The sequence below is a fragment of the Labilibaculum sp. genome (assembly GCF_041595635.1).
Classification (GTDB): domain Bacteria; phylum Bacteroidota; class Bacteroidia; order Bacteroidales; family Marinifilaceae; genus Labilibaculum.
In genome coordinates this window covers 1-57,671 of the sequence record NZ_JBFHJW010000010.1, presented here as the reverse complement: position 1 = coordinate 57,671, position 57,671 = coordinate 1, and the positions used below count along the sequence as shown (strand labels likewise).

Below are 57,671 nucleotides of genomic sequence, written 5' to 3'. Positions count from 1 at the left end.
AAGTGTGCAGTTTGCGGGTGGAGTAAGGTATTTGATCATTATTGTTTTTAAATCCATCAGTTTTTCTTCCACATCATTGTGGCCTTTTTCATAATTTTCAATGGAAAAGGAATTGAAGAGGTCTCTATTTTTTGCCGTGAATTGTTGTGTCTTAATAATTTCATCTACTGCAAATATATAGGGAAAGACAACATCTTCCTCGTGCATAATATGCTCTGTAAGCTCTGATTTATAACCTTCAAAAAAATTTCTTATTAAAAGAATGTATTTTTCATCTTCTTGATCTTCAGCATGTAGAGAAATTATTTTTTGCTCAATTTCAGAGAGCTTTTCGTTTAAATAACTCGAATGAGTCATTTTTAAATAGTTAATAATATTCTTGACAGAAATGCTTTGAAGTTCTTCTTTTGGAAAATAATCCTTATCGTGATAAGCATTTACCAATTGGAGGAAGAAGTTTAAATCAACTTCGTTTTCTTCGCACACATCAGAAACAGTTTTGTCTCCAAAACCCAAATTGATTCCAAATCGATGAATGACAGGAATAAGCATGTAGTTCTGTTGAATTACATGGGCTAGTTTCATATCTTTTTTAATGCGCATTCTTTGTGTTTTTAATGAGTCTAAATTAACAAAAACCAAGAGATATCCGAAGAATATCAATGTATATACTTGCAAAAACTGAAACAAAATGAGAGATTACACTAAGAAAATATTCTCAAGGCAATGGAATTAGAAATTGCAGCTATTCATAGCATTTAATAAATTCCCACTAAAGTAGCGTTCCTACAAAGGCTCGCAATACCTAATTGTTGGTATTTATTTTTGCTTTTTAAGGATAAAAAAAAACCGACTCAGAAGATCTGAATCGGTTGGTAAAATACTGCTTGTAGCAGTTTATTTTTTTCTTACGAAAATTTGTATAGGAACTCCGGTAAACGACCAGTTTTTTCGAATCTGATTTTCAAGGTATCTTTTGTATGGATCCTTAATGTATTGAGGCAGATTGCAATAAAATGCAAAAGTTGGTGCGTGAGTGGGCAGTTGCGTTACGTATTTAATTTTTATGAACTTTCCTTTAAGTGCAGGAGGATTAAGTGCTGCAATTGCTTTTTGCATTACATTATTTAGTTCCGAAGTTGGAATTTTACGAACACGATTTTCATATACCTCAAGTGCCGATTCCAAAACCTGAATTAATCGTTGCTTAGTAAGTGCAGAGGTGAAAATAATTGGAACATCTTTAAAAGGGGCAATTCGATTTCTAATTTCCTCTTCGAATTCTTTCATGGTATTGGTTTCCTTATCCACCAAATCCCATTTGTTAATCATGATAACAACACCTTTACGGTTGTTAATTATAATATCAAGAATACTTAAATCCTGAGCTTCTACGCCACGTGTTGCATCTAAAATTAGAACACAAACATCGGCACTTTCAATGGTTCTTATGGAACGCATCACAGAATAGAATTCTAGATCTTCATGTACTTTTGGTTTTTTTCGAACTCCAGCCGTGTCTACCATGATAAAATCATGACCAAATTTTTGAAATCGGGTGTGAATAGAATCTCTGGTAGTTCCAGCAACATCAGTTACAATATTTCTATCGATGCCTACCAATGCATTCACAGTAGATGATTTTCCAACATTTGGACGACCAACAAAGGCTATTCTTGGAAGATCTTCCTCTTCATCGTTGGCTTTGATTTCAAAATTATTGATTAACTCATCCAGTAAATCTCCTGTTCCAGAACCATTCACCGACGAAATAGGAAAAACTACTTCGCCTATTCCGATGGAATAGAATTCGTTGGCAGCAAAAATTAAATCGGAGTTGTCTGCTTTGTTGGCAACCAAATATACCTTCTTTTTGGTGCGACGTAGTATATTAGCAACGGCGGTATCTAAATCTGTGATTCCATGCTGCACATCAAGAACAAAAAGGATTGAATCGGCTTCCTCTATGGCAATCATTACCTGTTTGCGTATTTCCTCCTCAAAAATATCTTCAGAGTTGGTAGCGTAACCTCCAGTATCTATTACCGAAAATTCAACGCCATTCCATTCCGATTTTCCATAATTTCGATCACGGGTTACTCCGGCAGTTTCGTTTACGATTGCCTTTCGTGTTCCTGTTAATCGATTAAAAAGTGTAGATTTTCCAACGTTGGGTCTTCCTACGATTGCAACAATATTGCTCATTCTTTTATTTTTGCTAACGCAATCTCTGCGCGTAATTCTTAACTTATTTTATTTAAAATACGGAAGTGTTTTTTATCGTATCGAGCTATTTTGCTCTTACTGATTGTATCCAAAACCTTTTAGCTGAGAATCTTTACTTCTCCAGTCTTTGGCTACTTTAACATACAATTTTAAAAATACTTTTTTTCCAAAAAACGACTCTAAATCCAATCGGGCTTCGGTACCTACTTTTTTTAAGGCTTTTCCTTGATGACCTATGATAATTCCTTTTTGAGAAGTTCGCTCAACATTAATAACTGCCATAATGTTGATGATTTTTGATTCGTTTTTAAATTCCTCAACTTCCACTTCCACTGCGTAAGGAATTTCTTTTTCGTAATTCAGTAACACTTTTTCACGAATAATTTCATTCACAAAGAAACGTTCTGGTAAATCTGTCATCTGCTCTTTGTCGAAGTATGGAGGAGCGACTGGTAGTAGTTCTAAAATGCGATCGAATACATTCGACACATTAAAGTTTTCTTTGGCCGATAGTGGAAAAATTTCTGCTTTAGGCAGTTTTTCTTTCCAGCGATCAACGAGTTTTTCCAATTTATCCTGATTACTTAGGTCAATTTTATTTATCAACAAAAGAACTGGAATATCTGTGTTTTGAACTTTTTTCAGGAAATCTTCGTTTTTATCCATGGTTTCCACCACATCGGTAACATATAAAATAATGTCAGCATCAACCAATGCAGAGGTCGAAAATTTCATCATCGACTCTTGAAGTTTGTAGTTGGGTTTTAAAACTCCAGGGGTATCAGAGTACACTATCTGAAAATCCTCTCCATTAACAATTCCTTTAATTCGGTGACGAGTAGTTTGCGATTTCGAAGTGATAATCGAAAGTCGTTGTCCTACCAAATTATTCATTAAGGTTGATTTTCCAACATTAGGATTTCCAATGATATTTACAAAACCTGATCTATGAGGCATATGTACTCCAATTTAGTGATTTAAAATTTTTTGCAAAGATAGAAATTTTAATGCCATTTCCGAAACTCGCTGCCATACATTAAGATGGAAATAATAACTTGGATGATATTTTTATACTAGAATGTGTTTTCTTGATACTACAGAAGTCTTATATAGAGCAGAGCAATGCTACTAATTAGAAGTTTAAAATAGAGCGATCTGTTGCACAGACTATTTTGCCGATTTGTTTTTAGTATCGAAAACTATATATTTGTAGCAGAAATGGGGTTAAAAATCTTATTTCATCATATTTATTGTTTCTTCAGGGCAGGGTGAAATTCCCGACCGGCGGTGATAGTCCGCGAATCTTTAACGAGATTGAACTGGTGTGATTCCAGTACCGACAGTACAGTCTGGATGGGAGAAGAAAAACAATTGATCAATTTGATTGATTCATGCCAATGGATGCATTTCTGTGTGGCTATACCTATAATTTAAATGCCCTGAATAGTTTTTTTAACTGTTCAGGGCTTTTTGTTTTTATGCAAATGAGTAAGGAATATCAATATATGCAAAGGGCTTTCGAACTGGCCCAAAAAGGAATCGGACGAGTGAACCCTAATCCTTTGGTGGGAGCTGTAATTGTGCGCGATAATGAGATTATTGGAGAAGGTTATCATGAGTATTTTGGTGGCCCGCATGCCGAGGTGAATGCCTTTCGTTCAGCAACAAAATTGGTAGAAGGTGCTACTATGTATGTAACTTTAGAGCCTTGTTCTCATTACGGAAAAACACCTCCTTGTGCCGAAGCCATAGTGAAGCATAAAATTGCAAAAGTGGTGATCGGAATGCTTGATCCTAATCCTTTGGTGGCAGGAAAAGGTGTAAAGATATTGGAAGAAAATGGAATTGAAGTGGAATTTGGTTTCCTGTGTGAGGAGTTGAGTGAATTGAATCGGGTATTTTTAAAATATATTCAAAAGAAAACACCTTTTGTAGTCATGAAAACAGCTATGACTTTGGATGGAAAAATTGCAAGTTACACGGGTGATTCGCGATGGGTTTCTAATGATAAGTCGCGTCGGAGAGTTCATGAACTAAGAAATGAGTTGTCGGCGATTATGGTGGGCGTAAACACTGTTATTGCTGATGATCCAATGCTTACCACTCGTTTAGATGGGAAGGAAGGAAGAAACCCAATTCGAATTGTTGTAGATAGTAAGGCTCGAATTCCCCTACAGTCAAAAATTCTAAATTCCTCAGACGTAGCCAAAACAATTGTTGCGTTAACAGAAAATGCGGATGCGAGAAAGATCAAACAGATTGAAGACTTGGGAAACTTGGTTTTGCAGATAAAATCTAGAAATGAAAGAGTTGATCTCCAGAATTTATTGGTGAAGCTTGGCCAGGAAGGAATCGATGGAATTCTTTTGGAAGGAGGTGCAAGTCTTAATTTTTCGGCTTTGCAGACTGGTATTGTTGATGAGGTGATCTCCTTTATTGCTCCTAAAATTATTGGAGGAGCAAGTGCGAAATCACCAGTAGGTGGCGAAGGAATTGAATTCATGAAAGATGCTATTGAATTGCAAAATATAGAAATTCATCAGCTTGGAAAGGATTTGATGCTGACTGGAAAAATTATAAAGAAATAAAATAGTTAATAGCTGTTTACTAAAACTGATACTTGAAAAAATGTTTACAGGATTGATTGAAGAAATAGGAAACATCAAATCCATAAAACGAGGAGGAAAGTCAATTCGTTTGATGGTTTCGGCAAGTAAGATTCTGGATGATGTGAAAGTGGGAGATAGTATTGCAACAAATGGTATTTGCCTAACGGTTGTGAATTTTGATTCGAAAGGATTCTCGGCCGATGTGATGCCGGAAACCATGAGTCGAACGAGCTTTGAACAACTAAGACCTGGTAGTAAAGTGAATTTAGAACGTGCGGTTCGTGTTGGCGATCGATTGGGAGGCCATATGGTAAGCGGTCATGTTGATGGTTTGGGCGAGGTGCTAGCCAAAGAACATGACGATAACGCCATTTGGGTAAGCATAGCTGCTCCTAAAAACATCTTAAAATATATCGTTGAGAAGGGTTCTGTTGCTATTGATGGTATCAGCCTGACTGTGGCTTATGTGGATGAGAAAATGTTTAAAGTTTCGATTATACCGTTGACACAGGAGGATACGACTTTAACTTCCAAGAGAAAAGGGGATAAAGTGAATTTAGAGTGCGACATGACAGCCAAATACATCGAGAAGTTCATGCTTTACAGAGATGAGGAAGCAAAGCAGAAGAAGTCGGATATCTCGATGAATTTTTTAAAAGAAAATGGATTTGCTTAAAGTAATTACTGATATAAAATAACAATATATTATGAAATTTCATACAATTGAAGAGGCGATAGAAGACATCAAGCTAGGGAAAATGATTGTGGTGGTTGATGATGAGGATCGTGAAAATGAAGGGGATTTATTAATGGCGGCCGAAATGGTAACACCTGAGGCAATTAATTTTATGGCCCGACAGGCTGGTGGATTGATTTGTATGCCTATTGTAAGGAAGCGTTTGGACGAGTTGAATATTGACATGATGGTGTACAATAACACCGATGCGAAACAAACAGCATTTACTGTGAGTATTGATGCAGCAGATTGCGCAACGGGAATTTCAGCTCATGAGCGTGCTCATACAATTCAGAAAATATTCGATAAAAAGGCCAAGCCTGAAGATTTTACCCGACCTGGACATGTTTTTCCTCTGGTAGCTCGTAAAAATGGGGTGTTGGTTCGTGCTGGTCATACCGAAGCAGCAGTTGATTTGGCCAGAATGGCAGGATTTTACCCTGCAGGTGTGATTTGTGAAATTATGAATGAGGATGGGACCATGGCTCGTGTTCCCCAACTGAGAAAATACATTGAAAAGCACGATTTAAAAATGATTACCATTGCTGATTTGATTCAATATCGTAGGCAGACCGAGACTGTTATTGAAAAGATTACAGAAACAGCTATGCCAACTAAATATGGTGAATTCAGAGCTCATGGTTATATCAATAAAATAACCGGAGAGCATCATGTGGCTTTGGTAAAAGGAGATGTAAATACTGCCGATCCTGTTTTGGTTCGTGTGCATTCGGAATGTTTAACTGGTGATGCTTTTGGTTCTTTGCGATGTGACTGTGGTGATCAACTTCAGGAAGCGATGAGAAGAATTAATGAGGCCGGAAGAGGCGTTTTGTTGTACATGCGTCAGGAAGGACGAGGTATTGGTTTGATGAATAAGTTAAAAGCTTATCAGCTTCAGGATATGGGAATGGATACGGTGGAAGCGAATTTGGCTTTGGGCTTTAAGGCTGATTTACGTGATTATGGAATTGGTGCTGCAATTTTAGCCGATTTGGGCGTGAAAGATCTGACTTTGATGACCAATAATCCTCTAAAAGTTGCAGGTTTAAAAGGATATGGTTTGAAAATTGTCGGTCGTGAAGAAATTGAAATGACCTGTAATGAAAAGAATGAATTTTATTTGCAGACCAAAATGAAAAAAATGGGTCACCTTTTGCATCAGGATGTAAAATGGAATTTGCAAAATGACGATAAAAAAATTATTAAAAAGTAAATGGACTTATGGGCGATGAGGGAATATAAAGTCATGTCACGACTAAAATCTCAGGTCTCACATCTTAAACTAAATAAAATGAATACAATAGAAGGAAAGCTGATAGCAAAAGATTTAAAATTCGGAATTGTTGCCGGTCGTTTTAACGAATTTATTGGTGGAAAATTATTGGAAGGGGCTTTGGATGCAATCAACCGTCATGGTGCTTCTACCGACGATGTTGATGTAGCTTGGGTTCCAGGTGCATTTGAAATTCCATTGATTGCAAAAAAAATGGCGAAGAGTGGAAAGTACGATGCAATTATTTGTTTGGGAGCTGTAATTAAAGGTTCCACTCCTCATTTCGAATATGTGTCGGGGGAGGTTACTAAAGGTGTTGCAAGTGTTTCTTTAGATCAGGAAGTGCCTGTTATTTTTGGTGTGTTAACTACCGATTCTATCGAGCAAGCTATTGAGCGTGCTGGAACAAAAGCGGGAAACAAAGGTTTCGAAGCTGCAGTTTCAGCCATCGAAATGGCCAATTTGTTGAAGCAATTTTAAGCAAGTACATATTATAAAATAAAAAAATCCCGGCTTCAACCGGGATTTTTTATGCTTAGGAATAATATTTTCAGAATTAATAAATCTTCAACATTTGAACTTCTTTTTCGCTTAGGAATCTCCATTTTCCGCGAGGAATATTTTTCTTGGTAATTCCAGCAAAGAACACGCGATCTAGTTTTTCAACTTCATAACCCAAGTGTTCAAAAATACGGCGTACAATTCTATTTTTACCCGAATGTATTTCAATACCTACCTGAGTTTTATCATTCGCATCAGCAAAGCTGATTGCATCTGCTTTAATTTCACCATCTTCCAATTCTAAACCAGTACTAACCTGATCTAATTCTTCTTGTGAGATAGGGCGATTCAAAAATGCGTGGTAAATCTTTTTCTTATTATAACTTGGATGAGTTAAACGTTTTGTAAGATCACCATCGTTGGTAAAAAGCAATACACCTGTAGTCATGCGATCTAATCGCCCAACCGGATAAACTCTTTCGGAACAGGCATTTTTGATGAGGTCGAGAACTGTTTTTCTTCCTAGTGGATCGTCAAGAGTTGTTACGAAATCCTTAGGTTTGTTCAAAACCAAATATACTTTAGCCTCTGCTTGAAGCTGTTTTCCGTCCATGCAAACGGTGTCCTTCACATTTACCTTTGTTCCAACTTCTTTTACAATTTCGCCATTTACTGTAATTCGGCCGTCGGCAATACGTTTGTCAGCTTCTCTTCGCGAGCAGGCACCAGTATTTGAAATGTATTTGTTCAAGCGCAGCATGCCATCTTCGGGTCCTGTAAGTTTTGCGTACGCCAATTGTTTTTTCTTGCTGTAATGCTTTTTTTGAAGCGTTTCTTTATTGGGTTTATTTTCAAAACGATCAAATCTTTTAGAGGAATCCTGATTTTCATCCGCATCATCTGAGAATCGTCTTTTTTCTTTAAATTCTGATCTTTCATCTCCTCTGTTTGAAGAGGCAGAATCTCTTCCTAATCGATAGCTTGACTGATCAGATCTGTGTCTTCTTCTGTCCGAATCACGTTCCGTTCTGTTGTCGTCAAATCTCCTAGGAGACCTTGATCTAGAATCACCTCTTTGGCGATCCGAATTTTCCGATCGATCATCTCTTTTTGTATAGCGCGATTCAGAATCTCTTCCTGATTTACGATCTGATTCTTTGAATCTCGATTTTCTTCGTTCAGATCCTCTTTCCGAATTTCTGTCATCAAAAGATTTCGATGAAGATGATTTGGAATGATCTCTGTGGAAAGGTTTTTCGGAATCACTTCTCCTTTGTCGAGGATTTTCCGATCGTCCTTCATTATTGCGTGATCCATTCTCCTTTTTGAATCTAGGATTTGAATTAGCAGGTTTTCTATCGTTTTCTTTTTTTGATCCAAAAGAAGATTTTTCTCTTCGTTCTTTTCCGTATTTCTTTTCTTCCATTTCTGAGTAAATGATCAATGTTCTGAACCTGCAAAGGTACTAATAATCAAAGAATATATTATTTCCGCTAAGTAAAAAAATGAATCAATTTGAATTTTACTTTTTTACTCTTTATCAAAATGATAAATTTGTCATTGAAATGTTGAACCGATTGCGTGTTCAACTTACTTAAAGAATAGATTTACACTAAAATACGAAAGGTATAATGGCACTAATTAAATCAATTTCCGGAATTAGAGGAACGATTGGCGGTCAGGTAGGAGATGGATTAAGTCCTCTCGATCTTGTGAAGTTTTCAGCAGCATTTGGTACTTGGCTATTGCGTCGAAACAAGGACCAAAAATTGAAAGTTGTTGTGGGTCGCGATGCAAGAATATCTGGCGAAATGGTTGATAAGCTTGTTGTAGGAACTCTTATGGGGTTAGGAATTGATGTTGTGGAAATCGGTTTGGCAACAACTCCAACTACCGAAATTGCGGTAACAGGCGAAAATGCTCAAGGTGGTATTATTTTAACTGCCAGTCATAATCCCAAGCAATGGAATGCCTTAAAATTATTGAATGAAAAAGGGGAGTTTTTGAATGATGAGGAAGGAAAAATTGTTCTTTTTATTGCCGATCAGGAAGATTTCCAGTTTGCCGAGGTTGATGATTTAGGCCAATTGACTCATGTTGACGATTACACGCAAAAACATATCGATCATGTTTTGGCACTTTCACTAGTGGATGTTGAAGCCATTAAAAAAGCCAATCTTACTGTGGCTATCGATGCAGTAAATTCGGTCGGAGGAATCGTAATTCCTCAATTACTAAAGGCACTGGGTGTTCAAAATGTTGTGGAATTGTATTGTGAGCCTAATGGCCAGTTTCCACACAATCCAGAACCTCTTCCTGAGCATTTAACCGAAATAGCATCGATCCTGAAAAAAGGAAAAGCGGATATCGGATTTGTGGTTGATCCCGACGTAGATCGTTTGGCCATCGTGAATGAAGATGGAAGCATGTTTGGAGAGGAATATACCCTAGTGGCTTGTGCCGATTATGTGTTGGCAAATACACCAGGAAATACGGTTTCTAACCTGTCTTCAACTCGTGCTTTACGCGATGTTACCGAAAAACATGGTGGAAATTATGAGGCTTCGGCGGTTGGTGAGGTGAATGTAGTAACCAAAATGAAAGAAAATAAGGCTATTATTGGTGGTGAGGGCAATGGCGGTATCATCTATCCTGAGAGTCATTACGGAAGAGATGCTTTGGTTGGCGTGGCGCTGATTTTAACTCACTTGGCGAAAACAAACAAAAAAGCTTCAGAATTAAGAGCTTCTTACCCCAACTACTTTATCTCTAAAAATAAAATTCAATTGACTCCTGAAATTGATGTTGATGCAATTTTAGTGGCGATGAAGGAAAAATACAAGCATGAGAAAGTGAACGATATTGATGGTGTGAAAATTGATTTTGCTGCTGAATGGGTTCATCTGCGGAAGTCGAATACTGAACCAATTATTCGAATTTATTCAGAAAGCAAAAATGAATTAACAGCCAATCAATTGGCCGAGAAAATTATTTTGGAGATAAAAGAACTGATCAAATAAAAAGAGAAGAGCGCAAGAAAGAAATTTTTTGCGCTTTTTTATAGTAGAAAAATATATGGAATTGGTTCTATTAGTATTCTCTTTGGATCGATTCTTTAAAAAAAATATTCTCTCTGAATTATTAGGGAAAATCGATTTTCGCTTTTTTAGTTTACATCCATCTTCCGACAATTAGATCTATTTTCTTTTTTCTGATCAAAAGGCTTGCATGGGTGTTTATACCCAATTATAAATTGGTAAAAGGACATAAATAATATTGTTGTATTTTAAATTTTATATATTTAGATGATCCTGTTGAATAGCAGGTCTTTTTCTGTACTATTTTCTGTCATTGTGCATATATTTGCTTGCAATAAAGAAAAAATTCTACATTGAAACGAATATAAATAGATATAATCAAAGATTAAAGCCTTATGAAAATTAGTGTAATAGGTGCCGGAAACGTAGGAGCCACTTGTGCAAATGTTATTGCTCAAAAAGAATTAGCAAACGAATTAGTTATCGTTGATATTAAGGAAGGTTTGTCTGAGGGAAAAGCCTTGGATATGTGGCAAACTGCTCCAATTAATTATTACGATACAAGAGTAAAAGGGGTGACTAATGATTATGCTGCTACTGCAGGATCAGAGGTTGTTGTGATCACATCAGGTCTTCCTCGTAAGCCAGGTATGAGTCGCGATGATTTAATTGCAACCAATGCTGGTATTGTTAAAATGGTTACTGAAAATGTAATTGCTCATTCACCAGAAGCAATCATCATCATTGTATCTAATCCTTTAGATGTGATGACCTATGCTGCTTATTTAACTGCTAAAAAAGCATCGAATAAAGTGTTTGGTATGGCTGGTGTATTGGATACTGCTCGTTACCGTGCTTTTCTTGCTGAAGAATTAAATGTTTCTCCTAAAGATATTCAGGCTCTATTAATGGGTGGACACGGAGATACAATGGTTCCACTTCCTCGTTACACTACTGTTGCTGGTATTCCTGTAACCGATTTAATCGAAGAAGAAAAACTAAACGCAATTATCGAAAGAACTAAATTTGGTGGTGGCGAATTGGTTAACTTGATGGGAACTTCAGCTTGGTATGCTCCAGGTGCTGCTGCTGCTCAAATGGTTGAGGCAATTGTTCGCGATCAAAAAAGAATTTTCCCAGTATGTGCTCTATTGAACGGAGAATACGGAATGAAAGATATTTTCTTAGGAGTACCTGTTGTTTTGGGTAAAAATGGTATCGAAAAAGTGATCGAAGTAAAACTGAATGATGCTGAAATGGAATTGATGAAAGGATCAGCCGAAGCAGTAAAATCGGTAATGGAAGTATTGGATGGAATGAAGATCTTCTAGTAATTACTATATTTTCATTGATCAAAAGAATAAGGTTGTCTCCCTGGGAGTCAACCTTTTTTTGTGCAATATTTTTATTCAGATAGAAAAATTGGCTGATTTATGTTTTTATCATAGCTTGAGATTGATATTTTGTTCACATTTTTAGGCTTTTGTACCTTTTCATGCTACAAATAAGTCTTCTTTTGATACCTTTGCTATCCTTTGTTCCCTTAAGCCTATGAAAATAGAAATTCCTATTGAGATTATTGAACTCGAAAACGAAAGTTATCATCTTTTGGTAAGTTGTAAAGTTAACCAGAGTCATTTTGGCGATTTGGTTATTGACACTGGAGCTTCAAAAACCGTATTGGATCGTAATTTTGTGCCGGCTTACGAATTATTAGGGGAACAAACCAGCGAAATGCAATCGCGAGGCTTGGGAGAAGGCAGTTTAAATACCGAAATGGTTAAGATAGATTCATTCCAATTAGGTGGTCTTCAACTTCGCGATTTTCATTGTGCCCTAATTGATCTGTCAGGCATCAATGAAATGTACAAGGAGCATTGTCAAAGGGAAATTTGCGGATTACTAGGGAGCGATTTTTTGGTAAAGCACCAGGCAATTATCAATTATAAGAGTGAAATTTTACAATTGGAAATTCTTTGAACCCTACGGATTGAGGAAGGCAAGGAAAAACGCATAAAATGCTTGAGATTATTGAACAAAGGAATTTGAAAAAATTTAATATATTTGTGCGTTATTTGCGGTTAGAAATATAAAATACCACATAATTTAAGAATTAAATAAACCTAAACACATGCGAAATAAAGGAGCGATTCGTCTACTCGCTATTGTCTTTGCGTTGGTGAGTTTGTATCAATTAACATTTACTTACGTTACCAAATCAGTGGAAAAGACAGCTCAGGAATACGGAGCTGGCGATATTAAGAAGGAACAAGCTTATCTTGACTCTATTAGGGGTGAAGGAGTTTATAATTTCTTTTGGATTAAAGATTATTCTTACAAAGAATGTAAGGAATTGGAGATGAACCTTGGTCTTGACCTTAAGGGAGGTATGAATGTTACCATGGAGGTTTCTGTTGTTGATATTATTAAGGCCATGGCCAATGATAGCAAGGATGAAACTTTTGTTGCCGCTATAGCCAAAGCTAAAGCGATGCAAGCTGATAGTCAGAAAGATTTTGTGACTCTTTTCGGGGAAGCCTTCGGAGCAATCAATCCAAATGCTCAATTATCGTCTCCAGATATCTTTGGTACATTAGAGATGAAAGATAAAATTCCATTCGGAGCCAGTAATGCTGAAGTATTAAAAGTGATTAAAGAAGAAGCTGATGCAGCTATCGATAATACTTTTAATATTCTACGTTCTCGTATTGACCGTTTTGGGGTTGCTCAACCAAATATTCAAAAAGCTGATGTTTCAGGTCGTATAATTATTGAACTTCCAGGAATTAAAGATGCCGCTCGTGTACGTAAATTGTTACAAGGAACTGCAAGTCTTGAGTTTTGGGAAACTTATACTGCTAGCGAAGTTACTCAGTATTTAAATGCTGCTAACGAAAGATTAGTGGGAATCAATATCGCTGCTGAAGCTACCGAAGAAGTTGCCGAGGAAACTCCTGCAGCTGCCAAAGAAGAAACAACTGAAGATGTTGCTTTGCTCGATAAAATTGAAGAGAGTGCTGCTACCGATTCTGTGGCCGATCTTAATGCACAAGAAATTGCAAAAAAATACCCACTGTTTTCAGTATTGAATCCTACACAAAGAGGATCTTCAAAAGCTGTGGTTGGTATGTCTCATATTAAAGATACTGCTCGTGTGAATCAAATTTTGGCAATGCCAGCGATTCATTCTGTAATGCCTCGTAATTTGAAATTCTTCTGGGGTGTTAAATCTATCGATGAAGGTGGTAATGTATTCGAATTGTTTGCTATCAAAGTAACCAGTCGAGATGGTAGAGCTCCCTTAGATGGTGATGCTGTTACTTCTGCTCGTGAACAAATCGATCAAAATAATGCACAAGCCGAAGTTTCAATGAGTATGAGTGGTGAAGGAGCAAAAGTGTGGGCTCGCTTAACCAAAGATAACGTAGGACGTGCTATTGCAATTGTTTTGGATGGATATGTTTATTCTGCACCAAACGTAATTAGCGAAATTAAAGGTGGACAGTCTAGTATTAGTGGTGATTTCACGATCACTGAGGCGAAAGACCTTGCGAACATATTAAAGTCAGGTAAATTACCTGCTCCAGCTCACATTATTGCTGATGAGGTTGTTGGACCATCATTGGGACAAGAATCCATTCAAAAAGGAATGTGGTCATTTATCATTGCTTTCGTATTGGTATTGGTTTACATGTTCTTCTTCTATAGTAAAGGTGCTGGTCTTACAGCAAACATTGCTCTGATTGCTAACTTGTTCTTTATTTTTGGAATATTGGCTTCCTTAGGTGCGGTGTTAACCTTACCGGGAATCGCAGGTATTGTGTTAACAATTGGTATGTCGGTTGATGCGAACGTACTTATTTATGAGCGTATTCAGGAAGAAATGAAGGGTGGTAAAGGATTAAGCCTTGCTATTACTGATGGATATAACAATGCTTATTCTGCAATTATCGATGGTAACATCACAACTCTTTTAACTGGTGTTATTCTTTACCTTTTTGGTGAAGGTCCAATTAAAGGTTTCGCTACCACTTTGGTAATTGGTATTTTTTCTTCTTTATTCGCTGCAATTTTCATTACTCGATTGATTATTGAAGCTTCTTTGAAACGTAATCGTAAAATTACTTTCACCACTAAGTTTACTGATACTTGGTTGCGAAATACGCAGATCAAATTTCTTGAGAAAAGAAAAATATTTTATGTAATTTCTAGTATCGCACTTCTTGTAAGTATTGGATCTCTTGCAACTAGAGGATTGAATCAAGGTATCGATTTTACAGGAGGTAGAACATATGTTGTTGCTTTCGATCAGGATGTAGTTGTTGAAGATATTGCTAAATCTTTAGAAGCAGAATTTGGACATGCTCCTGAAGTGAAAACATTTGGTGGAAGTTCTCAGGTGAAAATTGCTACAAAATATAAAATTGAGGAATCAGGAAATGAAGTTGATGATGAGATTGAAAACTTGCTTTACACAGGTTTAAAACCTTATTTGAATGGTGCTTCTAAAACTCAATTTCTTGAAGTGAACAGAAAAATGTCACAAAAAGTGGGTCCTACTATTGCCGATGATATTCGTCAATCAGCAGTTTGGTCAATCCTATTTGCATTGTTGGTTATTTTCCTTTACATCATGATTCGTTTCTCGAATTGGCAATATGGTTTAGGTGCGATTGCTGCCTTGGCACATGATTCAATTATTGTATTGGGTATTTTCTCTTTGTGTTACGGATGGTTGCCATTCTCACTTGAAGTTGACCAGGCCTTTATTGCAGCGATTCTTACGGTGGTAGGTTATTCGATTAATGATACCGTGGTTGTATTTGACCGTATTCGTGAGTATATTGGATTGTATTCAAAACGTGATCGTGTTGAGGTTGTGGATAGTGCATTAAACAGTACTTTGCGCCGTACCTTTAGTACTTCCTTATCTACTTTTGTAGTGTTGTTGGCTATCTTCCTTTTCGGTGGAACTTCAATTCAAGGATTTACATTCGCCTTATTAGTAGGGGTTTTAGTAGGTACATATTCGTCTCTATTTATTGCGACTCCAATTTCTTACGATACAAGCTTACGTATCCAGAAAGTAGCTGCTAAAAAGAAAAAATAATTAGAATTTTATTCTAAATTCATCCCTCGAATCGTTTGGTTCGAGGGATTTTTTTTTGCTTTCCTTTAAATCGAATTGCAATCCATATCCTTGATTTGAAATTTCTTCGGTATCTTTGTTAAAAATATCAATCAAATGAATCAGATTCTTTTATTTATTAGTGGCGCTGAAATAGTTGTGGTGGTGTTGGTTGTTCTGTTGTTATTCGGATCAAAAAAAATTCCTGAGTTGGCTCAAGGTTTGGGCAAAGGAATGAAGGAGTTTAAAAGAGCAACGGAGGACATTAAAAGCGAGATCAGAAAAGAAACAGAAGTTCTCGATCATATTAAGGAATTTAAGGATGACTTAAACAAGAAGTTGTAATTCCGTATTTCAGGTTTTATCATTCCACCCATAAGCTTGTGTGGAATTTTTTTTATTCAATGGACTATTTATATTTATTTCTCGGTTTCGTTATCTTGTTGTATAGCGGAGACTTGCTTGTGAAAGGTGGTGTAGCCTTATCCTCGCATTTCAAAATATCCACTTTAGTTGTGGGAGTTACTGTGGTTTCTTTTGGAACTTCAGCACCCGAACTTTTTGTGAGTTTAGATGCGGCTTTACATGGTAGTCCTGATATTGCTATCGGTAATGTGGTAGGTTCAAATATTGCTAATATTGCCCTTGTTTTGGGTTTTACGGCTATTCTAATGCCTCTGCCAGTTCGAAGTAATTCCATTATATTCGATTGGCCTTTCATGATGGGGGCTTCTCTTCTTTTTTATCTTTTTGTTTTGAATCAACACTTAGAAACCTACGAAGGGATTATTTTTGTAGCTATCTTGATTGGGTTTATGGTGTGGACCATTTGGAAATCGAGGACAGAAAATAGAGGGGCAGCCATAGAATTCAGAAGTGCAAAATACTCTATGTTTGTGTCTTTCCTGTTAATTGTTATAGCCTCGGTTGGTTTGTATTATGGGGCTAATTTACTAGTAGGAAGTGCGAAAAATATAGCCCTCAATTTTGGGGTGAGTGAACGTGTTGTTGGCTTAACTTTGGTCGCTTTTGGAACCTCGGTGCCCGAATTGGCAACTTCTGCTGTTGCGGCTTATAAAAAAGAGATGGATATTTCGGTTGGTAACATCATTGGATCCAATATATTCAATATTTGCGGTGTGTTGGGTGTAACCTCCATTATCAAAAATATATTTATCACTCAACCGATTATTACCTTTGATCTTTTGATCATGTTGGGCGTATCTTTCCTTTTGTTTTTACTGATTTTACCTGTTCACAACGGGAAATTACATCGTTGGAAAGGTTTTTTACTTCTTTCGGTGTATGTAAGCTACGTATACATCGTTTTCGCTAAATAATTCAATCTGTATGATAGATGCTCATCAAATCAAGAAAAGTTTTGGATCGGTTGATGTTCTGAAAGGAATTGACCTAAGTATTGCCAAAGGAGAAATCGTTTCGGTGGTGGGAGCTAGTGGAGCGGGTAAAACAACTCTACTGCAAATACTAGGCACATTGGATCGGCCCGATGAGGGCAAGGTTTTTTTTGATGGTGTGGATATTACTTCCTACAATGAAAAAGAGCTATCGGCATTTCGGAATTCCAACATAGGTTTCGTATTTCAGTTTCATCATTTATTGCCCGAATTTACAGCCTTAGAGAACGTGTGCATTCCTGCATACATCGCTAAAAAATCGAGGTCCGAAGCCAACGAGAAAGCAAAAGAATTGCTGCAGATGCTTAACCTTGGGCATCGATTCCATCATAAACCATCGGAACTTTCGGGAGGAGAGAAGCAACGAGTGGCTGTGGCCAGAGCTTTGATTAACGATCCAATTGTTATTTTAGCCGATGAGCCTTCGGGAAATTTAGATTCTAAAACTCGTCAGGAATTGCACGAATTGTTTTTCACTTTACGTGATCGCTTTCATCAAACTTTTGTGATTGTGACTCACGATGCAGAATTGGCAGAAATGTCAGATCGTAAAATTGTAATTTCAGATGGTTTGGTTGATGAAGACAACTAATTTTACTTTTAGAGATCTTAACGAATTTCTGGATGAAAAGGCTGATTTATACAATCGGGAATCCTTTATCGAAACAGATCCTATTCAAATACCAAGAGCTTTTACGAAGAAAGAAGATGTAGAAATTGCCGGTTTTCTGAGTGCTAGCATTGCTTGGGGACAGCGGCCTACTATCATTCGAAATGCCAAGTGGCTGATGGATAGGATGGAGCAGCAACCCTACGAATTTATTCTAAATGCTACACAGGCTGATTTTGATGTTTTTCGGGAATTCAAACACCGCACTTTCAATGGCGATGATTGTGTTTTCTTTCTGAAATCTTTGCAAAACATCTACCAAAATAAGGGAGGACTTGAGCAAGTATTTGCAGATGGGATGGGTCGTTTGGATGGAATTAAAGACGCATTGGCTCATTTTCGATCTGTTTTTTTCGAGGTAGAGCATTTGGACCGAAGTCAGAAACACATTTCAAATGTATTGAAAAAATCATCAGCTAAAAGGCTGAATATGTTTCTGCGTTGGATGGTTCGTAAAGATGATAGAGCTGTCGATTTTGGTCTTTGGAATCAAATTTCAGCAGCTGATTTGTATTTGCCTTTGGATGTTCATACTGGTAATGTAGGACGAAAGTTAGGTTTACTAAAACGAAAACAAAACGATTGGTTGGCCGTTGATGAGATCACTAAAAATCTTAGAAAATTCGATGCTAAAGATCCAATTAAATACGATTATGCGCTGTTTGGATTGGGTGCATTTGAGAAATTTTAAATTACATGGCCAATAATTATTTCGACTTTAAGCAATTTCGGATCAATCAGGAAGGATCGGCAATGAAAGTAGGTACAGATGGTGTGCTGCTTGGCGCGTGGACTGATATTTCTCAGGCCAAACACATATTAGATCTGGGAACAGGAAGTGGTCTCATTGCAATCATGATTGCTCAAAGAAGTCAATCGGAGGTAATGATCGATGCTGTTGAAATAGAATCTTCTTCTTATGAGCAAGCTGTTGATAATTTTACCAAATGTAGGTGGTCATCACGCTTAAATGCTTTTCATTCGTCGTTTCAGGACTTTAGCCTTACAAATCAGCAAAAATACGATCTTATTGTTAGCAATCCACCTTATTTTTTGAATGGTTTAAAAGCAAAAAATGAATCCCGCACTCAAGCTCGTCATGCCGATCATTTACCTTTCGAGGAATTATTATCTGGTGCTTTAGCACAATTATCCGAATCAGGAACTTTATCGCTTATTTTGCCTGTGGATGAAGGAGAATATTTTGTGAGATTGGCTCGATTAACAGGTTTTTATTTGAAAAGGAAATGTGCAGTTCTTCCTAATCCTGGAAAGTCCGCTAAACGATTTTTGTTAGAATTTGCTTTACAGAAGTGCGAGCCAGAATATTCCGAGTTAGTAGTGGAAAATGGACAAAGGCATGTGTATTCTCCTGCTTATATCGAGTTGACGAAAGAGTTTTATTTGAAGTTTTAGGGTTGTTGGCTAATTTTAAAATTCACCCAACTTTCTGAAAGTTCCATCGGATTTTGATTGTAGCCAGCTTTGAGTGCATTCAGGCGTTGATTAATATATTCTTTGCTGCTTAAAGAAGATTCATAAACCTCATTTGCATCATTCACATTAGCAATTCCAATGCTTATTTCTTCTTTTTCTGTTTGGTTTTTAGGATAAAGTTCATTCAGCGAAATACGGAGATGATAGCTAAATAGAACTTCTTGTTTTGTGCAAATGTTAAATTGATAGGTGGGAGTGTTTTCTGAAACATGCAAAGTGGTGATTTCGTTTTTCGTCATATTAACCCGTTCAAAATTCTGAAAACGATCCATAAATTCTTCATTTAGTTTCGTTAGCGAAAACTGACGTAAATAGACTCTGAATTGTTCCTCAGAAAATTGAATTTCACCAGGTAAAGGGTAGTTTATTGCATAATTATTTTTCAGTTTTCCAGCAGAATCGATCCAAATGCTAAGACCTAAATTGTATATTTTACGTAGAGTATGAGACGAATTGGTTTCAATAACGAGATCGAGGTATTCATCGTTATTAAAAACTTTAAGACTTATTTTGTTGTCGGAATCGTAAAAATTTGCGGCTGTTTGAGTATAAATTTCAGAATTGAAATTTCTTTGGTCTTGCCAATAGCTTGTGTATTGGTTTTTTATTGAGCAAGAATTAATCGTAAGAAGGCTCATTAAAAATGCAAAGGGTAAGAAACGCGACATGTATTTTATTTTGATATGGATCAAAAATATAAAAAAACAGCACGATCTCTTTCAAAAGCTTGTACTTATTCGGTCTAATGCTTTATAAATTTGTTTCTTCCTCAACAAATTTCACATGTAATTTTTCCAGTTCTTTTAAAATGGGTTCATATAGTTTAGGAGAAGTTGGAATGTGAACTCCTCGCAATTCAATTTTATTCGTTGCTACTAGTTTGGTGGCTATTGCCAGTGGTGTTCCTACTGTGTACGACATGGCTGTGTGCTCACGATCTGTTCCTTCGTAGGCCATCGATGAAGTGATCCTTTTCTCTACTCCATCAATTTCAAAATCGATAAGGTGTTGCATCACCAATAAATCTCGGTCGTTGGTTTCTAAAGCCCATTTTTGTTCCAGAATTTTTTGAAGAATCTTTGCAGGACTCGCATTGCGAATGCCTACAATCTTATTGGAAAACAGGTCGAGCCATTTTATTTTTTCCAGAACTACAGATTGAGGATCTATTTGCAAATAGTCGGCCAAATTGGTTTCAATCGATTTTTTGCTTTCAGGTAAAAAACTATTTAGGAAGCTTTTGTGAGTAAGTAAATGAGAATTTTTCATTTCATAGCTATCATCGGTGCAGCCTAACTGAACAAAAACATTCCATGCTTCTGAAAATCCCGGACGACGCATTGTTCCCCGAATAATGCTTGGAATATTTTGCAGTTCATATAAATCACAATACTGAAGGGAATCCCTGTTGGGATAAACTTCGAAATCGCCATAATTAGGAATGTGAGTTTTCCTTAGATTTGTGAATAGTTTGTTGTAAGGAACATATTTATAATGTCCTTGTTCTTTGAATTGCGCAGTTCCTTGTCCTGCTACAATTACATTTCGGGGATTCCACGAAAACTTGTAGTTCCATGGGTTGTTATCGCAGTCTGAAGCGATTAATCCACCACAAAAAGATTGAAAGCGCGTAATTTTACCGCCTCTTTTTTTTATTTGATCGATCACTTTCATGGCCGACATGTGATCAATTCCAGGATCAACACCCAGTTCATTGAGAAATACCAAACCTTTTTCTTTGGCTTCTTCGTGCAATTCCATCATCTCATTAGAAACATAAGATGGTGTTAGTAGATGTTTTCGGTATCGTAAGCATTCGTGAGCCACTATAGGGTGCATGGAAGCAGGAAGCATACTAATCACAATATCAGCAGTCGAAATTTCCGTAGCTCTTTGTTCTAAATCTTTTAAATTAAAGCGCAATGCGATGCCGTTAGGATGATTATTAACCTTTTTTTGTGCGGTTTCCAAAGACAAATCTCCAACAGTTATTTTCCAATTGTATTTGTTGGAATGTGAAAGTAAATAATGAATTAAACTGCTTGCTGAAAGTCCAGCGCCAATGATCAGAATATTTTTCATTTTGTGATTTTTGTGGATTCATGCGTAGTATAAATTTATAATAAAGCTGATAAATAACGCTAAATAATGGAAGCATTTTTTCTGCAGTTAGTAAACGATGTTTCATTGCAGCGACAAATTACACTCACAATGCTAGCTATTTATTGTGAATGAAGTTTCGCCTTTATCAATTGGTTAGCTGTTTTGTTTTGTGGTTCAAAATGGAAGTGATTTGTTCTGCTTTTTATTTTCCAATCTCTAAGAGGGAATGAGTATATTTGTTCAAGAAATATAAAAATTGAGAACCCTCTAAATATATTATCCCATTGGTAAAAGCAAAAAAAGCCGTTGAAACTCCCCTGATGAAGCAGTACTATCAGATGAAAGAAAAGCATCCTGATGCTATATTACTCTTTCGTGTGGGTGATTTTTATGAAACATTTTCTGATGATGCCATTCGTGCTTCCGAAATATTAGGAATTACCTTAACCAAACGTGCGAATGGATCTGCTTCCTATGTAGAATTGGCCGGTTTCCCGCATCATGCCATTGATACCTATTTGCCAAAATTGGTTCGTGCAGGCATGCGTGTGGCAATTTGCGAGCAGTTAGAAGATCCAAAGAAAACCAAAACTTTGGTGAAGCGTGGAATTGTTGAGCTGGTTACTCCTGGAGTTTCCTACAACGATAATGTTTTGGAAAATCGGGAGAATAATTTTTTGGCCTGCATTCATATGGAGAAAAATTCGGCAGGAATTGCATTTCTGGATGCTTCAACTGGTGAATTTTTAACGGCTGAAGGAAGTTTCGAATACATTGATAAACTACTTGGGAATTTTCAACCCAAAGAGGTTTTGTATCAACGAGGAAAAGAAAAAATTTTTCATGAATTATTCGGTGGCAAGTTTTACACATTTACCATGGATGATTGGGTGTTTACCGAGAGCGCTGCAACGGATCGATTACTGAATCATTTTGAAACCAATTCTTTAAAAGGTTTCGGCGTTCAGACTCTTCGCAATGGAATTATTGCTTCGGGTGCTGTTTTGCATTATCTGGATATTACCAAACACAGTAAGGCAGCGCATGTTACTCAGCTTTCGCGGATTGAGGAAGATAAATATGTTTGGTTGGATAAATTCACACTTCGTAACCTAGAATTATTTGGGACACTAAATGATGGTGCCAGTACGCTTTCTAGTATTATGGATCGAACCTTATCGCCAATGGGAGCTCGTCTATTAAAAAGATGGATTGCTCTTCCATTAAAAGATTCCGCTTCAATTACCAATCGTTTAAAGGTGGTGAGCTATTTCTATGAAAAAGAAGAAGTAGCTCATGGGCTTAGAGACGAAATTCAGCAAATTGGTGATTTGGAGCGGATTATTTCCAAGGTTGCAGTAGGAAGAGTGAGTCCGCGCGAAGTGGTGCAGTTAAAGAATGCTTTAATTGCCATTGAACCTATTCGTGAGCTTTGTATGGCGAGTGCTAACGAGGGATTGTTAAAAATTGGCGATCAGTTGAATCCTTGTTTTGCGGTTCGCGAAAAAATTGAGAAAGAAATTCACCTCGACCCACCAAATTTGGTGAGCAAAGGAGGAGTTATTGCCGATGGAGTTAACGATGAACTCGACGATCTTCGGAAAATCGCTTTCTCGGGAAAAGATTATTTGCTCCAAATGCAGGTGCGTGAAAGTGAAAGAACAGGAATTCCTTCCCTAAAAATTGCATTTAATAATGTGTTTGGATACTATATTGAGGTAAGAAATACACACAAAGATAAGGTTCCTACTGAATGGGTTCGTAAACAAACTTTGGTGAGTGCCGAGCGCTACATTACTCAGGAACTGAAAGAGTACGAAGAGAAGATTTTGGGAGCTGAAGAAAAAATTCTGACTTTGGAAACTCGTTTGTACAATGAGTTGGTTTTGGGTATTGCTGATTATATTTCAACTATTCAGCTGAATGCTGCCATGATTGGTCGTTTGGATTGTCTGTTGTCTTTTGCAAAATTAGCTAAAGAGAATAAATACAATTGTCCTTCGATTAATGATTCTCAAGTAATCGATATCAAACAGGGAAGGCATCCCGTAATTGAGAAACAATTGCCTATTGATGAAGAATATATTGCCAACGATGTTTATTTAGATAACGACACTCAGCAAGTCATCATCATTACAGGTCCTAATATGGCGGGAAAATCGGCTTTGCTTCGGCAAACAGCTTTAATTGTATTGATGGCGCAAATAGGAAGCTTTGTACCTGCTCAGGAAGCAAATATTGGTTGTGTTGATAAGATTTTTACTCGTGTGGGTGCTTCTGATAATATCTCGCAAGGAGAATCTACTTTTATGGTTGAAATGAACGAAGCTGCCAGCATTCTAAATAACCTTTCTTCTCGTAGCCTTATTTTGTTTGATGAACTAGGTCGTGGAACAAGTACCTACGATGGAATTTCCATTGCCTGGTCGATTGTAGAGTACATTCATGAGAATAGCAATTGCCGAGCAAAAACCCTCTTTGCAACTCACTATCATGAGTTGAATGAAATGGAGAAATCTTTTTCGAGAGTGAAAAATTTTAATGTTTCGGTGAAAGAAGTGAATAATAAAGTCATTTTTCTTCGAAAATTAGTGGCTGGAGGCTCCAATCATAGCTTTGGTATTCATGTGGCACGAATGGCTGGAATGCCTAAGTCGGTTGTGAAAAGAGCCGATGAAATTCTGCTTCAATTGGAAGGAAAACAGAATGGGGAATCGTTGGGGAAGCCAGTGGGTGAAATTGCACAACAGCGAGAGGGTTATCAGATGAGCTTTTTTCAACTTGATGATCCTGTGCTTTTGCAAATCAGAAACGAAATTTCAGACTTAGATTTGAATAATCTGACACCCATTGAAGCATTGAATAAATTAAATGAGATCAAAAAAATCTCAGGAATATAGCTAAATGAAAAAAAAAGTTATTGTCCCATTTTTAAAGGCTTTTATGTGATATAGCCTGAGACTCAATGGATCAGAAATGCTGCATTTGTTATTGCTTTAAGGTGGATGTAAAAAAAATGCAGCAAAAAGAATTTTTCTTTTGCAGAATCAAAAAATACGCATATATTTGCATCGCAATTGAGAGAACAACGGTTCACTTTTAAAAGCAAATAATGCGAGAATAGCTCAGTTGGTAGAGCACAACCTTGCCAAGGTTGGGGTCGCGAGTTCGAGTCTCGTTTCTCGCTCAAAATCCGAAAGGATGCCCAGGTGGTGGAATTGGTAGACACGCTGGACTTAAAATCCAGTGGCTTCACGGCCGTGCGGGTTCAAGTCCCGCCCCGGGTACTATTTAGAATGTTAAATAGACCTAAAAACGCTTAAAACTAATGTTTTAAGCGTTTTTTTGTTTTTAAAAATGTCAGAAAAGCATATTGTTTCAGCACCTAATTTTGCGAATAAAAACCGAATTGAAAATCCGTGAGGTTTTTCTAAGTGGAATAAAGCCAGTAAGTTAAATGTACGTGTAATGCTTCAGATAGTGTTTTTATGAGTTTGGTTTAGCTAATTTCGCAACTTTCTTTGCTAAAATCAAAGTAGGGTCAATTAGCTCAATTACCTTCTTATTAACTGTAAGTTCTTTAGTTTGAGGAAACATAAGTGGTAATTCAGTACAACCTAAAATAATTACCTGAGCCTCTCTTTCCATTAGATAATTAACTCCCTTGAGAATTTGTTCTTTGCAAACTCCATCTGTATACCCGGCTTTTACACCAAATGTTCCATAAATGCTTTCCATTACACAATCTTGATGTGTTTCATCCGGAACAACAATCTGAAGCCCATAATTAGTAATATCATTAAAATAAACTTTACTTTGAATAGTGCCAGTTTTTGCCAATAGCCCTACTTTGGCATCTTTCCCAAAATTTTCTAAAATGTATTCTGCTGTAGTTGTTATCATATTAACAATAGGCACCTTTAGGTGCTCTTGTATTTCTTTTACAAAAGCATGTGCTGTATTGCAAGGTATTGCTATTGCATTTGAACCCGCGGCTGCCAGTTTCTTACAAGTTGAAAATAATGCAATGGTTGGGTCCATTTGATTATGAATCAAATTCGCTGTTCTATCAGGAATTTGAGGGTTTTGCTCAACTATCATTTTTATATGGTCTTGGTCTTGTTTCGCCGGTGTACTTTTAATGATTTTATTCATAAAATCGACTGTTGCAGAGGGCCCAACTCTTCCCACAATACCAAGTTTAGAAGGTTTGGCAAGTGGAATATTTTCTTTTGCTAGTGCATAGTCTGCATACACTTCATTAACATCTATAATAGAAATCCCTCTTGTCCAAAGTTGACTTACCAATAGAGAAATTTCGGTTATACATGGTAAAATCACTTCACATCCTTTCGTTTTTAGCTCTAAGCAGGCCTCATATACATATTCTAATGGCAAACCGTCTAAGTACCCATTTTTTATGCCTGATTCACCATATATAGCATTCATTAACTGGCTTTGATTTGTGGGATATGCCAATTCATAGTCTTGAAAATATTTTTTAATAAGAAGAATTCTTTTACAAAGCTAGATGTAAGAACTCCTATTTTAGTTCCTTTCTCAAATTTTAAACTTAGATAATTGGCTATAGCCTCAAAAATATTTACAATGGTAATTGATGTTTCTTTTTGTATTTCATCTATAAATGAATGACTTGCAAAGCATGGTAGTGAAATTTTAGATACATTTTTTTGTTCGAAATTTTTGCATAAAGTGAAAGTATAAAACTTCCTTGATTTAATATCTTGCTCATGAAGTAAAGCAGATTCAATCTGACTATACAGTTGCTGTTCAAAAATGAAATGATAGTTCTTTTGATTTTTTAAGGCTGATTTGTTTTTTAGAAGTTTAAAAAATAAATCAGCACCAGATAAAGCTCCTAAGCCACCAATTACTGCAATTTTATCCATTCTTTTTTAAAAAAATTATCTAGTTTTAGCATTGTTTTTAAGGGTTTGCATTTGGTTTGTGACAATTTCCGCGAACTTTCCTGCCTAACCGTGACAGGCAAAGTCAAATGACGAAAACTTACTTTCCCGCCATAAGCTACAAGCCTTCTTATCTATAGTATTTTATTTTTTTCTTCTGTAAATTCTTATTCCGACTATGAATCCAAGTCCGATTAGGATAAATGGCCAAATATTAGTCAGTACAACAAAAAACCAAACTAAGTTGTCCCAACCGTTTCGGAAACCATTTTTGAATTTCTGTCCGAATTCAGTTTCGTTCGGAATTCTCTCATAAAATGTCATAGTCAATGTCGAAAATGAAACCCTGTTTTGCAAGTACTGTAAGCGTCCTTCAATAGATTCAATTTCCGATCTTAGCTGTCCAATTTGCTTTTCAATCTCTAATATTTCCGTCACGTTTTTGGCTTCACCGAGAAGATCAATGAAGCGTTGTTCAAGTTCTTTTTTTGTCTTTAGCCTCGCTTGAATGTCAAGGAACTCTTCTGTTACGTCCTTTACGTTTATTTCTTTACGTTCAAATTTCTCAACACCTTGCGTTGCGTCACTCAGCAAATTGTCAAAATTGTCCGCTGGCGCACGAATGATTATAGTATTGCTTTTTCGTCCAGACGATTTAAATTCTTGGTCAGAGGAAACGTATCCTTTATATTTATTGACCGCATCAAAAATGGTTTTTCTTGTCGAGTTTAAGTTGTCGGTCTCGAATTCAACTCGTCCTTCTTTGATTAACTTTCTTTCGACCGTTTCAGAGGTTTTTTGTTCAGAGGTTGATGCGACAACTTCTTCCTCCGCCATTTTCATACTTGCAGTGTCGGGATTTTGAGTACATCCGAAACAGGTCAGTAGGAGTATCAGTCCTAAATATTTGGTTAAATGTTTCATTGTAATCTTTTTTATATGTTCGTTAAGGCCTATTTGAAGAGTTTTCCTTTCAAACCACTAAATAAGTACGCCTATTAAATTTACTATAATTTAAAAATAGGAACAAAATAAAATTTACAAGGCTTGCTTGTTTTTATTAGTTAAGTTGAACTATCAAATGGCTCGTCAATGCCCGTGATAATTAACCTTTGTGGCATCGTTGTTTGTTACAGTTGTCGTCCAAGTTGAACACCTAATTCAAATGCTTTATCCATTATCTCTTCTTGTTTTTTATAGCATCTTTTTCAAATGAATTAAAAACTGGTAATGTTCCAACGATTTCAAAACCTAAAGCTTTTATAGGTCTTTGCATTGCGTCAATAACAAAACCCAAGTCTTCTATATTCTCTTGTTCGCATACAGCAGCAATAACAACTTTTCTATTTTGGTTTGCAAGTCTGGAACTCCATTTCCGTGGTCTTGTATTATTGTCAAATTCATAAAAACAATATAACCTATCAATAAAAGCTTTCATCCAAGAGGTTATATTGTAATTATGGACAGGAGACACTAAAATTAATCCTTTTGAGTCAATAATATTTGGATATAAAACTGACATTCCATCTTGAAGCATTGTACAGATTTTATCTTTTCTACACTTTTTATCAGCCAATACAACCACTAAAATCTATACTCCTAAGGCTAGTATTCTCTGTTGTTATATTTTCAGTATTCAAGCCTGAAACAATTTGCTTAATGATAATATCTATGTTACCTCCTTTTCTAGGACTGCCTGAAACTGCTAAAACTTGCTTAACAGGGTTTTTAATTTCTTTGGCTTTTTTTATAAGTTCCTCAAAATATGTCATATTTATTTTCTCAATTTTATTTAGATCAATACATATTTTACGATCTCGATTCATTTCTTTTTCAATCCTAACTATGGGTAGAATTTTATTTTTATAACAGACTGTTTTATAGTGCTTTCATATTTTACCCTTAGCTTTCGAAATAAACAAACTTTCTTTGAATTAATTCTATGAGTTTATGGTGTGAATGTGCCACAACGACCAGCTGCATGCAGCGGCCAGGGCTTTCAAACGGCTAAACCTTGTCAGGTAAAAAGCGTGTAATAGGGCCAAAGGAATTGCTGAATATGCTGTGGAGTCCTGACTGCTGCATGACAGCATGTTGCCAGCAGTTATTCTTAGTCTTTCCACCATTCAGTCAATTCATTCTGTCTGGCTTTTTCAGTTGTTTCTTTATCAAATCCATCACTATAAGCTTTAATAAATGAATCCCAGCCATATTTTTGATATTTTCTGTTTGGCCCAAATTCACTTGTTCCAATATCCAAATCACCTGAATTAGGAATCCTACTGTCCCCCCAATTCGTAATTATTCCTTTTGTCTTTCCATATTCAGTCCAAGTTCCAGAAAATTGGTTATTTCCATCAATCGCGGGCAATTCCATGTATTCAAAGTCACCTTTCTCATTTTTAGTCCAATATGTGACAAATTTGCCTTTAAATACTCCAGAATGTCCTAAGTCAGGCGATTCATAAAAAGTATAATTTCCTGCAATTAGTCCCGATTGTCCAGCGAAATATTCTAATGATTTTATGTAATATGATTCTTTAATTCTATAAATCCCTGAAATGCACAAACATTGTCAGATGCTCTGCTTTTTCCATATGCTAAATATTGTGTCGGTTTATCTGAATTTTTAATAATAGACAAATACATCATATCTAATCGTCTGTAATTTGAACCAATAAATCCAAAACTTCTTTCGATTGGATTTTTAAACCAAAAATCTTTCAAATCGACAGTTTTAATTTGCTCAGTATTTGACTTTTCAATTTTCAGTTCATCGTCAAGGTTAATCAAGTCCTCATATGTTTCAAGTTCTTGTCCTTTTACAATTTTCGAAAAACAAAACAGAATAATAAAGTATGTTAATTGTCTCATGTAATGTTCGTTTTAATTACTGGCAACTATTCAGTAACCCTATCTATGTTATGTATATATTTTCAATAGGTTAAGTTCCTTTTGGATCTGATTACTAAAATTATAAATATTTTATATGATAATATATCTAATGGACTTTTTATATTCTATTGATTTTTATTGCCTTCATGAGTATAAATTTCGGTAGTCTTAGAAGAATTATGGTCTAGTAATGCCTGTATATAAGGCAAGTTGGTACCCCATTCCATGGCAGGATGAAAGTATAAACCTTACAAGGCCTGTAGTTATCCTGTTTATAGCGACTTAGGAGAATAAATAAACAGTATCTCTATTTGTTTTATCACTTGAAATTGAACTTTTCTATTTAACTTGTAACACGATTTATATACGACAAGAGCTACAAAAAGAGTAGTAATGAGATAATAGTTTTCTATAAGCTCTTAAATGACACCAACTATATGATTAAAAACCTAAAAATTCCTCACGTATTTGCTTTGCTTGCTATCGTAATTATTGCCGCATCTTTGCTTAGTTATATTGTACCAAGTGGTAGTTTTGAACGTGAAGAAATAGCTGTGGGCAACCTAAGTCGAACGGAAGTAATTCCTGGTTCTTACCAGGCCATTGCCAAGCACTATTCTATAAAAGGCTTTTTTTTAGGTGATGAAGTAACAGGTAAAGCAACACCTGTGGGCCTAATGGGTTTTCTTACCGCCATACCCAAAGGGCTAGAACAAACTGCAGACATTATCTTTTTTATCTTTTTAATTGGGGGCGTTTTTAGTATTGTAAAACGTACCGGAACCATTACAGCCAGTATTCAAGCTTTAATAAACAGGTTTAATAACAACGGCACTATTCTTACGGTTTTACTAATGCTGGTAATTGCTGCAGGAGGGTCAACTTTGGGAATGGCAGAAGAGTTTATTCCCCTTGTGCCCGTGTTTTTATACATCTCTCATAAATTGGGCTACGATAAAATTTATGGTTTGGCACTCGTCTTTGTCTCGGCCGAAATTGGATTTGCAGCAGCTACAACCAACCCATTTAATGTACAAATAGCCCAGGGTATAGCCGAAGTTCCCTTGGGCAGTGGCATTGCATTTAGACTCGTGTTTTTTGTTTTCTCCCTTGCTGTAGCCATACTTTATATGCTGCGCTATGGAAAGAGGTTAAAAGAAAATCCGGCCAACTCTTACTTAGGAGAAGACAATACCTACCAAGAAGAAGTACTGGAAGAGTTTAAGTTGACGAAAAACCACATTCGCATAGTGCTGGTTTGTGGATTACTCTTTGTGGGCATACTCTGGGCCGTACAAACCCAAGGCTGGTGGATGGCTGAGATGGGTGCCGGATTTTTAGCCATAGGTATAGTTGCTGCCATTTTGGGTAAACTATCACTGGATCAAGCAACAAAGGCTTTTGTTAGTGGCATGAGTGAAATGCTGGTTGGCGCACTAGTTGTGGGTTTTGCAAAAGGCATACAAGTAGTTCTTGTTGAAGGACAAATTATGGATTCTGTTATTTACTATGCCTCTAACACCTTACAATACTTGCCCAAAATACTGGCGGCAGAAGGCATGTTGGTATTTCAGACGATTCTTAACTTTTTTATTCCATCTGGGTCGGGGCAAGCGGCAACCACCATACCATTAATGGCACCTTTGGCCGATTTATTGGGCATAACACGCAATACAGCCATTTTTGCTTTTACCTGTGGCGATGGCTTTGCCAACACCGTAATACCTACATCAGGTATTCTTATGGCCATGTTGGGTATTGCCAATATTCCGTTTAAAAATTGGTTGAAATTTATGCTTCCCCTTTTTGGTTGGCTCATTGTACTTTCGGCTATTTTCTTAGCAATTGCCGTGCTAATTGAATACTAAGAATTTATAGTGCAATCTGTTTTAGGTGATGTAAACAAACTTCTGAAAAACGGAAGCTATGTGCATCTTGAAAAGGAAAGGGTTTCTGGTTAACTTCGGATTTGAAAAAGAAAAAACATTGTGCTTAATAGGAGATGACTCCAAATAAGAACCTTTATTTTTGTTGGTAAGGTTACAGGATATACACCTTAAGTTGACATAGTAAAATATAACTACTTATTAGAAAATGTGGCAGAGGATAAAGGAGTATTAATAATTGATGAAGTAGGTAATGAATTAAGTATTGGAGATGAATTTGATATGTACTCTGATATCGTTAAATATTCATTGGTTTGGGGGAAGGATGCAAGATATGATCTTAGTACAAGAGTAAAAGGCTTGAACAGTAATATTTACTAGTGTTTTTTTCATATTAAAAGACACAGATGGATCAATCTCAGTTCGGGTAAGCTTATTATTAGAGATTAGTAAATTGTTGCATCAGGAATATGACTCATTAATGAATATGTATTTTTTTTGGTATAAATAACTCACAACCGTACCTATATGGTGCGGTTGTGAGTTGATTTTAATTTGTTAATTTCCCAAGTCTCGCTTTTGTTTTTACTGTTGTGATTTTTGATAAAAATCCAATGCCCAAAACAGGCCTAAGAACTTTTGTTTCATACTGTGGATAAAATACAACATCGTAACCAGGATTATTATTCATTAATTTGTATAGTGAATAATTTGCTGTTTTGTCATAAATTAAATTTCCGATCACAGGTATACTTGCAAAGCTAATTGAAGAAAAATTATCACTTTTAATGCTTCCAGTTTTCTTCATAAAAAGCCTTGTCCAGTCTATACCAAGGACTTTCACTGATTTAGCTTCTGCTGTCACTTGGTCAGATAAAGTAAAGTCAGATTTATTTAGGTTAACTCTAGTGTTTGGTTCTCTCATTGAATGATTCATGGTTGTACAGCTAGAAAGAGTAGCTATTATAGCTACAAACATTGCCATTTTAAAAACTTTATTTTTCATTTTTATTTAGATTAAATTTTCCTACTCGTATGGCTTTTCGGTTGTGCCCCGTTTTTTGATTGGTTACTGGTCTCCACTTTTTGTTTGTAAAATTTTATAAAATCGTTCAAGTCAAATTTTTTGCTTCTAGTGTCTGTCTGTGTTACCTTTTTGAGAGTAGTTGGCAGGAGTAAATATGTTTATGATTTAGAAGAACACAAAAGTATCAAACTTTAATAATGATGTATACTGTCAAATGTGCCAACTTCGATAATTGGAATTCTATTTAGGTCGAGTAGGTTTTAATATTTCTATTCAATTGCGTTTTTTATTTCTGTTAATCAAATAATGATTCTTATATTTTAGTTGTGAATTTATTTCTATGTTAAAAATAGTGCGTATGATATGTGAGTTATAGGAAAGAAAATATTATTTTAAGTCTCTCAACAAAATATTGGATTTATTCAATAGCTCAAGCATTCTTGTAACTTATTTGTATTTCGTATGTGCTAATGCAAAAAGGATTGTGGCCAGATTTCTCGATTATTCTATCAAGCGTAATTTTAAACGAAAAACGAAAGTTTGAATATTAGAAAAGTAATTTCTAGAATATTTATATTCTTTGACACTTACGACAAATTACTTCTTGACCGCAATGGTAGTTTTATTTGCACCAATGATTTAAGTATTTTTAGGAAGATTAATAAACAAGGAATAATTATTATCTGCAATAACGAAGTATTTATTTGACAGGGAAAGCTTAGCATGAACTTTAGATTGACGAACCGATAACAGAATTGCTACTTTATGGGGAATGTTTCAAGTTGCAGAACAGTTAAGGATGAGAGGAATAACATGAGGTTCTTCAGATGTAAAAATTTTAATAATACTGTAAAAAGGATATGGAATATCAGGAAAAATCAAGTGAAGATCTTCTTTTAGAATTAGAGGAATTGAAGCAAGAGAATGAATCGTTAAAGCGTTGATTTGCTAAGAACATCCTTGAAAGAGACCGAGCAAATAAAAAATTCCGTATGCTATTTGAGCAATCTCCTATTGGTATGGCACTTGTAGATCATGAAATTGGTGATTTCCTAGAGGTCAATGATTCCACACTTAAAGCAATAGGATATTCAAAAGATGAATTTATTAATTTAAATTATTGGGATATTACACCCAAAGAATATGAAGCTCAAGAATTACAACAGATCGAAGACTTAAATAATACAGGTTTTTTTGGACCTAACACAAAAGAGTATATTCGAAAAGACGGATCCCGATATCCTATATCAATTAGCGGAGCCGTTTTTACCGATACCAATGGAAAAAATGTAGTTTGGGGTATTATTGAAGACATATCTGAAAGAAAACAAGCCGAATTAACAATCAATATGCAAAATGAAGAGCTAATAACCTTAAATTCTGCTAAAGATCGTTTTATTATCATTCTTGCTCACGACATTAGAAGTCCTTTTGGTTCAATTCTTAACTTATTAGAAATTTTACTAAAAGATTTTCAATCTTTTGATATGAAGACAATTGAGCAATACCTTAATGTGATTGATTCTTCAGCGAAAAGTAATTTTTCATTACTAGATGATATTTTAACGTGGATAATGGCCAATTCGAATAAGATAGATTTTGAGCCGGTTAATTATTCTATTCATTCAGTTTACAATGAAATAATTGAGCTGTTTATTCCTATTGCTCGTTCAAAAGATATAGAAATAATCCATTCATTAACCGATGATCTGAATGTTTTTGCTGACGTAAACATGTTGAAAACCATTTTAAGAAATTTGATTTCTAATTCAATAAAGTTTACAAATAAAAACGGAACAATTAAAATTTCTACTGAAGTAAAGGAAGGCAAAATTATAACAAGCATTTCAGATAATGGACTTGGAATGGAATCAGAAACAATAAATAGGCTATTTAATATTCGAAATAACATAACAGCACATGGAACTGCAAATGAACAAGGAACAGGATTAGGTTTGTTGATTTGTAAAGAATTTGTTGAAAGACATAATGGGGAAATTTGGGTAGAAAATGAATTAGGTAAAGGAAGTGATTTTAAGTTTAGTTTACCATTAAAGCGATAATGGCAGGCTAAAGAATGAGTTTTACATAATTCAACACTTCTTAATTCAAGATTTGTAAGAATGGCGGCAAAAACGCAATTGATATCTACAACAAAAAGAGTACTTCTATCTTGTAGGATTCTACGCACTTAATATGACTTTTAAAAATAAAGCATAAATTTAATTTTAACCTGTAGCTATATTTCAGAACTAGGCAGGCCAGGAGCGTACTGATAATTTCAATTTCTAGTGGTAAAAAAGTTTACTATTAAATGTGTAAAAGTTCGGTTTTGTCAGGCTAGTTTTTCAAATTGCCCTACCACCACTTATAATGAATGTTTCATAGGAAGTAAGCTTGCAGGACCAATAGCAGCCCACCTTTGCCACATCACGATTCTAAATTATTATGAGGTATTTACTTACATATTTTTTGTGCACCTACACAATGGTCAACGTCTTATAAAAAAGAAATACAATGCAGAGTAGGCTGCCAATTAATGGAAGAATAAATTTTCGATTCGGCCAACATTTTTTCCTACCATAGTCATTATAAGCCAACTTGGCTTGTGAAAGATTAACCAACACGAAAACACTAATGATTACGAAGCTAGTGGTATTAGCAAGTTGAACAATAGGAATGAAAACTGCTAAGACAACAATCCCAAGAGTAATGACAATGGTGGCCAACATAGGAGTACGAAACTTCTTATGTACCTGATGAAACATTTTTGGTGCACTATTTTTGCCAGCTAATGCGTAGAGAACTCTTGATCCCATAATGACCTGCGCCAACACACCATTTAAAACAGCAACCAAACTAATGAGACTTATGAAATAAACATAGTTTGGACCTTTTTGAGCAAGTATTTTCGCCAATGGGGCATTCGTAGAAGATAGTTCATTTAGCGGCAAAGAAAGTACTGCAACTATAGCCACAGCTACGTAAAGGAACAATGCGATGAATAAACTACCCATAATAGCCACAGGCATACTTTTTTTTGGGTCTTTAGCTTCTTCGGCTACATTTGCCAAATCTTCAAAGCCCACAAAAGCATAGAAAGCCAAGAACGCACCTTGAAACACCGCGAATATATCGTAGTCAGGTGCAGCAACGAACATTTCAGTAAACTGCGAAGTGAATTTTTCCAGGTCGATACCTGCTACAAGGATAACGAATATAAGACCACTAACTTCAATCAGGGTTATCAATCCTATTAAATTCAACGATTCGCTAATGCCCCAAATGGCAATCATACCTAATAGTATCATGCCAATTATAATAACCAGTGCATCAGGTAGTTCTATAAATACATCCAAATATCCAACAAATCCTTTTATAATGGTTGCTGCAGAAATGAATCCCGTAAAAATTACACCCCATCCAATCAAGATAGACAATGGTTTTGAGTTAAATGCATTTGCCACATATACAATTTCTCCCCCACTTTTCGGAAAGCGAGGTGATAAAAGAGAATAGGAATAAGCGGTTATTCCTGCCAAAGCACCGGCTATGATGAAGGAAAGAGGAGCAAGTGTTCCAGAATAGCCTGCTACTTTACCCACAAGCACATAAATACCAGCACCCAGCATGGTACCAACTCCGTACAATAGAATCTGTATTGTGCCGAGTTGTTTTTTAAGGCCTATGTTTTTGTGTGGATCGCTCAAATTTTCAGGATTTCTATACAAGTTAAGTGATTTTTAGATATGACGAAAAGAAGCCTTCTTTTTAAGAATAAATCATATGAGCCCTATAAACAAATTACAAGTTTAACCTATGTAAATCAGAAAGTGATTTTATTTGAATTGATAATTGATTTTTCCGATCTAAACCAATGTTCAACAACCAAGCGTGTGTGTAGCAGGATCAGTTTCACAAATTACGGTTGGTTGCTTGAACTACTTAGTAGATTGTATAATTTGTAGTACTTTTAGTGAAAAACAATTTGCAATGGGAAGCTTTTTATAGGCAGTAATGTTAAAAATATTGCACGATAGTAGGTTGATTTATAGTTTTTAGTGTTTGAGTGTTGTGAGGCTACAATTCGGTATAGCTTGCGCTAATAAATTCTATGTTAAAAACTAAGAGGTGTAATTATAGCTAATTAAAGGGAAATGATGAAAAACTTAAAAGAACAAACTGATGCTAAAATGGCAGAGGGACGAAAAGCTAATCCTGATTTCATGAAAGGCGTTGATGATATAATTAGTGAGGCAAAAGCTTTTCAGCACGGTGCTAATGCTATTAAAATTGGGCAAAAAGCTCCAAATTTCGAGCTGCCTAATCCTGAAGGGAAATCGATATCTTTAGACTTTTTACTAGATAAAGGGCCACTTATTATTGCATTTTATCGTGGTAATTGGTGTCCTTACTGCAACCTGGAACTTAGAGCCTTGCAAGAATGTTTAAGCGATATTCATGCACTGGGTGCTACACTAGTTGCTATAAGTCCACAGGTACCTGACGGGTCAATGACAAAAGATGAAATTAGTGAAATGGAATTCATTGTATTGTCTGATCAAGATGCAAAAGTTGCTTCACAATATGGTGTTGCTTGGGAGGTGCCTGAGTTTTTGCTAGAACATATGCGCGTAGATCGTAATCTTGATTTAGAAAAAATCAATAACGGTAATGCTAGTATATTACCGATTCCAGCTACGTTTGTATTGGGCACTGACGGGGTAGTTAAATGGAACTATGTAAATGTTGATTATAGAACTCGTGCAGAGCCTAAGGAGATTATTGAGGTTTTGAAAAATTTGTGTTAAGGGTTTGGTTGCTGGTAAAATCAGAATGGTTTTGGTGTATAGAAGAGCCAATTTAATTATTATAAAAAGTATATTTTTTATGTGTATTAAATGCTTTGGTTCGATTAGCACGTCGAAAGTTTACTCCTAATAAAACCAGTATTTCCGTGCGACGATAGCTGTGAGAGGTATTACCGGCGATTCTGTGTGAGGTTTAGGGTGAAATCTTCTTTGCCTACTCGACCAATTTCCCTGTGTTTGATGGGGTTAAAACAATTTCATGATGATCTGAACTGAATTTTATTTATTTTTGAATAAAATAATTAGGTGAAAAATGGGAAAAATTGCAACTATTACAATTCGTGAGACACAGGAATCAAAAAAAGTAAATATTTCATCTGATTCTAAGCCTGAGATTGTTGACTCTACCATCGAAAAATGGCAAACATTGATAGATACATTTGCAAAAATTGCAAATGTGCCTTCTGGTCTGATTATGAAGTTAAATAGTGACAATATTGAAGTATTTCTTAAAAGTAGTTCTAATAGCAATCCATATGAGAAAAATGAAAAGGCAGAATTAAAGCATGCCCTTTACTGTGAAACTGTAATAGGAACCCAAAAACAATTAATTGTACCTGATGCTACGAAAAGTGATATTTGGAGTAAAAACAATCCAGATGTGGATATCAGTATGATTTCTTATCTGGGAGTTCCGCTAAATTGGCCAGATGGTGAATGTTTTGGGACCGTTTGCATTTTAGATAATAAAGAAAATTATTACACTAAGGATTTTATTGATTTAATAAATCAAATTAAACAGCATATCGAGCTTGATTTACAACTTTTGTTAAGAAATATAGAACTGAAGGAATTAAATGAAGTAAAAACAAAGTTTATGTCTCTGATTTCCCATGATATTAGAGGTAATCTAGGAACATTGCATAAGTTCCTAGAGTTGATTAGTACTGACTTTGATAATTTTGAGACCACTGAGCTAAAAAATTCACTCATATCCTTAAGTGAGATTAGTTCAGCTTCTTTTACTACACTTGATAATTTACTCAAATGGTCAAAAAGTGATATGGTTAAATTAAAACCTGACATGCAGTTGGTAAATATAAAAGAAGTCGTTGAAGAGCTTTTATCTTTTTTTAGTTATGCTTTACGTTTAAAATCAATTACAGTAAATGCATCTTTTAATTCAGAGCAGCCTATGATTAGGACTGATAAAAATATGATTACAGCTATTTTGAGAAATATTATTTCAAATGCAATTAAGTATAATAAGAAAGGTGGAGAGATTGATATTAAAGTAGTTATTGAAAATAATAAACATCAAATTACAATTCAAGATACTGGAATTGGTATTTCTAAAACAGATTTGAATAAATTATTCAAATTTAATGTGAATAAGACTTTGGGAACTAGTGGTGAAAGTAGTACTGGGATTGGATTATTATTAATTAAGGAATTTATTGATAAAATTGGGGCAATAATAAATGTTGAGAGTAAAATTAATAGCGGAACGAAATTTACTATTATAATATAATTGGTTCTCACAACCCTGCTTTCGTTTTGCAAAAGGGAGCTTGTACTAAGAAATGCTTTATAGGCGGTGATTTTAAAAATATTTTTAGGCTGTAGTTTGGGCTACGGCTTTTTTTGTGTTTTCTATTTTGGAGCAGATGACAATGAAACTTAACTATTACCCATATTTCGTAAATAAAGTTTAGATGATTAGGCTTTTATCTGGAATCTATCTGCAAATATAGTTGAATGTTGATTTAAGCTTACACTTTAGTTTCTGATTGTTATTGCCCAATTATGTTTTGTTCAATATTTGGAATCACTAAGAGAAATAAAATCAGTATACTGAATGATGTTTTGTTATCTTTGAAAATATGAAAAAAAGACCTGCATTTCTAATAGTTATAATACTTAGTTTGCTGCTCAACTCATGTAAAAAGGATGAGCAATACAAGCAATATGCTGATGTAACAATTACTACTTTGCAAAAGTGGTATAATGAAGAGACCGGACTCTATGAAACCACAAGTTGGTGGAATTCAGCAAATGCACTAACTGCAATTATCGATTATTCTAGGATAACAGGTAGTAAGGAGTATCTTGATGTAATTGAAAATTCTTTTACTATATGTAAAGAGTTTGAAGTTCAGATGCCTGATTCAACAGATAATTGGACATGTATAAATTATATTAATGACTTTTATGATGATGAGGGTTGGTGGATATTGACTTGGATAGATGCATATGATCTTACAAAAGATGACAAATATCTTAAAATGGCTCGCATTACTTTTGCTGATGTGGCTGGCGGTTGGGATTCTGTTTGCGGCGGTGGTGTTTATTGGCAAAAACCAAATATTGGGAAATCGGCAGTTCAAAATGAACTATTTATGTTGGGAGCAATACGACTGTATCAAAGAGGAGGCGGAGAGGCACTTGGAAAAACTTATTTGGAATGGGCCCAGGATACCAGGGAATGGTTTATGAATTCGGGAATGTTAAATGAAAAATACCTTGTAGAAAATGGTTTAAATAAGCAATGTGAAGTAAGAGTTGGAAGTTACCACACTTACAATCAAGGCATGATTGTAAGTGCATTGATAGAATTATATATTGAGACAAAGGATGAGTTACTGTTGGACTTGGCTCATAAAATTGCGAATGCTACTATTGCCAATTTTGTCTACGAAAATGGGATACTAAAAGATCCCCAAGAACCAAATCTTAGTGGTGATGCAACTCAGTTTAAAGGCATATTCATGCGCCATTTAGGATTTCTTTATTCTTTGTCGCCAAAAGAAGAGTACAAAACTTTTATCCTAAAAAATGCTGATTCTATCTGGTCTGTTGCTAGAGATAAAACGACTAACGAAATAGGTGGTGTGTGGAATGCTCACCCCGAAAAAACGGATGCATCATGTCAAAGTTCAGCACTGGATGCTTTTAATGCTGCAATGATCGTAAGTGTTAGTAATTAATGATTTGTTGACTTCCTTTGCTATTTAGATCTTATAAAAGATAATAACTGAATATATAGTTATCTTGACTCTGTTCGGAAAAAATCTTAAAGGCTCTTTTTGTATGTTATAGAATTCGATTTTACTAAAAAGCTGTTGAGTGGCAGAAGCTGACCAATAAGCATGGTTGGTTGATGGAACTGATTACCAAATTGATTCTCCTCTGTGGAATAGTGTAATTTGCAGAATCTTTGGCAAAAGGGAGCCTGCGTTAGGAAGTTCTTTGTCGGCAGTTATTAATAAATAAGATATCCCTCATAATAGAGTTTTTTGTTGCAAATTCAGCTGAATAGTGGAATTCTAAATACAAATGTACTGCCTTTATCAATATCACTTTCGACCCAAATTTTTCCATTATGTCTCTCCACAAACTCTTTGCAAAGTATTAGACCTAGTCCTGTTCCTGTTTCTTCTTCAGTTCCTTTCGTTGTAATATTTTCTGTTATTGTAAATAACTTGGATTGTATTTCGTGGGGAACACCAATTCCATTATCTTTTACGGAAATTTCAGCAAATTTTTGATTGTTTTCATCAGTTACCGTTTGCAATTCTACAATAATAACACCTCCCTTAGAGGTGAATTTGATTGCATTCGAAACTAAATTTCTTATTACTGTATCTATCATATTTTTATCGGCTGTTATCGATAAATCTTTTTCTGCATTTAGCATTAGCTTTATTTCTTTATCCCATGCAGATTCTTCTAATAATGAGATGGTTTCAGAAATTAATGCAGATATATTAAATAGTTCTGGTGTGAATTCTATTTTACCTGTTTGAGACCGAGCCCAAGTAAGTAGATTATCTAATAACCTGAAAGTTTTCATCGAGCTTTCATTAATAATCTTCAAGTAATATCCTCTTTCTTCCTCATCCATTGTTGTGTGATTTTTTAATAAATAATCCGAAAAACCAAGCAATGCATTGAAAGGATTTTTTAAATCGTGAGCAATTATCGAGAAGAATTTATCTTTGGTTTTATTTGCTTTTTCAAGCTCAAAGGCAAAGTTTTGAATTTCTTCCTTTTGCAAAATCAACTCCTCATTCGTATCTTCTATTTGTTTTTTTTGCTTTATAAGAATATTGTTTGCCTTATGTTTTTGGATAAAACTCCTTAGTACTACCAAAACAAGACTAGTTAGTAAGGCAAGTACCAATATGAAAATGATATTCAATACGCTTTGGTGTTTCGATTTCTCTGCAGTAATGGCATCTTTCTTTTGTTGTTCTAGTTCAATGGCCTGCTTTTCTTTTTCGAATTCGTATTGATATTCAAGTCTGGATAGTTCTTTTATGTTTTTTTCATTAAAAGTACTGTCACTTAATTCTTTATACAGAATATAATTTTCTAAGGCCTTTTTATAGTTTTTTGTGGCAGTATATATATCAGAGATTTGTAGGTATATGCGCTTTTGTTGACTTAAATTTTCAAGTTCTTTGGCAATTGCGAAACTTTTTTGAGTATAATCTAATGCTTTGTCAAAATTGAATGTTCCTAAATAAAATGAACCAAGGTTAGCATAAGAATCTAAAATAATTAACTGATTATTAATTTTTTCACTCTTCTCCAATGCTTTTTGGTAAAAATCCAGAGCGAGAGCATAGTTAGCTTGAGAATAATATATTGTGCCAATATTATTCATTGTCATGGCTATTCCGTTTTCATCCCCAATTTCTTCTATAATTTTTAATGATTTTTGATAGTAAGTAAGGGCTAGTGTATAGTTGGTTTGTATTCTGTATATTTCTCCAATATTATTCAAGCCTCGTGCTTCTCCTTCCTTATAAGCAATTTCTTTACTGATTTTCAATGATTTTTGATAGTAAGTGAGAGCCGATGTATAATTGGCTTGTTCATAGTGTATTGAACCAATATTATTTAAGCAATTTGCGATTTGTTGCTTAGAACCCTCTTCTTCATTGATTTTTAATGATTTTTGGTAATATTCAAGTGATATAGGATAATTTCCTTGTATATGATATATTATTCCAATATTGTGTAAACAGTTTGCTTTTCCTTGCTTGTTGCCAATCGCTTCATTAATTTCTAATGCCTTATGATAGTGTTTAAGAGACATCGTATAGTCTCCTTGGTATTCGTATATTATTCCAATATATTTTAAACAGACTGCTTTCTTTTCCTGATTACCGAGAACTTCATAAGTGTTAATGCTTTTTAGAAAGAAATCAAGACTTTTTTGATAATTTGCACTAAGGTAATTGCTTAAGCCTAAGCAATATAAACTTTCTGCTTTCCCTTTCGTAAAACGAAGCTTACAGGCAAGTTCAAATGCTTCTTCTGCATACTTTATGCTTTTTGTTTGATCTATTTGAAGTGCTTCAGAGGCAAAATCATTTAACAGATTAACTCTAGCTATATCTTTTTTTGTATGTAGTTGGAGTGAATTTTCAAGACTATCAATTTTTGAAGTTTGAGCAATAGCTATGAAATTAAGAAGAATAAACACAAGTAGGATAAGCTTTTTCATACAGACATTATAATGCAATAAGTTAAATTTTCCATAACATTTTATACTTGCATTTACAGTTAATGTTTCAGCTATTGCGTGAAATAATTAAATTCATTTGAGCTTCTCAAAAAAGAAGAAATAGTATCCATATTTATTTCAAATATGTTTGTTAGCGGAAACTTACTATCAGTAAAGTTAATTCTCTTTCTTTCTGATGTTTATTGCAAAAAAAGCTAGCTCAAACTAATTTGAGCTAGCTTTTTCAGTTCAATACCATTGATCTAAACACATTTGCTTTCTTACAATTTGTCTTAGATTTTGTAGTAAACCTCTTAGTTTAGATAAATAATCACTTTTTCTTTTTAAAATAATCATTATCATTTTTTTCAGCTTTTTTTTCATAAGCTGGTACAGATTTACCATGTTGGTGTTTTTTGGGTTTTTTGTTTCCTGCTGCTCCCATAGTTTTTCAAATTTTTAATTATAAATACATGAGTCGTGTTCGGTTATGTATTATAGCTGGACTGCTCATAAAAAAGGCCGCAAAAGCCACACCATACTATAAAATGATAGAATGAGGACTGAAAAAATGTCAATCTGACTGAATTATGACACTTTTGCCATTGTTTATAATCCAATTATGTCATATTGGATTCAACTAACAGAAATCAAAAGAGAATCATGATTTTGACCTAATTTAGGAGGGAAGGCCATTAATATTCATCTTGAATAATTAAACCCACCTCCTAAATAATGCCTATCAGATGGACAGGTGTTCAAGGAATTCTGCTCAACAAAATCCACTTATAAAATTTATATTTGTGATAGAGTGTGTTCTCCTGTTAAAAAACGATAGCTCAATCATAGTTTTGGTCTGTCTTTTAGGTAAGGCTTGTAAATGCTAGTTTCAGATACGCCAATCACTTAGGAGTTTGCTCCTTTTCTGAGTAATTTTTATACAATCAAGTTTGGTATTTTAAATAAAATAGTAAACACCATAGCAATTATTTGTAAGTTTGTTAATTACAGGTTAAAACATATAAATTCATCATTTTATGATTAATATGTTAGCTATCCTAAGAATCAATATAGTTATTTTCTTGTTGACAATTAGTATTGTTGGCAAAGCTCAAAGTTCAATCTTACATAAAGCAGATTCAGGATTTTTTTATGCTGTAGATCCTTCTGCTGAAGTATCTAATAATACTGTATATGTGTATTGTTTCAAGAATGTTGAAGATGCAGTATCATACAAAATCATGCAAGATTATATTGTTTTGGAATCTTCCGATATGAAAACATAGATTAATCATGGAGTAGTAATTAAAACCTCCTGAATTTGATTGGGCTTACGGACAGATGAATGTACCTGACGCCGCATTTAAACATGGTTGGTATTATTTCAGACTCTCCCAGACTTGTTCGCACTTTCTTTGTTCCATAGCCGTTTCTGGAGTTCTGGGATATGATTTTTTCGTGCTTTTCATAGCCCAAATGATCATCAAGTTCTCCTTCAAGCATCTTCTTAATGCCTCGTTTTTGAACTTGTTGCAGAAAGTCATTTAGCTGTTTTCCTGTTTTAAATTGCTTTAAAATTTCATCCGTCAATAAATTTTTTGGTTCCATAATAAGTGTGCTTTAATATGAGACTTACGTAAAGTTATTTCCAATTTTTTTCTTGAGCTAGAAAAGGGCTCCGAAAAAATCAGAATAACTTGACTTACACACTTTATGGGATACTACTTAAAAGTTGTTATATTATTGATTATTCCCATGCATTTTGGTCTGCAATTGGTAAACCATTTTCACTATAATTTAGGGGCTGCTATTTCTACTGATTGCATGGAAAAATAAATCAAACATTGTTTATTCAATTGCCTTATTGTTAGTGAGTATTGAATACTTTATTGCTGCAATAGTGTGTCGGAAATTGTCCACTATTGGCTATCCCTACAAGGCTGTTGCTCTTGTTTAATCAGTTAGTGAATTTCAGAAAATGGTATTTAGATTATTTGAAATTAGTAGGCTTGTAATTTTCACTTTTAGCCGTACCAAAACATAATCATTCAAGTTTTTCTTTCCCTACATTTTTAAGGCTATGTTTCTCATTGTTATCGACAAATAGATATTGTCCTGAAAAAATTCTGTGTTCAATTCTTTTGTCATCCAAAAAAATTCCACTTCCTTTTTCTATTTTCTATATATGTGGAAAATCATGGGCATGGTATGGAGAGCTACTTCCAGGCTCCAGGCTAATTATTCTAAGCACTAATTCTTTTGAGTTATCATATTCCCCAATTCCGTTTCCTTTTTTGCCCCAGGCATATTCATAATCTTGTCTGTTGGAATATGTTCTCTGTTTTTTATTTTCATGATGTTTTTATTGTAGCCTAGTTAGTCGATGAACGAACAGATTTTTATTTTGTTTGTTCAAATAAGAAAAAATGGATAACCCAAGTTTTCAATGATAATAATAAATATATTTTGTAATTTAAAAAGCTGATTAAAGGTGCTGCTAAACTAACGCTACTATTGTTTCTCGAAATTAACAACAAAAACAAAGGTGTAAAATCGTGTTTCAATAAAAAAATTGTTTGTACTTGGCAGATTGTCCCAAAATAGAAAATGGTTGGGATTTAGATATTTGAAAATATGAGCATTTAAAATACAAAACTGACTCAATCAAACTGTTAGCGGCAAGTATATTTTCATAAAAGACATAATTTTGTAATTTGATTAATAAAATCAGCTTGTAAGGATTTGGAGTGTTTTTATCAGGGAAACATATTAGAATTCATACTAATTTTAACTAAATTGGTAAAAATGCCTAATTTTTGCCTTTATGGAGAGAATATATGAAAGTGATTTTCTTTTAATTCAGATTGAAAAAAATAGTAGGATTACTAAAGTGGTATGGAAAGCTGCAACAGAATTTATGGAAACCGAAGAAATGAAAAAAGAGGTTCATAAAATTGCGGATTTAATTGTAATTCATAAGCCACTTTATCATCTTGCTAATGATAGCAATCATAAATATTTTTATGGAGTGGATGAGCAACAGTGGGTTGCAAAAACTATTGCCGGAGCTTGTGCTAAAGTAAACCTTAAAAAATATGTTCTTCTTTTGCCGAATGAGATAATTGGAAAACTATCTACCACAAAAGTTGTAGAAGAAGCTGGTAAATTGCCTTTTGAATTTAGATATATGGATAATGAGGTAGAAGCCTTGGATTGGTTTAATCTGTAGGAATTCAGTTTGGATTTATTTTTGACTATGAATCAATTCTAATGCCATTATGGAGAAAGAAATATTAAATATGTAAGTGTACTTTTTGACGAAGAGAACAAACTTTGGAAAACAATATTAAAGTCTACTACAAATGAAATGGATAATGAGGATTGGAAAAAGTTAATGCTTACATTAAAAAGTCTAATGGCAGTACACAAGCCTATTTATGTTATTGATGATAATACAGAAAGAAGGTTTGATTATCCTCCAGATATGCAATATTGGATGATTAACGAGTTCTCAGAGCTTTGGCATCGTATTGGCCTTCGAAAATACTGCCAAATATTGCCAAAGGATATGATTGGAAAGTTAACTTCAATGCAAATTCAAGAATTAGCACTTAAGGAATTTGAGATCACTTTTCAAATAGGGCTTTTTGAAGATATGATAGAAGCATTTACGTGGATGAAGACTAATGATGAGATTGGGTATGAAAGACTCTGATTTAAATGATAACTATAGGTTTCTAAAAGAAAAATACGAACGACATGAAAAAATCCTTATTCAGGCTTATAAAGAGCTTAAGGATAAGGAATTAAAGCTGCAGTCTTTAAATGAGGATCTGAAGTTAAACGAAAAAAAGCTAAAAGATTCTAATGAAGAACTTACCACAACACTGGATAACATAAATGCTAAGAATAGAATAATAGAAAATCAGAATGAGGAATTAAGGATCACTTTACATCAACTTAAAGAAACGCAAGCACAACTTTTACAGGCAGAAAAAATGGCTTCACTTGGAGTATTAACAGCTGGTGTTGCACATGAAATAAATAACCCATTAAACTTTATAATGGGAGCTTATGAAGGTATTCAGGATTATTATTCTGACAGTAAGGATGCAATGCCAGAATCAATTTCATTGTACTTAAATGGCTTAATAGAAGGAATTGAAAGAATAAGTAAGATTGTTTCAGGGCTAAATCAATTTAGTAGAGATAGCAAATCGAACGATGAAGATTGTGATATTCAATCGATTATAGATGATTGCTTGGTGATGCTTAATAATGAGTTAATCGATCACATAATTGAGAAAAAATACTGCACTACAAATTGCATAATAAAAGGGAACATTGGTCAATTACATCAAGTATTCTTAAACATACTTCAAAATGCAATTCACGCAACCAATAAAATTGGAACAATCAAAATAGAAACATTTAAAGAGAATAAGTATTTGATTATCTCAATTACCGATAATGGCTATGGTGTTGATACAGAAAACTTAAAAAAGTTGATGGATCCCTTTTTTACAACAAAAGATCCTGGGAAAGGCACAGGTTTGGGTTTATCCATTGTTTATAATATCTTAAAAGATCATAAGGGTACTATAGAGATTTTCTCAGAAAAATCTACCAATACAGTAGTTAAAGTTTCGTTGCCATGCTGGGAAAGTAACTAAGGGAAAAATACAAGCAAATATTTCAATAAGTTAAAAATAAATTGATGAGTTATGAGTTGCGATAAAAAAACGGTGGCTATCATTTGTGGAGGAGGTCCTGCACCGGGAATTAATACGGTAATTAGTGCAGTGGCAAAAATTTTTCTGGAAGATGATTTTCGGGTTCTGGGAATTCACAATGGGTATCAAGGCTTGCTCTCCAATACACCTTCGGTAATTGATTTTGATTACGAAACAGCGAGTAAAATTTTTAATAAAGGGGGATCGGTATTGTATATGAGCCGATTTAAGCCAACGAATAGCGATTTTAACACGAATTTTATTGTCAAAAATAATGTTAAGCTCTTGGTGACCATCGGGGGAGATGATACTGCATCAACGGCCAATAGACTAACTAAGTATTTAAAAACGAATAATGTTAATGTCGTGCACATTCATGTGCCTAAAACCATCGACAACGATCTTCCCTTACCCGATAGAAACCCAACTTTCGGATTCCAATCTGCAAAAGATCAAGGAGCAAAAATTGGAAATATTATTGAAGAGGATTCGCGAACAACACAAAGTTGGTATGTTTTGTCTGCAATGGGAAGGTCTGCTGGGCATCTGGCTTTTGGAATAGCAACAAGCTGTCATTTTCCTATGATGATTATTCCTGAGATGTTTAATAAAACAAAGCCTAGCTTCGATAAAATTATCGATTTGATTATTTCTTCTATCATTAAAAGGAAAATAGAAGGAATGGAATACGGTGTAGCTATGGTGAGCGAAGGTGTTTTTCATGTGTTGGAAGAGGAGGAAATAAAATCATCTGGAATTAAATTTACTTACGATGAACACGGTCATCCCGAGCTTGGAAATGTTAGTAAATCAAATATTTTTAACATACTTCTTCAGAATCGATTGAGAGAATTGGGCTTGAAGGTAAAATCCCGTCCTAACGATATGGGCTATGAATTAAGATGCTGTCGTCCTATTGGATTCGATTTAACTCTATGTTCTTTGCTTGGCACAGGCGTGAAAAAATTATACGATGAGGGATATGATGCCTGTATTGTTTCGGCCAATTCCAATGGAGATATTATTCCTTTACTTTTATCTGATTTACAGGATGAAAATGGAAAAATTCCTCCTCGTTTGGTAGATATTAATTCGGATTTTGCCAAACTATGTATTCAAAATTTATTCTTTTTAAAGAAAGAGGATTTGAAAGCGGCTAAAAAATATCTCGATGAACCGGAAAAGTATCTTTTCAATACCATTTTGAATTGGTAAAGTTCTGTTTTAAGAATATGAGAAGTGGATTCTGAGTTGAATCGAGATTCACTTTTTCGTGCAAACATATTTTTATTTGGCAGAATATCTTAGGATAGTAAGCCTTTATCCTTACAAGATATTGTTTACCTTAGATTTAGAAATAGAGCTAGATTAAAGATCCATTTCACATGGTTTAGATAAGCAAATAAAAAGGAAGGAATATCATGAGGCAAATAAATTCACAAACTAAAATAATCGCAACTTTAGGACCTGCGACTTCCACTAAAATTATTATTTCTGATTTGATTCGCTCAGGAGTTGATGTTTTCAGAATAAATTTTTCACATTCTTCAAAAGAGGAATACCTAGGGATAAGCAATCTGATTAAAGAATTGAATTCGGAATTGGAAACTCATGTGGCTATTCTGGCGGACTTACAAGGGCCAAAGCTTCGTGTGGGGCAAATTGAGAACAATCTTATTCATTTGCACCAAAAGGATATTATTACTTTTGTTACAGAAAAATGCATAGGGCAGAAAGACCATATTTACATGAGTTACCACGATTTTCCGAAGGATGTAAATGTGGGAGAATCTATTTTAATTGACGATGGTAAAATAGAACTGGAAGTTATCGAAACGAATAAAAAAGATATCGTTCGGGCTAAAGTAATTTATGGTGGATTGCTATCGTCAAACAAGGGTGTGAACCTACCTAATACCAATGTTTCCCTACCTTGTCTTACCGTAGAAGATATTTCGAATGCAGTTTTTGCATTGGAGCATGGGGTTGATTGGATTGCACTCTCATTTGTTCGAAAGGCTTTCGATATCAGTGAATTAAAAGAATTGATCGGGAAAAGCAAGAACGATGCGGGTGTAATTGCCAAAATTGAAAAACCGCAGGCATTACTTGAAATTGATGAAATTATTGATGCAAGCGATGGAGTTATGGTTGCTCGTGGTGATTTGGGTGTGGAAGTTCCTTTCGATGAGGTTCCTTTGTTTCAAAAAATCATTGTTGAAAAATGCATCAAGCATTCCAAACCCGTGATAATTGCCACTCAGATGATGGAAAGTATGATTAATAATTTTCGACCTACACGAGCCGAAGCCAACGATGTGGCAAATGCAGTGCTCGACGGTGCCGACACGCTGATGTTAAGTGGCGAAACCTCGGTAGGGAAATTTCCAGTTGAAACAATCGATGCTATGCAAAGGATCATTGTCCATACCGAAAATCAGGGCGATCCGTTCGATAAACAACTTGAGCCTACAAGAGGAGATTCAACATCCCTGGCCGATTCGATCTGTTTTACAGCCACAAAACTAGCTAAACAGGTTGGTGCTAAGGCAATTATTGTATTTACACATTCCGGCTATTCGGCCACCCGAATCTCTAGTCACCGACCCAAATCCAAAATATATGCCTTTACCAACAATAAAAATATTCTATGTAAAATTTCGCTAGTGTGGGGAGTAAGGCCATTCTATTTAGATACTTACGAGCATTTAGATGAGGCATTTTCGGAGTCTGTAAAGATTTTAAAGGACAAAAAACTCATTTTCAATGGTGATTGTGTAGTTTATGTTGGCTCTACTCCACTAAAACTTCATGGAAGTACCAATATGATGAAAGTAGGTTATGTATAGAGATATTTTTACTGGAATCATTACAGATGGTAACTAATTAGTAAATAGGATTCATTCCTGGCTTATAGAAAAAGGCTGTTTCTTTAGTGAAACAGCCTTTTGTATATATTACAATTTGATACTGGTAATTCACAACATCATTGAATTGCCTATTCTTTTATACTTGGCGCTTTCCATTTTATGCTTTCTACTTTTCGGTTTGCAGCTTTGTTTACAGCCAAGGAGTTTCTGTATTTGTCGTAAATCATTACTGCAGTCATTATTAGACTGGTTCCGATAATTACACAAAGTAAAATTCCAGGTTCAAAGCCTTCTATTTGAGCTTCTTCGGGGATACTGTAAAAAAGTAGAACGGTAATTAAACCACGAGGAGCAACAAAGAGCTGAGGAAGAATATCTTCACCCATAAAAATGCGCAAAATGATGTATCGAATGGCGTAAATGGAAATCAAAATCAGAAAACTGATGAGGGTTACATGTAAACTTAATAAGGAGGAAATCGCGATGGAGAGTCCGAAAATAACAAAGAAAAAGGTTCGAACAACAAAGGCGGTTTCGGCGGTAATGATATGCAGCTCGTGATAAATATGATGTGCTTTTTCAAAATCGATAAGCTTTGATAGCTTGCCTTTGAAAAAGAGCTTCATGTTTGCAATCACCAAACCGAAAATTAGGATGATGATCAGCGAAGACAAATGCATTTTTTTACCCAAAGCATAGAGTAGGAGAAGTACGGCAATCAATAAAAAGAGTTTTACTTGACTCTTGATGCGCTGAAAGATTAAAATAATTGCATAACTCGCTACCACCGAAATGATGATGGTGAGTACTATATTCCCTGCAAATCCGGATATTCCATTATCGTGAGTTGGATTTAACTTCCCTGTTAAAAAGTAAAACATCATGATTCCCATGATATCTGAAAAGGTACTTTCGTAGATGTGAAATTCTTTTTTAAGTACAGGCAGACCTACCACACTTGGAATAATAATGGCACTGGAAAGTATGGACAAGGGGGTAGCATACAACCAGGCAGATTGCATACTCATGTCTGGAATAAAATTATAAAGAATCAAAACTGCTGCCCAACTCGCCGAAATCAGGCCGATGAGTGCCACTGCAAATGATTTTAGTATGGGAATAAGCTTTTCTCTTTTGAGTTCCAATTCCAGAGCGGCTTCCAAAACAATCATGATTAGTCCCACAATACCTAAAATTTCCAAAATGGGAAAAAAGTTCAAGCTTTTGGCATTGAAATATTTCAAGACATACTGCAAGCCTACGCCCAGAATAATTAGCATTAAAACGGCAGGAATGTTCGTTTTTCGGGACAAGCCATTGAATAAAAACGATAAAATGATAATTATTGATACTTCAATAATTAAATTATAGGATGAGATAATTTCCATGTTTAGTTAAAATTGTTGGTTACACTAGTTTCAATTTTATTCTCGTTTAAAAAGGCGATTAAATCTTCAGCTACAGCTCCATTTTCTAAGGTGTACTGAAATTGGTACACTTGAGGAATTTTGCTGTTTTTGATGCTGGGTTTTTGGTCAAAATCAAGAATAGGATTGTCGAAAATAAGATTTAATATCTGTTCTTTTGGCAATTGGCTATGCAAGTAAAGAGTTTGACGTAGTTTGGTATGCACATTGGAATTGATGGCAAAGCCTAAGTCTTCAATTTTTGTGTAGTTGATGAATCGTTCTCCATATTCGGTGTTGATGATGAGACCGAAAGCCTGTAAACTCTTTACTTCGCCTTTAAAATCACCAATGGTAATGTAGGCACCTTTGCTAACTAAAGGATTGGCATTGAAAAAAATACCACTTACATAGTTCTTGATGTAGAAAAAAGTAAAAACAGATACAAAGATTAGTAAAACGCTGTGTGTGATGTAATTGATTGAAATAAAACCCAGAACTAAAATGGTTATGGCTATGGGTTTATAGTAGAGCTGAGCTTTAAGCAATAGGTTTATGATCTTTTTGTTGCTCACGTTTTTCTTTGCAAAGCGTTGCCCAAAATAGGTGGCTAGCTTTAAAACCCAAAAGATGATTAATAGCAGTATTAGCTTGCCAAGCAAGCCTTTCCATGTTGATAGTATTACAATATTTTCCATCTAGTTTAGTACTCCTCTGTATTTTAGAATTGAACGAATGTCGTGATACAATACTGGGTTCACAACTAAATTGCCTTCCGAATTTCGTAAGAATACCTTAGTATTCGTTAATCGCTTTAAACCTGATTTATAGGAGCTGTCGTATCGTGATCCCAAAAAGTTTTTTAATACAATTTCGTTGATGTGTTGATACAACAATACGAATTTGAGAATGATGGCTTCCTCACTAGTAAAAAAGTCTTCAAAATCGTATTCCTGTTCCGTGTAAACAATATTATTAGCATCTGTAGTGTTAATTGAATAGGTCCATGCCTGCAGTACTTCTCCCAAATTGTATTCGTAATTTTTACACAACTTTTGAATGTTAAGCTCGAGTTGTTTGTTGGGCAATGGGAGTCCTTTTTCGGTTACCAAATTTTGATGTGATGCGCCATGCCGTAATAAAATAGCTTTGTGAATTTCTTCAAATTTCGACTTATTTACATCAATAATAGAGCTAAATGAATGAGTAAAAGGAATTCTCTTGTCTAAATGAGACTGCATGGTATTGGAAGTGGAAATAATTACAAAAACATGATTCGATTCGGTTTCGATAAATTGTATGGCAGCTCTTGTGTTTTCTAGTAAACTTTGCTCTTTATCTCTCCAAAGTTCCAAATTGTCAATAACCACTATAGGTCGAGAGTTATAGGTGTTTTTTTTGATTTGTTGAAGTGCTTCTGCAAGATTTTTTGTGGTTTTAAATTTTCGGCCCTCAATGGAAAATTTACTGTTTGGTGTAAGAATGATGCTATTTTTTTTGAAAAAATTTTTAGTTACACTTTCAATAAAACTTGATTTTCCACTCAAGCGATTTCCGACCACAAGCACTGCTTTATTATGCCCTTTTTGCCACATTTGCAGGTTTTCCTGCAGTTTCTGCTGCTCATATTCACGGGGAACAAGAAATAAGTCGCCAATAAAATTTTTATTTAAAAACAATGAATCGTAGTGAATGTCTAATGTTTTAAATGTTCGGTAATCGATGCATTTCGAAGCTGCTTCTAATCGTTTAAAAGGATGGCGAACCGTGCTGGTTTTGTATTTTGTACTGAAAAAAGAAAGAAGTGATTTAAATTTTCTTTGAACATCTTTAAAAAAATTATTTTTCGACGATGTGAATTGTGTTAAGGAACTTTGTAGTGATATTTTTAAAAAGTCGTCAGTTTTATAAATTCTTGTGACCTGAAAATTATCATTCAAATTTTCCTGAATTTGAGCAATTAATTTGTTTTGTAAATTTTCATTGGTGTGAACTGATTGCAACAGAACTTGCAGACTTTGAATTTGAGAAGAAAGTGCATCTAGGTTGTTGTTGTTTTTTAGCAAGCTCAAACTACTTTTTAAATTTAACAGATTATGCTTGTAAAACGAAATTACATTCATTCTGTTTTGCCATAGTTCTATGAGATCAGGAAGAAGCATATAGTTCAGCCATCTTTTTGTCGATTTTGCGAAATCTATTCTTTTGATTAGTAGTAGCCCATCTTCACTGGAAACAGGAATGTTATTTTCTGTAAGGTTAACAATTTTTGATTCAATATCTAAGGCATAGTTTTCCTGATATAGGTTTTGTAGTTCTAAATTGGACAAGGCGCTTTCAACCTGCGCAATTGTACCTGTTATTTTTGATAGTTCTTGCGTATTTTGCAGGGAATGCAAAATGCCATTTATGCTTTGTTTTGATCTTTCTAATTCCTCGGTTAGGCTGTTGCAAATTGTTTGGGTATGGGATTTAATGTCCTCAAATACAAGAATGACCTTCGATAAGTTATGAGCCGAATCCTTGATTTCTTGAATTTGCTTTTGAATTGAAAGAAACTGTTTTTTGTATACTCCCCACGGATTTTGTTGATGTTTTATTCGTGAAATTTTTTGCTTTATTTTTTTATTGCTTTGCAGAAAATTAGTCTGCTCGTCGCGAATTTTATCTACTAGGGTACTTATGGCTTTTTGAAGAATAGCATTGGATTCGAGGAAGTGTTGCTGAATAGCTTCTTCATCTACAAGAGATTCTTGTTTTTTGCTTTGCGAGATTTGAAGTTGTAAGAATACATCGCGATGAATAAGCATCACATCTTTAAACGATTCAGGAAGTAGGTAGTTAAAGCTGTATTTTCGTTTAATATCGAAGTCTTTATTTGTTAGCGTTTTGCCGTATTCTTCATCACCAATGGCAATTAGCGAATCGCTAACGTTAAGGAATGTATTTAGAATCAGCTGAGAAAGCGCTTCTGCATGTAGGCATTTATTCAAACTATTCAAGTAGTTTGTTATTGGTAGAAGTGCTTTTTTAAAAACACTATTTGCATCAATTATTTGGCTGTTTTCAGTGTTTGAATTCATGTGTGATATCTCTTTTTATTTATAGCAAACCCAATGCAATATAAGGATTCCAACTTCAAGATTTTTACATTTTAAATACTTTTTATGATGACTTAGAAATAAAAGTAAGTCAGAACATTGCGTATGGCAAGCTTTTTAGAAGTTGATTGGGATCTCGTTTAAAATGAATTTTACTTATTGCTTTGAGATTTATACCTTTGAGGCTTTATAATTGTTTGATTGATGAATGAATAAAAATATTGCTGATGCTTCGGAATATATCACTCCTTGCTTTTTTTCTGTATACTTTCTCCTTAAACGCACAAAAAATTGAATTGCTGTACTTTACTGATGCGCATCAGATTTTTCCAGTTGATGATGTTGATGGTGGAAGAGGTGGTTTGGCTCGCTTAAAAACAGTGGCTGATGAGATGAGAGCTGCCAATGCGGATGCGCTTGTAATTCATGGTGGCGATTTGTGTGGAGGCGTTCTTTTTGGAGGTATTTACAAAGGCGAGCCCATGATTGAAGGGTTTAATGAGGTGCCTGTAGATATTTGTAATTTTGGGCAGCACGAATTCGATTTTGGTGCTACACATACTCTTGAACTTTTGACCCAATCAAAATCGCAATGGCTAAGTTCAAATCTCAAAAATCGAGATGGTGACGTTTTTGCCAATTTGCCTCCTTTTTTGTTGCGGAAAGTTGATGGGCTTACTATTGGCTTTATTGGCCTTACCGATGCCATGAATACCAGTCGTAAGGATGAATTGGTAGTTCAGGAAGATTTGTTTGTATCGGTATCGGAGCTCTTACCCTTAATGGGGAAAGTTGATTTTTTGTTGGCAATTACGCAAACCGATTTGGGAACAAATCGAAAATTATTGGATCAGTTTCCCGAAATTGATCTGATTTTAACCGAAGAACAGTTCGAACACGAAAGTAATATATTTTACAAAGGGAGTGTGCCCATTGTAGCGACGGCTGGAAATATGAGTTCTGTGGCGAAAATTAGTTGGACAAAAGGAGGAAATCCTCAGATCGAAATTATTCCTTTAGATCAGCGAATTGCTTCGGAAAAATACATGCGCGACATGGAGGTTTACTATCAAAAAGATATGAATTTGCAGCTCTCAGAGGTGCTTGGTCACCTAAAGTCACCGCTCCGTTTTCGCAATGGCATTATCCGCGAAAGCGCAGCCGGAAATTTAATTAGCGATGCTTTTAAAGAATGCTACGATTCCAATGTGGGAATGATTAATGGGGGAGGAATTAGAGCTGATGTTCCAGTGGGTGCTTTTACAATGAAATCGGCTCGTTCGCTGCTTCCTTTTGGCAATAAAATTTGTAAAATACTGATAAAAGGAGAGGAATTGAAGCGTGTTTTACTTGAGCATGCAAGCGATAAAAACGGACAGTTTTTTCAGGTATCAGGAATAAGTTATGAATATCGATCGAGGGAAAATACGGTGAAGGTGATGAGGAATGGAAAGGAAGTTGAGGATGAGGATTTGCTTTCTGTTTCGTTAAATTCGTACTGCATGGAAAAATTAAATGCTGATTTCGAAATTTTGATTGATGAATCGGATGTGAGAGCCAAAAATGATTTTGTTGTTCTTGCTGAATATAGCAAAAGAAAAAAGCTTTTAAATCCTAAAGTAGAAGGTCGTATTCTGATAGTTTCGGAGTAAAAAATGTCCTTGGAGATAGAAAAATCCAAGGACATTTTTGTGCTTATATCAGTTGAAAAGCCAGGGTGAAGTAGAAGCTGCGACCAGGAGCATAAATGGGCTCATTAGTATTTTTTACCGATCGGTTCAGGTGTTCGTAGTAGGCTTCATCAAATAGATTTCGAATTCCACCCAGCAAACTAATCTTATCGGAGAAATCGTAAGATATTTTTGCATTTACAAGAGTGAAGGAAGGAGTTTCGCTTTCACCAAAATTGCTCGAGATACGGTTTTGCTTTAATGCATGTCGAATTGTGATTTCGGAATGAAATCTATTCTGAAAAAACGAACCACCCAATGCATACATTAAGTCGAGAGGTGGAATCTCGGGCAAGGCGGTATTTTCCTCTTTATTTTTTCCGTAAGTGTAAGCAATATTGGCTTTGTGGTAAATGTTTTGTGATAGTTTCTGATACCATGAAAGTTCAAATCCTCGCATAACAGCTTTGTCGATATTGTAATATTGCTTTACTCCTGCCGAAGAGGATACTCGTGGCGATAAATCTTCTCGGATATATGCGCTGATGTAGTCTCTGAGTTCGGAAGCAAACAAACTGATTCCCAATTCAGATTCGCTGGTTTTCCAGGTAAAATTATAATCTAACTGGTAATTTTTTTCCGATTTTAAATCAGTATTCCCAATTCGTTCGTAAGGGTCAACATCCACGGGAAGGTAATTGATGAAGTATTCGGTTAAACTTCCGCTTCGTTCGGCTCTTCCCAGCCAAAGTCCCATTCGTACTTGTTTCGAAAGATCATGGCTTGCTCCAAAGCTGAGTGATAGGTTCAGCTGATCAGATGGATCATCAGGATTAATAGAAACAAATTCGTCTGCTTTGTCTCTGCTTTTTGCTTGCTTGAATTCTAATCGGGCAGAACCTATAAAGTAGGTTTCATTCCTGGAAAAATGATATTCTCCAAATCCACTGATCTTTGAAATTTTACTGTCCTGCCATATATTATCCCAGAAAGTTGTACCCGCCATTGTTCCCATCAACATTTCCCGGGAGCGGTTTCCTTCGGCTTCTTCGGATTTGTAGTCCAATCCGGCAAAAAGGGTGCTTTCCTGAAATTGGAAACTAGCTTCGCTTCGGGCGCTATAATTTTTGGTTTTGGCAAGCGTGATGGCATTTACCATTCGTGGATCTAGATTTTTAGTCAGATTATCCATGCTGTGATCGACAAAAGAGGCTGAAAAAGAAGTGGAAAGATTTTTTATGGCTTTGTTCCCGAAGTTGATTTTATGGGCCATGCTGAGCAACCAAGTATCATCTTTTCTTAAATCCATATTCAAAGCTGGAAAATCGACATTTTTAGCGTAATTATTGTTGGCCGAAAGTTTTATACTTTGTGTATCGGAAAGTTTAAAAACACTACTCATACCAATATTTCGGCGGTTAAAACCGGATGCAATTTCATCTCCATTTCCGTCTTCATAATCGTTTCCTGTGCTGTAGGCTCCAAAAATTCCAAAGTTGTAAAATTTGCCTTTAGTTCCAGCCATGGCTTCGCTGCGATAAATATTTCCATTGCTTTCGTAGCTTCCGCTGGCACGACCAAATGCTTTGGCCGATTCGCTGAAACTACTTTGTGCCGATTTAAAATG

48 protein-coding genes, 2 tRNA genes and 1 riboswitch (1 of these 51 running past the window's edge) are annotated in these 57,671 nt (G+C 35.1%); of the genes, 29 read left to right on the top strand and 21 right to left on the bottom strand.

The genetic code is table 11. The annotated features are described in order from the left end of the window. The 3 genes from ABYT26_RS04920 to era form a co-directional block, all read right to left on the bottom strand. Positions 1-603 carry the 5' portion of a hemerythrin domain-containing protein gene (locus ABYT26_RS04920; RefSeq protein WP_372751777.1) on the bottom strand. It extends 126 nt beyond the left edge of the window, so the window shows 603 of its 729 coding nt (coding positions 1-603); it begins with the start codon at positions 601-603; its stop codon lies beyond the left edge, outside the window. Positions 604-897: 294 nt separating this feature from the next. Beyond that, complete coding sequence (gene der / locus ABYT26_RS04915) at positions 898-2,205, bottom strand: ribosome biogenesis GTPase Der (RefSeq protein ID WP_372751776.1); 1,308 nt, start codon at positions 2,203-2,205, stop codon at positions 898-900. 96 nt (positions 2,206-2,301) lie between these two features. Then, complete coding sequence (era, locus tag ABYT26_RS04910) at positions 2,302-3,183, bottom strand: GTPase Era (RefSeq protein WP_372751775.1); 882 nt, start codon at positions 3,181-3,183, stop codon at positions 2,302-2,304. Positions 3,184-3,476: 293 nt separating this feature from the next. Continuing rightward, positions 3,477-3,595, top strand: a riboswitch (FMN riboswitch). 28 nt (positions 3,596-3,623) lie between these two features. Here era and ribD point away from each other — a divergent pair. The 4 genes from ribD (at position 3,624) to ribE (ending at position 7,327) form a co-directional block, all read left to right on the top strand. Next, on the top strand, positions 3,624-4,814 hold the full coding sequence (gene ribD, locus ABYT26_RS04905) for a bifunctional diaminohydroxyphosphoribosylaminopyrimidine deaminase/5-amino-6-(5-phosphoribosylamino)uracil reductase RibD (protein WP_372751774.1): 1,191 nt from the start codon (positions 3,624-3,626) through the stop codon (positions 4,812-4,814). Positions 4,815-4,854: 40 nt separating this feature from the next. Next, positions 4,855-5,511, top strand: coding sequence for a riboflavin synthase (locus ABYT26_RS04900; protein WP_372751773.1), 657 nt, complete (start codon positions 4,855-4,857; stop codon positions 5,509-5,511). A 31-nt stretch (positions 5,512-5,542) separates the two neighbouring features. Then, on the top strand, positions 5,543-6,787 hold the full coding sequence (locus ABYT26_RS04895) for a bifunctional 3,4-dihydroxy-2-butanone-4-phosphate synthase/GTP cyclohydrolase II (protein WP_372751772.1): 1,245 nt from the start codon (positions 5,543-5,545) through the stop codon (positions 6,785-6,787). Positions 6,788-6,865: 78 nt separating this feature from the next. Beyond that, positions 6,866-7,327 carry a 6,7-dimethyl-8-ribityllumazine synthase gene (gene ribE, locus ABYT26_RS04890; RefSeq protein ID WP_372751771.1) on the top strand — a complete coding sequence of 154 codons (462 nt, stop codon included), beginning with the start codon at positions 6,866-6,868 and terminating at the stop codon, positions 7,325-7,327. Between the two features lie 76 nt (positions 7,328-7,403). Here ribE and ABYT26_RS04885 read toward each other — a convergent pair whose 3' ends face one another. Next, the gene (locus ABYT26_RS04885; RefSeq protein WP_372751770.1) at positions 7,404-8,774 is read right to left on the bottom strand and encodes a pseudouridine synthase; all 1,371 of its coding nucleotides are present in this window, start codon (positions 8,772-8,774) and stop codon (positions 7,404-7,406) included. Between the two features lie 205 nt (positions 8,775-8,979). Here ABYT26_RS04885 and glmM point away from each other — a divergent pair, with 205 nt between their 5' ends. From glmM to ABYT26_RS04840, 9 genes are all read left to right on the top strand, one after another. Further along, positions 8,980-10,368: a phosphoglucosamine mutase gene (gene glmM / locus ABYT26_RS04880; RefSeq protein ID WP_372751769.1), complete on the top strand. Its 1,389-nt coding sequence runs from the start codon at positions 8,980-8,982 to the stop codon at positions 10,366-10,368. Positions 10,369-10,781: 413 nt separating this feature from the next. Then, entirely contained in the window at positions 10,782-11,717 is a 936-nt protein-coding gene (mdh, locus tag ABYT26_RS04875; RefSeq protein WP_372751768.1) for a malate dehydrogenase, read from the top strand. 220 nt (positions 11,718-11,937) lie between these two features. Next, a complete protein-coding gene (locus ABYT26_RS04870) occupies positions 11,938-12,366 on the top strand; it encodes a retropepsin-like aspartic protease (protein ID WP_372751767.1) in 429 nt (142 codons plus the stop codon). Between the two features lie 151 nt (positions 12,367-12,517). Next, a complete protein-coding gene (gene secDF / locus ABYT26_RS04865) occupies positions 12,518-15,496 on the top strand; it encodes a protein translocase subunit SecDF (RefSeq protein ID WP_372751766.1) in 2,979 nt (992 codons plus the stop codon). 135 nt (positions 15,497-15,631) lie between these two features. Then, positions 15,632-15,859, top strand: a complete 228-nt coding sequence (gene tatA / locus ABYT26_RS04860; protein WP_372751765.1) for a twin-arginine translocase TatA/TatE family subunit — start codon at positions 15,632-15,634, stop codon at positions 15,857-15,859. 59 nt (positions 15,860-15,918) lie between these two features. Next, complete coding sequence (locus tag ABYT26_RS04855) at positions 15,919-16,854, top strand: calcium/sodium antiporter (RefSeq protein WP_372751764.1); 936 nt, start codon at positions 15,919-15,921, stop codon at positions 16,852-16,854. 10 nt (positions 16,855-16,864) lie between these two features. Beyond that, on the top strand, positions 16,865-17,524 hold the full coding sequence (locus tag ABYT26_RS04850) for an ABC transporter ATP-binding protein (protein WP_372751763.1): 660 nt from the start codon (positions 16,865-16,867) through the stop codon (positions 17,522-17,524). Further along, a complete protein-coding gene (locus tag ABYT26_RS04845) occupies positions 17,511-18,293 on the top strand; it encodes a TIGR02757 family protein (RefSeq protein ID WP_372751762.1) in 783 nt (260 codons plus the stop codon). Before ABYT26_RS04850 ends, ABYT26_RS04845 begins: the two co-directional genes overlap by 14 nt. Positions 18,294-18,298: 5 nt before the next feature. Beyond that, positions 18,299-19,018, top strand: a complete 720-nt coding sequence (locus tag ABYT26_RS04840) for a tRNA1(Val) (adenine(37)-N6)-methyltransferase (protein WP_372751761.1) — start codon at positions 18,299-18,301, stop codon at positions 19,016-19,018. Here ABYT26_RS04840 and ABYT26_RS04835 read toward each other — a convergent pair. Continuing rightward, complete coding sequence (locus tag ABYT26_RS04835; protein WP_372751760.1) at positions 19,015-19,767, bottom strand: hypothetical protein; 753 nt, start codon at positions 19,765-19,767, stop codon at positions 19,015-19,017. The genes ABYT26_RS04840 and ABYT26_RS04835 overlap by 4 nt on opposite strands. An 82-nt stretch (positions 19,768-19,849) precedes the next feature. Continuing rightward, positions 19,850-21,181, bottom strand: a complete 1,332-nt coding sequence (locus tag ABYT26_RS04830) for a saccharopine dehydrogenase C-terminal domain-containing protein (protein ID WP_372751759.1) — start codon at positions 21,179-21,181, stop codon at positions 19,850-19,852. Positions 21,182-21,486: 305 nt separating this feature from the next. Here ABYT26_RS04830 and mutS point away from each other — a divergent pair, with 305 nt between their 5' ends. The 3 genes from mutS (at position 21,487) to ABYT26_RS04815 (ending at position 24,489) form a co-directional block, all read left to right on the top strand. After that, positions 21,487-24,102 carry a DNA mismatch repair protein MutS gene (gene mutS / locus ABYT26_RS04825; RefSeq protein ID WP_372751758.1) on the top strand — a complete coding sequence of 872 codons (2,616 nt, stop codon included), beginning with the start codon at positions 21,487-21,489 and terminating at the stop codon, positions 24,100-24,102. A gap of 214 nt (positions 24,103-24,316) precedes the next feature. Then, positions 24,317-24,389, top strand: a tRNA-Gly gene (locus tag ABYT26_RS04820). Between the two features lie 16 nt (positions 24,390-24,405). Further along, positions 24,406-24,489, top strand: a tRNA-Leu gene (locus tag ABYT26_RS04815). Between the two features lie 199 nt (positions 24,490-24,688). On the opposite strand, the gene ABYT26_RS04810 is transcribed toward ABYT26_RS04815, so the two are convergent. From ABYT26_RS04810 to ABYT26_RS04780, 7 genes are all read right to left on the bottom strand, one after another. Further along, positions 24,689-25,651 (bottom strand): aspartate/glutamate racemase family protein, encoded by a 963-nt coding sequence (locus ABYT26_RS04810; RefSeq protein WP_372751757.1) that lies wholly within the window; start codon positions 25,649-25,651, stop codon positions 24,689-24,691. Continuing rightward, positions 25,651-26,112, bottom strand: coding sequence for an aspartate/glutamate racemase family protein (locus tag ABYT26_RS04805; RefSeq protein WP_372751756.1), 462 nt, complete (start codon positions 26,110-26,112; stop codon positions 25,651-25,653). The genes ABYT26_RS04810 and ABYT26_RS04805 overlap by 1 nt, the downstream gene beginning before the upstream one ends. A 162-nt stretch (positions 26,113-26,274) precedes the next feature. Then, on the bottom strand, positions 26,275-27,054 hold the full coding sequence (locus ABYT26_RS04800) for a DUF4349 domain-containing protein (RefSeq protein WP_372751755.1): 780 nt from the start codon (positions 27,052-27,054) through the stop codon (positions 26,275-26,277). Between the two features lie 253 nt (positions 27,055-27,307). Beyond that, positions 27,308-27,667: a flavodoxin family protein gene (locus ABYT26_RS04795; protein WP_372751754.1), complete on the bottom strand. Its 360-nt coding sequence runs from the start codon at positions 27,665-27,667 to the stop codon at positions 27,308-27,310. A gap of 31 nt (positions 27,668-27,698) precedes the next feature. Further along, positions 27,699-27,956 (bottom strand): hypothetical protein, encoded by a 258-nt coding sequence (locus tag ABYT26_RS04790; protein WP_372751753.1) that lies wholly within the window; start codon positions 27,954-27,956, stop codon positions 27,699-27,701. A 284-nt stretch (positions 27,957-28,240) separates the two neighbouring features. Further along, complete coding sequence (locus tag ABYT26_RS04785; RefSeq protein WP_372751752.1) at positions 28,241-28,699, bottom strand: hypothetical protein; 459 nt, start codon at positions 28,697-28,699, stop codon at positions 28,241-28,243. Beyond that, positions 28,654-29,004: a hypothetical protein gene (locus ABYT26_RS04780; RefSeq protein ID WP_372751751.1), complete on the bottom strand. Its 351-nt coding sequence runs from the start codon at positions 29,002-29,004 to the stop codon at positions 28,654-28,656. Before ABYT26_RS04780 ends, ABYT26_RS04785 begins: the two co-directional genes overlap by 46 nt. 458 nt (positions 29,005-29,462) lie before the next feature. On the opposite strand from ABYT26_RS04780, the gene ABYT26_RS04775 reads away from it, so the two are divergent. Beyond that, positions 29,463-30,893, top strand: coding sequence for a YfcC family protein (locus ABYT26_RS04775; RefSeq protein ID WP_372751750.1), 1,431 nt, complete (start codon positions 29,463-29,465; stop codon positions 30,891-30,893). Positions 30,894-31,121: 228 nt separating this feature from the next. Beyond that, positions 31,122-31,292, top strand: coding sequence for a hypothetical protein (locus tag ABYT26_RS04770; RefSeq protein ID WP_372751749.1), 171 nt, complete (start codon positions 31,122-31,124; stop codon positions 31,290-31,292). Between the two features lie 169 nt (positions 31,293-31,461). On the opposite strand, the gene ABYT26_RS04765 is transcribed toward ABYT26_RS04770, so the two are convergent. Continuing rightward, a complete protein-coding gene (locus ABYT26_RS04765) occupies positions 31,462-31,917 on the bottom strand; it encodes a hypothetical protein (RefSeq protein WP_372751748.1) in 456 nt (151 codons plus the stop codon). Positions 31,918-32,894: 977 nt separating this feature from the next. On the opposite strand from ABYT26_RS04765, the gene ABYT26_RS04760 reads away from it, so the two are divergent. Further along, positions 32,895-34,001 carry an ATP-binding protein gene (locus ABYT26_RS04760; protein WP_372751800.1) on the top strand — a complete coding sequence of 369 codons (1,107 nt, stop codon included), beginning with the start codon at positions 32,895-32,897 and terminating at the stop codon, positions 33,999-34,001. 417 nt (positions 34,002-34,418) lie between these two features. Here the strand turns inward: ABYT26_RS04760 and ABYT26_RS04755 are convergent, their stop codons facing one another. Beyond that, positions 34,419-35,669, bottom strand: a complete 1,251-nt coding sequence (locus tag ABYT26_RS04755) for an APC family permease (protein WP_372751747.1) — start codon at positions 35,667-35,669, stop codon at positions 34,419-34,421. A 426-nt stretch (positions 35,670-36,095) separates the two neighbouring features. Between ABYT26_RS04755 and ABYT26_RS04750 the strand changes: the two genes are divergently transcribed. The 3 genes from ABYT26_RS04750 to ABYT26_RS04740 all read left to right on the top strand — a co-directional run bounded on the left by ABYT26_RS04750 (position 36,096) and on the right by ABYT26_RS04740 (position 39,736). Beyond that, positions 36,096-36,749 (top strand): peroxiredoxin-like family protein, encoded by a 654-nt coding sequence (locus ABYT26_RS04750; protein WP_372751746.1) that lies wholly within the window; start codon positions 36,096-36,098, stop codon positions 36,747-36,749. Positions 36,750-37,062: 313 nt separating this feature from the next. Then, on the top strand, positions 37,063-38,280 hold the full coding sequence (locus tag ABYT26_RS04745; RefSeq protein WP_372751745.1) for a GAF domain-containing sensor histidine kinase: 1,218 nt from the start codon (positions 37,063-37,065) through the stop codon (positions 38,278-38,280). 352 nt (positions 38,281-38,632) lie between these two features. After that, positions 38,633-39,736 carry a glycoside hydrolase family 76 protein gene (locus ABYT26_RS04740; protein WP_372751744.1) on the top strand — a complete coding sequence of 368 codons (1,104 nt, stop codon included), beginning with the start codon at positions 38,633-38,635 and terminating at the stop codon, positions 39,734-39,736. 320 nt (positions 39,737-40,056) lie between these two features. Here the strand turns inward: ABYT26_RS04740 and ABYT26_RS04735 are convergent, their stop codons facing one another. After that, positions 40,057-42,264 carry a tetratricopeptide repeat protein gene (locus ABYT26_RS04735; RefSeq protein WP_372751743.1) on the bottom strand — a complete coding sequence of 736 codons (2,208 nt, stop codon included), beginning with the start codon at positions 42,262-42,264 and terminating at the stop codon, positions 40,057-40,059. Between the two features lie 1,037 nt (positions 42,265-43,301). Between ABYT26_RS04735 and ABYT26_RS04730 the strand changes: the two genes are divergently transcribed. Continuing rightward, the gene (locus ABYT26_RS04730; protein ID WP_372751742.1) at positions 43,302-43,550 is read left to right on the top strand and encodes a hypothetical protein; all 249 of its coding nucleotides are present in this window, start codon (positions 43,302-43,304) and stop codon (positions 43,548-43,550) included. Between the two features lie 19 nt (positions 43,551-43,569). Here the strand turns inward: ABYT26_RS04730 and ABYT26_RS04725 are convergent, their stop codons facing one another. Further along, positions 43,570-43,872: a transposase gene (locus tag ABYT26_RS04725; RefSeq protein WP_372751741.1), complete on the bottom strand. Its 303-nt coding sequence runs from the start codon at positions 43,870-43,872 to the stop codon at positions 43,570-43,572. A gap of 1,216 nt (positions 43,873-45,088) precedes the next feature. On the opposite strand from ABYT26_RS04725, the gene ABYT26_RS04720 reads away from it, so the two are divergent. The 5 genes from ABYT26_RS04720 (at position 45,089) to pyk (ending at position 49,846) form a co-directional block, all read left to right on the top strand. After that, positions 45,089-45,493, top strand: a complete 405-nt coding sequence (locus ABYT26_RS04720) for a hypothetical protein (RefSeq protein WP_372751740.1) — start codon at positions 45,089-45,091, stop codon at positions 45,491-45,493. A gap of 138 nt (positions 45,494-45,631) precedes the next feature. After that, positions 45,632-45,979: a hypothetical protein gene (locus ABYT26_RS04715; RefSeq protein ID WP_372751739.1), complete on the top strand. Its 348-nt coding sequence runs from the start codon at positions 45,632-45,634 to the stop codon at positions 45,977-45,979. After that, a complete protein-coding gene (locus tag ABYT26_RS04710) occupies positions 45,966-46,937 on the top strand; it encodes an ATP-binding protein (RefSeq protein ID WP_372751738.1) in 972 nt (323 codons plus the stop codon). The genes ABYT26_RS04715 and ABYT26_RS04710 overlap by 14 nt, the downstream gene beginning before the upstream one ends. 51 nt (positions 46,938-46,988) lie before the next feature. After that, on the top strand, positions 46,989-48,212 hold the full coding sequence (locus ABYT26_RS04705; RefSeq protein ID WP_372751737.1) for a 6-phosphofructokinase: 1,224 nt from the start codon (positions 46,989-46,991) through the stop codon (positions 48,210-48,212). Positions 48,213-48,418: 206 nt separating this feature from the next. Further along, positions 48,419-49,846, top strand: a complete 1,428-nt coding sequence (gene pyk / locus ABYT26_RS04700) for a pyruvate kinase (RefSeq protein ID WP_372751736.1) — start codon at positions 48,419-48,421, stop codon at positions 49,844-49,846. 149 nt (positions 49,847-49,995) lie between these two features. Here pyk and ABYT26_RS04695 read toward each other — a convergent pair whose 3' ends face one another. The 3 genes from ABYT26_RS04695 to ABYT26_RS04685 are packed head-to-tail and all read right to left on the bottom strand — an operon-like array spanning position 49,996 to position 54,356. After that, positions 49,996-51,255 (bottom strand): cation:proton antiporter, encoded by a 1,260-nt coding sequence (locus ABYT26_RS04695; protein WP_372751735.1) that lies wholly within the window; start codon positions 51,253-51,255, stop codon positions 49,996-49,998. A gap of 2 nt (positions 51,256-51,257) precedes the next feature. Continuing rightward, positions 51,258-51,971: a mechanosensitive ion channel domain-containing protein gene (locus ABYT26_RS04690; protein WP_372751734.1), complete on the bottom strand. Its 714-nt coding sequence runs from the start codon at positions 51,969-51,971 to the stop codon at positions 51,258-51,260. Continuing rightward, positions 51,972-54,356, bottom strand: coding sequence for a hypothetical protein (locus ABYT26_RS04685; RefSeq protein WP_372751733.1), 2,385 nt, complete (start codon positions 54,354-54,356; stop codon positions 51,972-51,974). It lies immediately after the preceding gene. 245 nt (positions 54,357-54,601) lie between these two features. On the opposite strand from ABYT26_RS04685, the gene ABYT26_RS04680 reads away from it, so the two are divergent. Beyond that, on the top strand, positions 54,602-56,026 hold the full coding sequence (locus tag ABYT26_RS04680; protein WP_372751732.1) for a bifunctional UDP-sugar hydrolase/5'-nucleotidase: 1,425 nt from the start codon (positions 54,602-54,604) through the stop codon (positions 56,024-56,026). 43 nt (positions 56,027-56,069) lie between these two features. On the opposite strand, the gene ABYT26_RS04675 is transcribed toward ABYT26_RS04680, so the two are convergent. Beyond that, positions 56,070-57,671 (bottom strand): TonB-dependent receptor domain-containing protein (locus tag ABYT26_RS04675; RefSeq protein WP_372751731.1); only part of this gene is annotated, 1,602 nt, incomplete at its 5' end.

Bases quoted from the DNA above. Each gene is read 5' to 3' on its own strand.
- der (WP_372751776.1), bottom strand. From the start codon at position 2,205: ATGAGCAATATTGTTGCAATCGTAGGAAGACCCAACGTTGGAAAATCT.
- era (WP_372751775.1), bottom strand. From the start codon at position 3,183: ATGCCTCATAGATCAGGTTTTGTAAATATCATTGGAAATCCTAATGTT.
- ribD (WP_372751774.1), top strand. From the start codon at position 3,624: ATGGATGCATTTCTGTGTGGCTATACCTATAATTTAAATGCCCTGAAT.
- ABYT26_RS04900 (WP_372751773.1), top strand. From the start codon at position 4,855: ATGTTTACAGGATTGATTGAAGAAATAGGAAACATCAAATCCATAAAA.
- ABYT26_RS04895 (WP_372751772.1), top strand. From the start codon at position 5,543: ATGAAATTTCATACAATTGAAGAGGCGATAGAAGACATCAAGCTAGGG.
- ribE (WP_372751771.1), top strand. From the start codon at position 6,866: ATGAATACAATAGAAGGAAAGCTGATAGCAAAAGATTTAAAATTCGGA.
- ABYT26_RS04885 (WP_372751770.1), bottom strand. From the start codon at position 8,774: ATGGAAGAAAAGAAATACGGAAAAGAACGAAGAGAAAAATCTTCTTTT.
- glmM (WP_372751769.1), top strand. From the start codon at position 8,980: ATGGCACTAATTAAATCAATTTCCGGAATTAGAGGAACGATTGGCGGT.
- mdh (WP_372751768.1), top strand. From the start codon at position 10,782: ATGAAAATTAGTGTAATAGGTGCCGGAAACGTAGGAGCCACTTGTGCA.
- ABYT26_RS04870 (WP_372751767.1), top strand. From the start codon at position 11,938: ATGAAAATAGAAATTCCTATTGAGATTATTGAACTCGAAAACGAAAGT.
- secDF (WP_372751766.1), top strand. From the start codon at position 12,518: ATGCGAAATAAAGGAGCGATTCGTCTACTCGCTATTGTCTTTGCGTTG.
- tatA (WP_372751765.1), top strand. From the start codon at position 15,632: ATGAATCAGATTCTTTTATTTATTAGTGGCGCTGAAATAGTTGTGGTG.
- ABYT26_RS04855 (WP_372751764.1), top strand. From the start codon at position 15,919: ATGGACTATTTATATTTATTTCTCGGTTTCGTTATCTTGTTGTATAGC.
- ABYT26_RS04850 (WP_372751763.1), top strand. From the start codon at position 16,865: ATGATAGATGCTCATCAAATCAAGAAAAGTTTTGGATCGGTTGATGTT.
- ABYT26_RS04845 (WP_372751762.1), top strand. From the start codon at position 17,511: ATGAAGACAACTAATTTTACTTTTAGAGATCTTAACGAATTTCTGGAT.
- ABYT26_RS04840 (WP_372751761.1), top strand. From the start codon at position 18,299: ATGGCCAATAATTATTTCGACTTTAAGCAATTTCGGATCAATCAGGAA.
- ABYT26_RS04835 (WP_372751760.1), bottom strand. From the start codon at position 19,767: ATGTCGCGTTTCTTACCCTTTGCATTTTTAATGAGCCTTCTTACGATT.
- ABYT26_RS04830 (WP_372751759.1), bottom strand. From the start codon at position 21,181: ATGAAAAATATTCTGATCATTGGCGCTGGACTTTCAGCAAGCAGTTTA.
- ABYT26_RS04810 (WP_372751757.1), bottom strand. From the start codon at position 25,651: ATGAATGCTATATATGGTGAATCAGGCATAAAAAATGGGTACTTAGAC.
- ABYT26_RS04805 (WP_372751756.1), bottom strand. From the start codon at position 26,112: ATGGATAAAATTGCAGTAATTGGTGGCTTAGGAGCTTTATCTGGTGCT.
- ABYT26_RS04800 (WP_372751755.1), bottom strand. From the start codon at position 27,054: ATGAAACATTTAACCAAATATTTAGGACTGATACTCCTACTGACCTGT.
- ABYT26_RS04795 (WP_372751754.1), bottom strand. From the start codon at position 27,667: ATGCTTCAAGATGGAATGTCAGTTTTATATCCAAATATTATTGACTCA.
- ABYT26_RS04790 (WP_372751753.1), bottom strand. From the start codon at position 27,956: ATGAATCGAGATCGTAAAATATGTATTGATCTAAATAAAATTGAGAAA.
- ABYT26_RS04780 (WP_372751751.1), bottom strand. From the start codon at position 29,004: ATGAGACAATTAACATACTTTATTATTCTGTTTTGTTTTTCGAAAATT.
- ABYT26_RS04775 (WP_372751750.1), top strand. From the start codon at position 29,463: ATGATTAAAAACCTAAAAATTCCTCACGTATTTGCTTTGCTTGCTATC.
- ABYT26_RS04765 (WP_372751748.1), bottom strand. From the start codon at position 31,917: ATGAAAAATAAAGTTTTTAAAATGGCAATGTTTGTAGCTATAATAGCT.
- ABYT26_RS04750 (WP_372751746.1), top strand. From the start codon at position 36,096: ATGATGAAAAACTTAAAAGAACAAACTGATGCTAAAATGGCAGAGGGA.
- ABYT26_RS04745 (WP_372751745.1), top strand. From the start codon at position 37,063: ATGGGAAAAATTGCAACTATTACAATTCGTGAGACACAGGAATCAAAA.
- ABYT26_RS04740 (WP_372751744.1), top strand. From the start codon at position 38,633: ATGAAAAAAAGACCTGCATTTCTAATAGTTATAATACTTAGTTTGCTG.
- ABYT26_RS04735 (WP_372751743.1), bottom strand. From the start codon at position 42,264: ATGAAAAAGCTTATCCTACTTGTGTTTATTCTTCTTAATTTCATAGCT.
- ABYT26_RS04730 (WP_372751742.1), top strand. From the start codon at position 43,302: ATGATTAATATGTTAGCTATCCTAAGAATCAATATAGTTATTTTCTTG.
- ABYT26_RS04725 (WP_372751741.1), bottom strand. From the start codon at position 43,872: ATGGAACCAAAAAATTTATTGACGGATGAAATTTTAAAGCAATTTAAA.
- ABYT26_RS04720 (WP_372751740.1), top strand. From the start codon at position 45,089: ATGGAGAGAATATATGAAAGTGATTTTCTTTTAATTCAGATTGAAAAA.
- ABYT26_RS04715 (WP_372751739.1), top strand. From the start codon at position 45,632: ATGGATAATGAGGATTGGAAAAAGTTAATGCTTACATTAAAAAGTCTA.
- ABYT26_RS04710 (WP_372751738.1), top strand. From the start codon at position 45,966: ATGAAAGACTCTGATTTAAATGATAACTATAGGTTTCTAAAAGAAAAA.
- ABYT26_RS04705 (WP_372751737.1), top strand. From the start codon at position 46,989: ATGAGTTGCGATAAAAAAACGGTGGCTATCATTTGTGGAGGAGGTCCT.
- pyk (WP_372751736.1), top strand. From the start codon at position 48,419: ATGAGGCAAATAAATTCACAAACTAAAATAATCGCAACTTTAGGACCT.
- ABYT26_RS04695 (WP_372751735.1), bottom strand. From the start codon at position 51,255: ATGGAAATTATCTCATCCTATAATTTAATTATTGAAGTATCAATAATT.
- ABYT26_RS04690 (WP_372751734.1), bottom strand. From the start codon at position 51,971: ATGGAAAATATTGTAATACTATCAACATGGAAAGGCTTGCTTGGCAAG.
- ABYT26_RS04685 (WP_372751733.1), bottom strand. From the start codon at position 54,356: ATGAATTCAAACACTGAAAACAGCCAAATAATTGATGCAAATAGTGTT.
- ABYT26_RS04680 (WP_372751732.1), top strand. From the start codon at position 54,602: ATGCTTCGGAATATATCACTCCTTGCTTTTTTTCTGTATACTTTCTCC.